This window comes from Nonomuraea sp. NPDC048916, from assembly GCF_040649575.1.
Lineage (GTDB): Bacteria > Actinomycetota > Actinomycetes > Streptosporangiales > Streptosporangiaceae > Nonomuraea.
In genome coordinates, this window is the sequence record NZ_JBEZFS010000012.1 from 112,742 (window position 1) to 169,389 (window position 56,648).

52 protein-coding genes (2 of these 52 running past the window's edge) are annotated in these 56,648 nt (G+C 69.8%); 24 read left to right on the forward strand and 28 right to left on the reverse strand.

Annotated features, from left to right (window positions below):
- The 6 genes from AB0C16_RS14515 to AB0C16_RS14540 form a co-directional block, all read right to left on the reverse strand.
- Nucleotides 1-407, reverse strand: the start of a protein-coding gene (locus AB0C16_RS14515; RefSeq protein ID WP_357682607.1) for a GH1 family beta-glucosidase. The gene continues 964 nt to the left of window position 1, outside the view; only the first 407 of its 1,371 coding nucleotides appear in the window; the start codon lies at nucleotides 405-407; its stop codon lies beyond the left edge, outside the window.
- Entirely contained in the window at nucleotides 404-1,207 is an 804-nt protein-coding gene (locus tag AB0C16_RS14520) for a carbohydrate ABC transporter permease (RefSeq protein ID WP_357682609.1), read from the reverse strand. The genes AB0C16_RS14515 and AB0C16_RS14520 overlap by 4 nt, the downstream gene beginning before the upstream one ends.
- On the reverse strand, nucleotides 1,204-2,166 hold the full coding sequence (locus AB0C16_RS14525; RefSeq protein ID WP_357682611.1) for a sugar ABC transporter permease: 963 nt from the start codon (nucleotides 2,164-2,166) through the stop codon (nucleotides 1,204-1,206). Before AB0C16_RS14525 ends, AB0C16_RS14520 begins: the two co-directional genes overlap by 4 nt.
- Nucleotides 2,163-3,461, reverse strand: a complete 1,299-nt coding sequence (locus AB0C16_RS14530) for an ABC transporter substrate-binding protein (protein ID WP_357682613.1) — start codon at nucleotides 3,459-3,461, stop codon at nucleotides 2,163-2,165. Before AB0C16_RS14530 ends, AB0C16_RS14525 begins: the two co-directional genes overlap by 4 nt.
- 578 nt (nucleotides 3,462-4,039) lie before the next feature.
- Entirely contained in the window at nucleotides 4,040-4,831 is a 792-nt protein-coding gene (locus AB0C16_RS14535; RefSeq protein ID WP_357682615.1) for a hypothetical protein, read from the reverse strand.
- A 106-nt stretch (nucleotides 4,832-4,937) separates the two neighbouring features.
- On the reverse strand, nucleotides 4,938-5,324 hold the full coding sequence (locus AB0C16_RS14540) for a hypothetical protein (protein ID WP_357682617.1): 387 nt from the start codon (nucleotides 5,322-5,324) through the stop codon (nucleotides 4,938-4,940).
- 230 nt (nucleotides 5,325-5,554) lie between these two features.
- On the opposite strand from AB0C16_RS14540, the gene AB0C16_RS14545 reads away from it, so the two are divergent.
- From AB0C16_RS14545 to AB0C16_RS14565, 5 genes are all read left to right on the forward strand, one after another.
- On the forward strand, nucleotides 5,555-5,896 hold the full coding sequence (locus AB0C16_RS14545) for a hypothetical protein (RefSeq protein ID WP_357682619.1): 342 nt from the start codon (nucleotides 5,555-5,557) through the stop codon (nucleotides 5,894-5,896).
- A 30-nt stretch (nucleotides 5,897-5,926) separates the two neighbouring features.
- Nucleotides 5,927-6,415, forward strand: coding sequence for a transposase (locus AB0C16_RS14550; protein ID WP_357683052.1), 489 nt, complete (start codon nucleotides 5,927-5,929; stop codon nucleotides 6,413-6,415).
- 534 nt (nucleotides 6,416-6,949) lie between these two features.
- The gene (locus tag AB0C16_RS14555; RefSeq protein ID WP_357682621.1) at nucleotides 6,950-8,713 is read left to right on the forward strand and encodes a phosphatase PAP2 family protein; all 1,764 of its coding nucleotides are present in this window, start codon (nucleotides 6,950-6,952) and stop codon (nucleotides 8,711-8,713) included.
- A 94-nt stretch (nucleotides 8,714-8,807) separates the two neighbouring features.
- Nucleotides 8,808-9,362: a DUF6529 family protein gene (locus AB0C16_RS14560; RefSeq protein ID WP_357682623.1), complete on the forward strand. Its 555-nt coding sequence runs from the start codon at nucleotides 8,808-8,810 to the stop codon at nucleotides 9,360-9,362.
- Nucleotides 9,363-9,570: 208 nt separating this feature from the next.
- A complete protein-coding gene (locus tag AB0C16_RS14565; RefSeq protein ID WP_357682625.1) occupies nucleotides 9,571-9,978 on the forward strand; it encodes a DUF6444 domain-containing protein in 408 nt (135 codons plus the stop codon).
- Here the strand turns inward: AB0C16_RS14565 and AB0C16_RS14570 are convergent.
- From AB0C16_RS14570 to AB0C16_RS14580, 3 genes are all read right to left on the reverse strand, one after another.
- On the reverse strand, nucleotides 9,966-10,880 hold the full coding sequence (locus AB0C16_RS14570) for a hypothetical protein (protein ID WP_357682627.1): 915 nt from the start codon (nucleotides 10,878-10,880) through the stop codon (nucleotides 9,966-9,968). The genes AB0C16_RS14565 and AB0C16_RS14570 overlap by 13 nt on opposite strands.
- Nucleotides 10,881-10,991: 111 nt before the next feature.
- Nucleotides 10,992-11,882, reverse strand: coding sequence for a serine/threonine-protein kinase (locus tag AB0C16_RS14575; protein ID WP_357682629.1), 891 nt, complete (start codon nucleotides 11,880-11,882; stop codon nucleotides 10,992-10,994).
- A gap of 37 nt (nucleotides 11,883-11,919) precedes the next feature.
- A complete protein-coding gene (locus AB0C16_RS14580; RefSeq protein WP_357682630.1) occupies nucleotides 11,920-13,668 on the reverse strand; it encodes an N-6 DNA methylase in 1,749 nt (582 codons plus the stop codon).
- A 76-nt stretch (nucleotides 13,669-13,744) separates the two neighbouring features.
- On the opposite strand from AB0C16_RS14580, the gene AB0C16_RS14585 reads away from it, so the two are divergent.
- The 4 genes from AB0C16_RS14585 (at nucleotide 13,745) to tpx (ending at nucleotide 19,551) form a co-directional block, all read left to right on the forward strand.
- Nucleotides 13,745-14,515 carry a protein phosphatase 2C domain-containing protein gene (locus AB0C16_RS14585; RefSeq protein ID WP_357682632.1) on the forward strand — a complete coding sequence of 257 codons (771 nt, stop codon included), beginning with the start codon at nucleotides 13,745-13,747 and terminating at the stop codon, nucleotides 14,513-14,515.
- A 187-nt stretch (nucleotides 14,516-14,702) separates the two neighbouring features.
- Nucleotides 14,703-15,566 (forward strand): CHAP domain-containing protein, encoded by an 864-nt coding sequence (locus tag AB0C16_RS14590; RefSeq protein WP_357683054.1) that lies wholly within the window; start codon nucleotides 14,703-14,705, stop codon nucleotides 15,564-15,566.
- A 100-nt stretch (nucleotides 15,567-15,666) separates the two neighbouring features.
- Entirely contained in the window at nucleotides 15,667-18,969 is a 3,303-nt protein-coding gene (locus AB0C16_RS14595; RefSeq protein ID WP_357682634.1) for a methylmalonyl-CoA mutase family protein, read from the forward strand.
- 81 nt (nucleotides 18,970-19,050) lie between these two features.
- Complete coding sequence (tpx, locus tag AB0C16_RS14600) at nucleotides 19,051-19,551, forward strand: thiol peroxidase (RefSeq protein WP_357682636.1); 501 nt, start codon at nucleotides 19,051-19,053, stop codon at nucleotides 19,549-19,551.
- Nucleotides 19,552-19,615: 64 nt separating this feature from the next.
- Here tpx and AB0C16_RS14605 read toward each other — a convergent pair whose 3' ends face one another.
- Nucleotides 19,616-20,416: an SAM-dependent methyltransferase gene (locus AB0C16_RS14605; RefSeq protein WP_357682638.1), complete on the reverse strand. Its 801-nt coding sequence runs from the start codon at nucleotides 20,414-20,416 to the stop codon at nucleotides 19,616-19,618.
- A 137-nt stretch (nucleotides 20,417-20,553) separates the two neighbouring features.
- Between AB0C16_RS14605 and AB0C16_RS14610 the strand changes: the two genes are divergently transcribed.
- Entirely contained in the window at nucleotides 20,554-21,318 is a 765-nt protein-coding gene (locus AB0C16_RS14610; RefSeq protein WP_357682640.1) for a helical backbone metal receptor, read from the forward strand.
- On the opposite strand, the gene AB0C16_RS14615 is transcribed toward AB0C16_RS14610, so the two are convergent.
- The 5 genes from AB0C16_RS14615 to AB0C16_RS14635 are packed head-to-tail and all read right to left on the reverse strand — an operon-like array spanning nucleotide 21,315 to nucleotide 26,593.
- Complete coding sequence (locus tag AB0C16_RS14615) at nucleotides 21,315-22,502, reverse strand: ROK family transcriptional regulator (RefSeq protein ID WP_357682642.1); 1,188 nt, start codon at nucleotides 22,500-22,502, stop codon at nucleotides 21,315-21,317. The genes AB0C16_RS14610 and AB0C16_RS14615 overlap by 4 nt on opposite strands.
- 2 nt (nucleotides 22,503-22,504) lie before the next feature.
- Nucleotides 22,505-23,368, reverse strand: a complete 864-nt coding sequence (locus AB0C16_RS14620; RefSeq protein ID WP_357682643.1) for a carbohydrate ABC transporter permease — start codon at nucleotides 23,366-23,368, stop codon at nucleotides 22,505-22,507.
- Nucleotides 23,361-24,311: a sugar ABC transporter permease gene (locus AB0C16_RS14625; protein WP_357682645.1), complete on the reverse strand. Its 951-nt coding sequence runs from the start codon at nucleotides 24,309-24,311 to the stop codon at nucleotides 23,361-23,363. Before AB0C16_RS14625 ends, AB0C16_RS14620 begins: the two co-directional genes overlap by 8 nt.
- A complete protein-coding gene (locus AB0C16_RS14630; RefSeq protein WP_357682647.1) occupies nucleotides 24,308-25,672 on the reverse strand; it encodes an extracellular solute-binding protein in 1,365 nt (454 codons plus the stop codon). The genes AB0C16_RS14625 and AB0C16_RS14630 overlap by 4 nt, the downstream gene beginning before the upstream one ends.
- A gap of 33 nt (nucleotides 25,673-25,705) precedes the next feature.
- Nucleotides 25,706-26,593: a sugar phosphate isomerase/epimerase gene (locus AB0C16_RS14635; protein WP_357682649.1), complete on the reverse strand. Its 888-nt coding sequence runs from the start codon at nucleotides 26,591-26,593 to the stop codon at nucleotides 25,706-25,708.
- 113 nt (nucleotides 26,594-26,706) lie between these two features.
- On the opposite strand from AB0C16_RS14635, the gene AB0C16_RS14640 reads away from it, so the two are divergent.
- Entirely contained in the window at nucleotides 26,707-27,741 is a 1,035-nt protein-coding gene (locus AB0C16_RS14640; RefSeq protein ID WP_357682651.1) for a zinc-binding dehydrogenase, read from the forward strand.
- The gene (locus tag AB0C16_RS14645; RefSeq protein WP_357682653.1) at nucleotides 27,738-28,523 is read left to right on the forward strand and encodes a sugar phosphate isomerase/epimerase family protein; all 786 of its coding nucleotides are present in this window, start codon (nucleotides 27,738-27,740) and stop codon (nucleotides 28,521-28,523) included. Before AB0C16_RS14640 ends, AB0C16_RS14645 begins: the two co-directional genes overlap by 4 nt.
- 1,184 nt (nucleotides 28,524-29,707) lie before the next feature.
- Here AB0C16_RS14645 and AB0C16_RS14650 read toward each other — a convergent pair.
- Together AB0C16_RS14650 and AB0C16_RS14655 are read right to left on the reverse strand one after the other, a co-directional pair.
- Nucleotides 29,708-30,811, reverse strand: coding sequence for a zinc-binding alcohol dehydrogenase (locus tag AB0C16_RS14650; RefSeq protein ID WP_357682655.1), 1,104 nt, complete (start codon nucleotides 30,809-30,811; stop codon nucleotides 29,708-29,710).
- The gene (locus AB0C16_RS14655) at nucleotides 30,804-31,754 is read right to left on the reverse strand and encodes a Gfo/Idh/MocA family oxidoreductase (protein WP_357682657.1); all 951 of its coding nucleotides are present in this window, start codon (nucleotides 31,752-31,754) and stop codon (nucleotides 30,804-30,806) included. Before AB0C16_RS14655 ends, AB0C16_RS14650 begins: the two co-directional genes overlap by 8 nt.
- Nucleotides 31,755-31,859: 105 nt before the next feature.
- On the opposite strand from AB0C16_RS14655, the gene AB0C16_RS14660 reads away from it, so the two are divergent.
- Together AB0C16_RS14660 and AB0C16_RS14665 are read left to right on the forward strand one after the other, a co-directional pair.
- Nucleotides 31,860-32,834, forward strand: a complete 975-nt coding sequence (locus tag AB0C16_RS14660; protein WP_357682659.1) for a glucosyl-3-phosphoglycerate synthase — start codon at nucleotides 31,860-31,862, stop codon at nucleotides 32,832-32,834.
- A gap of 11 nt (nucleotides 32,835-32,845) precedes the next feature.
- Nucleotides 32,846-33,970: a glycosyltransferase gene (locus AB0C16_RS14665; RefSeq protein ID WP_357682661.1), complete on the forward strand. Its 1,125-nt coding sequence runs from the start codon at nucleotides 32,846-32,848 to the stop codon at nucleotides 33,968-33,970.
- Between the two features lie 109 nt (nucleotides 33,971-34,079).
- Here AB0C16_RS14665 and AB0C16_RS14670 read toward each other — a convergent pair whose 3' ends face one another.
- Both AB0C16_RS14670 and AB0C16_RS14675 read right to left on the reverse strand, forming a co-directional pair.
- A complete protein-coding gene (locus AB0C16_RS14670) occupies nucleotides 34,080-34,445 on the reverse strand; it encodes a hypothetical protein (protein ID WP_357682663.1) in 366 nt (121 codons plus the stop codon).
- Between the two features lie 65 nt (nucleotides 34,446-34,510).
- Nucleotides 34,511-35,305 carry a universal stress protein gene (locus AB0C16_RS14675; RefSeq protein WP_357682665.1) on the reverse strand — a complete coding sequence of 265 codons (795 nt, stop codon included), beginning with the start codon at nucleotides 35,303-35,305 and terminating at the stop codon, nucleotides 34,511-34,513.
- 77 nt (nucleotides 35,306-35,382) lie between these two features.
- On the opposite strand from AB0C16_RS14675, the gene AB0C16_RS14680 reads away from it, so the two are divergent.
- Nucleotides 35,383-35,685, forward strand: a complete 303-nt coding sequence (locus tag AB0C16_RS14680) for a hypothetical protein (protein WP_357682667.1) — start codon at nucleotides 35,383-35,385, stop codon at nucleotides 35,683-35,685.
- Between the two features lie 99 nt (nucleotides 35,686-35,784).
- Nucleotides 35,785-36,333, forward strand: coding sequence for a phosphatase PAP2 family protein (locus AB0C16_RS14685; protein ID WP_357682669.1), 549 nt, complete (start codon nucleotides 35,785-35,787; stop codon nucleotides 36,331-36,333).
- Here the strand turns inward: AB0C16_RS14685 and pip are convergent.
- Complete coding sequence (pip, locus tag AB0C16_RS14690) at nucleotides 36,287-37,258, reverse strand: prolyl aminopeptidase (RefSeq protein ID WP_357682671.1); 972 nt, start codon at nucleotides 37,256-37,258, stop codon at nucleotides 36,287-36,289. The two genes, AB0C16_RS14685 and pip, sit on opposite strands and share 47 nt — an antisense overlap.
- A 57-nt stretch (nucleotides 37,259-37,315) precedes the next feature.
- On the opposite strand from pip, the gene AB0C16_RS14695 reads away from it, so the two are divergent.
- Nucleotides 37,316-38,239, forward strand: coding sequence for a threonine/serine dehydratase (locus AB0C16_RS14695; protein ID WP_357682673.1), 924 nt, complete (start codon nucleotides 37,316-37,318; stop codon nucleotides 38,237-38,239).
- A 31-nt stretch (nucleotides 38,240-38,270) separates the two neighbouring features.
- Here AB0C16_RS14695 and AB0C16_RS14700 read toward each other — a convergent pair whose 3' ends face one another.
- The gene (locus tag AB0C16_RS14700) at nucleotides 38,271-38,843 is read right to left on the reverse strand and encodes a hypothetical protein (RefSeq protein WP_357682675.1); all 573 of its coding nucleotides are present in this window, start codon (nucleotides 38,841-38,843) and stop codon (nucleotides 38,271-38,273) included.
- A 539-nt stretch (nucleotides 38,844-39,382) separates the two neighbouring features.
- Between AB0C16_RS14700 and glgX the strand changes: the two genes are divergently transcribed.
- The 4 genes from glgX (at nucleotide 39,383) to AB0C16_RS14720 (ending at nucleotide 46,873) form a co-directional block, all read left to right on the forward strand.
- Nucleotides 39,383-41,476: a glycogen debranching protein GlgX gene (gene glgX, locus AB0C16_RS14705; RefSeq protein WP_357682677.1), complete on the forward strand. Its 2,094-nt coding sequence runs from the start codon at nucleotides 39,383-39,385 to the stop codon at nucleotides 41,474-41,476.
- On the forward strand, nucleotides 41,469-43,595 hold the full coding sequence (gene treY / locus AB0C16_RS14710) for a malto-oligosyltrehalose synthase (protein WP_357682679.1): 2,127 nt from the start codon (nucleotides 41,469-41,471) through the stop codon (nucleotides 43,593-43,595). Before glgX ends, treY begins: the two co-directional genes overlap by 8 nt.
- The gene (treZ, locus tag AB0C16_RS14715) at nucleotides 43,585-45,297 is read left to right on the forward strand and encodes a malto-oligosyltrehalose trehalohydrolase (RefSeq protein ID WP_357682681.1); all 1,713 of its coding nucleotides are present in this window, start codon (nucleotides 43,585-43,587) and stop codon (nucleotides 45,295-45,297) included. Before treY ends, treZ begins: the two co-directional genes overlap by 11 nt.
- A gap of 349 nt (nucleotides 45,298-45,646) precedes the next feature.
- Entirely contained in the window at nucleotides 45,647-46,873 is a 1,227-nt protein-coding gene (locus AB0C16_RS14720) for a hypothetical protein (protein ID WP_357682683.1), read from the forward strand.
- A gap of 49 nt (nucleotides 46,874-46,922) precedes the next feature.
- On the opposite strand, the gene AB0C16_RS14725 is transcribed toward AB0C16_RS14720, so the two are convergent.
- Nucleotides 46,923-48,095, reverse strand: a complete 1,173-nt coding sequence (locus AB0C16_RS14725) for a winged helix-turn-helix transcriptional regulator (RefSeq protein ID WP_357682685.1) — start codon at nucleotides 48,093-48,095, stop codon at nucleotides 46,923-46,925.
- A gap of 62 nt (nucleotides 48,096-48,157) precedes the next feature.
- Here AB0C16_RS14725 and AB0C16_RS14730 point away from each other — a divergent pair, with 62 nt between their 5' ends.
- From AB0C16_RS14730 to AB0C16_RS14740, 3 genes are all read left to right on the forward strand, one after another.
- Nucleotides 48,158-48,955 (forward strand): ABC transporter permease, encoded by a 798-nt coding sequence (locus AB0C16_RS14730; RefSeq protein ID WP_357682687.1) that lies wholly within the window; start codon nucleotides 48,158-48,160, stop codon nucleotides 48,953-48,955.
- Nucleotides 48,955-49,884 carry an ABC transporter ATP-binding protein gene (locus AB0C16_RS14735; protein ID WP_357682689.1) on the forward strand — a complete coding sequence of 310 codons (930 nt, stop codon included), beginning with the start codon at nucleotides 48,955-48,957 and terminating at the stop codon, nucleotides 49,882-49,884. Before AB0C16_RS14730 ends, AB0C16_RS14735 begins: the two co-directional genes overlap by 1 nt.
- Nucleotides 49,885-50,002: 118 nt before the next feature.
- A complete protein-coding gene (locus AB0C16_RS14740; RefSeq protein ID WP_357682691.1) occupies nucleotides 50,003-50,812 on the forward strand; it encodes an ABC transporter permease in 810 nt (269 codons plus the stop codon).
- Between the two features lie 4 nt (nucleotides 50,813-50,816).
- On the opposite strand, the gene AB0C16_RS14745 is transcribed toward AB0C16_RS14740, so the two are convergent.
- The 6 genes from AB0C16_RS14745 to AB0C16_RS14770 form a co-directional block, all read right to left on the reverse strand.
- Nucleotides 50,817-52,415: an FAD-dependent monooxygenase gene (locus AB0C16_RS14745; RefSeq protein ID WP_357682693.1), complete on the reverse strand. Its 1,599-nt coding sequence runs from the start codon at nucleotides 52,413-52,415 to the stop codon at nucleotides 50,817-50,819.
- A 429-nt stretch (nucleotides 52,416-52,844) separates the two neighbouring features.
- Nucleotides 52,845-53,135: an MTH1187 family thiamine-binding protein gene (locus tag AB0C16_RS14750; RefSeq protein WP_357682695.1), complete on the reverse strand. Its 291-nt coding sequence runs from the start codon at nucleotides 53,133-53,135 to the stop codon at nucleotides 52,845-52,847.
- A 177-nt stretch (nucleotides 53,136-53,312) separates the two neighbouring features.
- The gene (locus AB0C16_RS14755) at nucleotides 53,313-53,633 is read right to left on the reverse strand and encodes a hypothetical protein (RefSeq protein WP_357682697.1); all 321 of its coding nucleotides are present in this window, start codon (nucleotides 53,631-53,633) and stop codon (nucleotides 53,313-53,315) included.
- A 10-nt stretch (nucleotides 53,634-53,643) separates the two neighbouring features.
- Entirely contained in the window at nucleotides 53,644-54,321 is a 678-nt protein-coding gene (locus AB0C16_RS14760; protein WP_357682699.1) for a uracil-DNA glycosylase, read from the reverse strand.
- 121 nt (nucleotides 54,322-54,442) lie between these two features.
- Nucleotides 54,443-55,342, reverse strand: coding sequence for a carbohydrate ABC transporter permease (locus AB0C16_RS14765; protein ID WP_357682700.1), 900 nt, complete (start codon nucleotides 55,340-55,342; stop codon nucleotides 54,443-54,445).
- A protein-coding gene (locus tag AB0C16_RS14770; RefSeq protein ID WP_357682702.1) for an ABC transporter permease subunit crosses the window boundary here: on the reverse strand, nucleotides 55,339-56,648 show its 3' portion. 67 nt of this gene lie beyond the right edge of the window; only the last 1,310 of its 1,377 coding nucleotides appear in the window; its start codon lies beyond the right edge, outside the window; the stop codon is at nucleotides 55,339-55,341. The genes AB0C16_RS14765 and AB0C16_RS14770 overlap by 4 nt, the downstream gene beginning before the upstream one ends.

Genomic DNA, 56,648 nt, shown 5'->3' on the forward strand with positions numbered 1-56,648 from the left:
GTGTCACGGTCGGTCCACCCGCCGCGCTCTTCCAGAGCTTGCGGCAGATCCCAGTGATACAGCGTGACGTACGGCGAAATTTCGGCTTCTAGGAGCTTGTCGACAAGCATGTCGTAGAAGGCGAGGCCCTTGGGGTTGGCCGGGCCGGAGCCGTCCGGCTGGACGCGCGGCCAGGCGACGGAGAACCGGTAGGCCGCCAGCCGCAGCTCGCGCATCAGCGAGACGTCGTCGGCGTAGCGGTGGTAGTGGTCGCAGGCCACGTCCCCTGTGTCGCCGCCCGCCACGTTCCCGGGGGAGTGGGAGAAGGTGTCCCAGATCGACTGGCCTCGCCCGTCCTCCTTGACCGCCCCCTCGATCTGGTAGGAGGCCGTTGCGGCGCCCCAGACGAAGCTCTCCGGGAAAATCATCCTTTTACCGCTCCTTGCATGATTCCACCAATGATCTGTTTGCCGAACAGGACGAAGGCGATGACGAGCGGCAGCGTCCCCACCGCCGTGCCCGCCAGGCCCAGCACGTAGTCGTTGACGTAGCCGCTGGCCAGGGTCGACAGGGCCACCTGCACCGTCGGGCTGTCCGGGTTGAGCACGACCAGCGGCCAGAAGTAGTCGTTCCAGGCCGACATGAACGTGAGCATGCCGAGCACGGCCGCCGCGGGCCGCGCGGCCGGCAGCACGACGTGCCAGAACAGCCCCCAGGTCGTGCACCCGTCGACCCGGCCCGCCTCCAGCAGCTCGGTCGGCAGCGCCCGCGACAGGTACTGCGTCATGAAGAACACGCCGAACGCGTTGACCAGGGCCGGCACGATCAGCGCGTAGTTGGTGCCGGTCCACTCCAGCTTCACCATGAGCAGGTAGAGCGGGATGATGCCGAGCTGGACCGGGACCATCATGGTCGCGACCGTGATCAGCAACATGACGTTGCGGCCCCTGAACCTCAGCTTGGCGAACGCGAACCCGGCCAGCGTCGAGAAGAACATGACCGCGACCGAGATCGAGCCCGCCACGATGACCGAGTTGAGCAGTGCCAGCCCGAACGGCACGGTGTCGAAGACCCTCGCCACGTTGGCGAGGAAGTTGCCGCCCGGCAGCAGCGGCGGCGGCACCTCGGCCAGCGCCGAGTTGTGCCTGGAGGCGACCACCACGCTGTAGTAGAGCGGGAACGCGGAGAAGAAGGCCACCGCGGTCAGCGTCAGATATCTCAGCCTCATATCAGGCCGCCCTTCACCCGGCGCGTGATCAGGTAGTTGATCCCCGCGACCACCACCACGGCCAGGAACATCAGCCACGACGCCGCCGAGGCGTAGCCGAAGTCGAACTTGGTGAACCCCTGCTCGTAGACGAACAGCGCCAGCGTCTGGAACTGCCGGTCGGGCCCGCCGTTGGCCGCGCCGCCCTGGGCGACACCGGTGCTGGCGCCGAACAGCAGGGGCTCGGCGATGATCTGCATGGCGCCGATCGTGGAGACGATGACGACGAAGATGATCGTGGGCCGGATCATCGGCACGGTGATCTTGCGGAGCTGCGTGAAGTTGCTCGCCCCGTCGATCGTGGCCGCCTCGTACAGCTCGCGGGGCACGGCCTGCATGGCCGCCAGGAAGATCAGCGCGTTGTAGCCGGTCCAGCGCCACATGATCATCGTGGAGAGCGCGACGTGCGAGGTCGCCGTGCCCGCCGCCCAGTCGATGGCGCCCACGCCGAACCAGGACAGCACCCAGTTGATCATGCCGAAGTCGCGGCCGTACAGCTGACTGAAGATCACCACCACGGCCACCACGCTGGTGACGTTGGGCAGCAGCAGCGAGACTCGGAACAACGTCTGGAAGCGCAGCCCGCGGTTCAGCAGGTGCGCCAGCCAGATGGCCAGCACCAGCTGCGGCACGGTCGACAGCACCCCGATGGACAGCGTGTTGAACGTCGCGTTCCAGAAGTAGCCGTCGGCGAGCAGCGTGCCGAAGTTGTCCATTCCGACGAAGGTGTGCTCGTCGGACAGCAGCGTCCACTCGTGCAGGCTCACCCACGCCGTGTAGATCAGCGGGAAGAGCCCGAAGGCGCAGAAGAGCAGGAAGAAGGGCGCGACGTAAGCGTACGGCGACACCCTCACGTCGAGGGTGTGCCGCATGCCCCGCCTGCGCCGCCGCCCGGGGACGGCGAGCGGGAGCGAGCTCATTTGATCTTCTTGACGTCCTCGAGCACCTGCGCCCATGCCTGGTCGGGGGTCTGCTTGCCCTGCTCGACCCGGCCCAGGCCGTCGCCGATGACGACGCGGACCTCGGCCTCCTTGGGGCCGAGGTGCTGAGGCTTGAGCGCCTTGGCGGCCTCGGAGTAGATCTTGCCGATGGGGGCGTCGCCGAAGAACGGCTTGGTGAAGTTCTGGATCGACGGGTCGTCGTAGAGGGACGGGATCGACGGGAACGTGCCCTCCTCCTTGAAGACCTTGGCCTGGTTCTCCTTGGAGGTGAGGAAGTCGATCAGCTCGGCGGCCTCCTTGGGGTGCTTGCTCTGCTTGGGGATCATCAGGTGGGAGCCGCCGCTGTTGCCCGACCCACCGGGAACGGTCGCGATGTCCCACTTGCCGGACGAGTCCTTGGCCTGCTCCTGGATGAAGCCGGTCATCCAGGCGGGGCAGATGATCGTGGCGAACGAGCCCTTGGCGAAGCCGGTGTTCCACGGCGGCGAGAAGGCGGCCAGCTTGGCGGTCAGCTTCTCGGAGGTGAGCTGGTTGGACAGGTCCCAGGCCTTCTTCACGTCGGGGTTGGAGTCCACGATGATCTGGTCCTGGGCGTCGTACAGGCCGGTCGGCGCCTGGTTGACCATGGCCCGGAAGATCTCGCCGGGGCTGTCCACGAACTTCGCGCCGGCCACGTCGGCGGCGGCGAACTTCTTGCCGGTCTCGATGTACTGCTCCCACGTCGGCCAGAGCGCGGCCACCTCGGTCCGGTCGGTCGGCAGCCCGGCCTTCTCGAACAGGTCCTTGCGGTAGCACATGGCCAGGCCGCCCACGTCGGTGCCGAGGCCCAGCAGCTCGCCGCCCTGCTTGCTCAGGCCCTGCTGCCACTTCCAGTCGAGGTAGTCGCTCTGCCGCTTGTCCAGCCCGTACTGCTTGAGATCCTGGAACTTGGCGGGCTGCGCGGTGAACGTGCTGATGTAGCCGACCTCGACGGCTTCGACGTCCCCCGCCCCGGCGTTGGTGGCCAGCCGCTTCACCAGGTTGTTGTGGTGGTCGTTGAACTGCGTGACGTTCTCGACGATCTCGACGTTCGGATGCGTCTTCTTGTACTCCTCGTACAACGGCTTGAAGCCGAAGTCGCCGAAGAGCCCGATCGTGAGCTTGACTTTCTCTTCCGGCTTGCTGGCGGTGCCTACGGTGTCGCTCCCGCCGCCGCCTCCGCAGGCCGCGGACCCGAGGGCGAGCAGCGACGCGGTGAGCAGGGGCACGGCGAGCCGCCGGATACGAGGGGTCATGGAACCCTCCAGGGTTCGTGCTAGGGGGATGTGGAGAGAGCGCTCTCTCAAGAGATTCGTAGCCATCACAGGGCTATGTCAACGGAAGTTGGATAACGATAGGGTTGCCGGAGAGAGCGCGTTCGCAAATCCGCCAAGCTCCGGAGAGCTGGCGACAGGCGGCCGGCCAGATGCGTGCCGACGCGCATCACCGGCTTGGACAGAAGCCTCTCTGCGCTGGACCGATGCGCTCTCGCCGTTAACTGCGGACGGGTCGACCGGCGAGGGTGACGTTCACCTCAAGCCGCAGGATCGCAGGGTCCCGTCCAGCCGACGAACGTGGGCATTGGCGGCCCAAGGTTCCAGACGAGCTCGCGCTTGGCTGATCTCATACGTCAGCCGGGCCGAGCTGTGCTGTCTGGTGAGTTCGGCGGCCTCCGTCAGCCTGGCCGCCGCCTCAGGGATCTCCTTGGCCATCGTCAAGGCGCTCGCGTATCGGGCAAGCACCAGCCCATGTCGCCTCTTGTATTTGGGATCAGGTCCAGTCAGAAACCGCTCGGCCGCCATGACGACAGGTTTCACAGCAGGTCCGGGGTGGTTCAGCCGGACGAGCAAGGCGCACCTGCCACAAGTTCCAACGCCAATGGTGAAATCCAGTGCAGGAACGTCGGTTCGTTGTCCTTCGGCGCTCCCGCCGACACGAGCGCGCGGTCATGCGTGCGAACACTCGCTGCGGCGTTACCCTCGGCAGCGTAGGCGACCGAAAACAGCGATTCGTGCAGCGGCGCCAGTAGCTTGCTCGGGGACCTGGAGGCCCAGCTCTGAACGGCGAGGGCATGGTCCAGAACCGTAGCCGTCCGGTCCTGGTCGGCGGCCAGCCTGCCCAGCCAGTAGTGCATGTAGCCGATCAACGTCGGGTCCCCGAGATCGAGTGCCGCGCGCAGCCCGTCACGCCGCGGTTGCTCAGCCGCCATGTAATCGCGCAGGTCATAGGCGAGAAAGCCCGCTAGCTGTGACATCTGCGCATATGTACTGAGGAGCCGGTCTCGTAGGCTCGGCTGCATCGACTCGCGGGCGAGGAGTCGCGCGACCGCCTCTCGCTGTCTGTTGACGACCGGTAGCAGTGTGGCCGGCCCAGATCGGTCGTCGGCCTGATGCGCCTGCATCGAGAGTTTCTCGAACGTGCACACCGCCGCCTCGTCCACCCTCCATGTGCTGCGCAGCACCCCCGCCAGGCGTTCCTCCTCCTCCAGGGTGAGCGCGCGCAGCAGGCCCAGTGCCTTGCTTCCACCCAGCAGCAAGGCCAGTTCGAAGAGCAACTCCCGTCGCTTCACGTCGGTCTCCTCGACGCCGATGGCACGCAGCAACCGCACGCACGCCGAGGCGTCCACGAGCGACTAGTGGGCATGGCTCCTGCGCTCGATTCCATCGTGACACGGCTTGCCCGATCCAGGGGCGGCCGGTTGGCGTCCATGTCGCGGAAGTCCGCACCACAGATCACGTCACGATCAGCCGCGCTGTACGAGCTGACAACCTCATCGCGACCAGGCTCTGGGCGGCGGTCTCGTACATTTTGGCCAGCACGGTGAGCAGACGCGCCGGAGGCCGGCGCCCCGCCCCCGGCCAGGACTCGAACTCATACAGTCGCGACTCGCGCAGTGCGGCGGTGCCCGCCGGATCGGCGTCGTTGACCATGGCCACCACATTGGCGGCGGTGCGGCCGTGCGCCAGCCGATACAGCCGCAACGGGCTCACCTGGTGGGTGAGTGCGAGCACATCGGCGATCTGGTCCCACGTGAAGCCCTTCTCCCGGAGGCGCCGACTCCACGAGCGAGCCTGAAGCAGCACCCGATAGCCCTCACCGGACATCCGCACCCCCTCCACACTGGGATCATGCACTGACTGTAAAGCGATGATCGCACTCTGTGTGTGTTAACAGGAGATCGATCGGGCCGCAGCGGGATGCCGATCACGGATGTCGGCAGATGCGCGCAGGTCAGCGGCGATATCGCTGGGATGGTCCATGAGGATGCGGTGGGGGTCCACGCGGCACCCTCAACCAGGCAGCGTAGGGGTGCCGAATCAACCCGTCATGTGTTCACGGAGGGGTCCCAGTGCTCAACATCACCGAATTGGCGGATGTACCTGCTCGCCCGCTCATTCCTTGGCAGCACATCGACGTCACCGACGCCTCGATCGCCGCCGTCCCCTGGCCCTACCGGCGCAGCCTGCTGATCACCACCGACGGCGCAGGCGCCACCCACGACTTCATCAACCACCTGCACCACCTGGCCCGAAAGCGCGGCCGGCACCTGGAGTACTCCATCGGCTGGGAACTCGGCGAACGCGAACAGAACGCGATCAAACCGCTGCCCGAAGACGCCTGGCAGCACGTCATCGACGCCGAGGGAAGGGCGCGCGATCTCGACGGCGCCGGCGTCGTCGAGCTCACCTGACTGCTCCGCCGCAGCGTCGGCGGCGACCAACTGGCCGGGTGGCCGCAGGAGATGCGGGTGATCTGCCGCCGCGAACGTCCCGGCAGCGGTGCCCAGCTGTCGCTGCTGGAAGAGGCAGACGGATGGCGCTACAGCCTGTTCGTCACCAACACACCCGGCCGGCAGCTCGACTTCCTCGAAGCCCGCCACCGTGTCCATGCCCGCGTTGAGGACCGCATCCGGAATGGGAAATCCGCCGGGCTCGCTCACCTGCCCAGCACCTCGATGAAGGTCAACACGGCGTGGTGTGTCGCCGCCGCGATCGCTACTGACCTGCTGTGCCGGCTACGGCTGCTGTGCCTGACCGGGACCATGGCCCAGGCCGAACCCAAGACGCTGCGCTACCGGCTCCTGCACACCGCCGTACGCCTCGTGCGCGGCCAGCGGAAACGGAAGCTCAAGATCCCACAGACCTGGCCCGGGGCCGACGAACTCGCCGCCTGCTTCACCTTCGCGCTCGCCCTGGCCCCGCCAGGCTGACGAGCACCCTGCCCCTCGACCTCAACCCCAGAGGAACCCCACCGTCAGCCCATGGAACCGACGCCCACCCGGCGCGACAGCCGGGCGGACACGCCGCCTGCAGCTTGACAACATGATCGAACTCGAAGCCGAAGACCGGCTTCACACTCGAGAAGTCCCCTCACGCCTTATCCGTGACTGATCAAGGCCAGCGGGGTGATAGCCCTAGATATGTCTCACTAAAGTATTCTCGCGAATTTCTGAGCAAAGCAAAATCTGACATTCTGCGGTTTTGCGAGATTGACCGCCGGGCACCTGGCTTAAGGTGGGACATAATGCACGAAATTCTGGAAATAGTTGCATCTAGTCATTTATCTCCGGCGGCGTGAATGGCGCCATCGCACATCCAGCGGTGCTGTCACGTGGCTTCGGTCCGTTCAGGGCAAATCGCTCCCGACTGGGTTCAGTACACCCAGTCCCAGTCGCGTGTCGGCGCTGGTCGGCCTACGGAGTGGCCTCTCACCTTCCTCCCGCTACCTGATCAGGAGGATGCACATGCGTGCTTTCGTGCTTCCAGAACCGGGGAGAACCCCGCGGCGGTCTTTGCTCGCGCTCGCGGTGGCCTTCTTGACGCTCGGTGCTCAGCACGCCGCAGCACCCGCGGCCCATGCCACCCCGCTCGCGACCGCGAACGTCGTCGCGCGGCCGGCCCAGGGCAACGTGGTGATCGAGTGGAACCGGGCGCTGCTCGACATCGTGCGCAATCCGCACGCGGAGCCGTCCACCGTCCACCCCACGCGTAACTTCGCCATCATGAGCGCAGCCGTCTATGACGCGGTCAACGCGATCAGCCGCGCTCACCCCCTCTACGGCCCCAGCCTCACCGCACCACGGGACGCCTCACGCCCCGCCGCGGCCGCGGCGGCCGCGCACGCCACCCTCACCGCCCTTTACCCGGCGCACAAGACCAGCCTAGACCGCCAACTGTCCACCGATCTCGCCGACATTCCCGACGGCCGCGCCAAGCAGGAGGGCATCAAGGTCGGTGCCCAAGCGGCCAACGCCATCATCGCCCTGCGCGCGCACGACGGCGCCGACGCCACCCCGCCGCCCTACGCCACCACCGGCAAACCCGGCGACTACCGGTCGACCCCGCCCGCCTTCAAGGCGCCGGAGTTCACCAACTGGGGCAAAGTCACCCCATTCCTCCTCCATACCGGCCACCAGTTCCGTCCCGCCGCGCCGCCGCCGCTGAGCAGCTCCGCGTACGCGGCCGCCATCAACGAGGTCAAGGCCATCGGCGCCGCCCGCAGCACCACGCGCACGGCGGAACAGACCACGCTCGCCAAGCTCTGGGGCGGCCCCGCCCAGAACTACTGGTACGACGTCGCCCAACAGGTCGCCCTCGCGCGCCACAGTGACATCGACCAGTCGGCGGACATGTTCGCCCTGCTCAACCTCACCCTCGCCGATGCCGCCATCGGCATCTACGACGCCAAGTACACATACCGGTTCTGGCGGCCGATCACCGCGATCCGTCTCGCCGCCGACAACCCGCAGGTCAAACGAGACCCGGCATGGACCCCGCTTGTCACCACCCCTCCGGACCCGTCCTACCCAGGCATGCACAGCGACATCAGCACGGCCGCCGTCACGGTACTCGCCCGCTTCTACGGCGACCGCAACACCTTCACCCTCACCTCACCGGCCACCGCCGGCAGCCCCCGGCCCTACACCAAGCCCTATACCAGCCTGAGCGCCACCGCGACCGAAGCCGGGCTCAGCCGCATCTGGGGAGGCGTGCACACCCAGCTCGACCACAAGTCCGGCAACGAACTCGGCGCCGCCATCGCCCGCTACGCGCTCGGCCAGTCGAAGCTCGCCCCAGCCGTGCCGAGTTCGCCGACCGGAAAGACCCCGGCCGGCAGCGCCAGCCCTGGCAGTGCCAGCCCCGCTAGCGCCACCGTCGCGGTCCGAGACTCCAGGCTCGGCAAGATCCTCGTCGACGGCCAAGGACGCACGCTGTACCTGTTCGAGGCGGACAAGGGCACCAGCTCGACCTGCTACAGCGCGTGCGCGACCGCCTGGCCGCCTCTGACCACCACGGGCAAGCCGCAGGCCGGCAGCGGTGCATCACCCGCCTTGCTCGGCACCACCGCCAGGACCGACCACACCACCCAGGTCACCTACAACGGCCACCCGCTGTACTACTTCGTCACCGACGTCAAGCCCGGCGACATCACCGGGCAGGGTGTCGACTCCTTTGGTGCCAAGTGGTACGTGCTCGACCCGAAGGGCAAGAAGATCGAAACGGGCTGATTGCTGTCGGCCACGACAGCTGCCATACGCGCAATGTCGAGTGGGCTGTTGCGACGGCCTCGGCGGCCGGGATCATGGGAGGGAGCAGACGGACGTGGGAACTGCGCCGAGGATGTCACCCCGCCCGGCCCGGCTGCGGCTGGCGACAGCCGCCGGGCTCGCCCTGGCCGTGACGGTGGCCCTGTACGCGTTCGGCCGGACACACGCCCCGGACTTCGCCAGCAGCCTGTTCGGACGCCGCGGTAACGACGCGAACATTCTGAAGGCGCAAGTCGGCACCGCCCTGCTGGGTCTGGCCTTCTACCAGCTCATATTGGCGCTGTGGATCTACCAACGGCTCCCCGGAGCCGGTGCCGCCCCCCGCCCGGTACACCTCGCCCACCGCATCGGCGGAGCCGTGCTGTTCGTGCTCTCCCTCCCCATCGCCTACCACTGCATCACCGCCTACGGAGTGCAGACGGACAGCGCCCGGGTCGCCCTGCACTCCCTCGCCGGCTGCTTCTTCTACGGCGCATTCGCCGCGAAGGTACTCATCGTCCGCAGCCGGCACCTACCCGGCTGGGCGTTGCCACTCGCCGGCGGCACCCTGGTCACCCTCATCGCGATCCTGTGGTCCTCAGCGGCGCTTTGGCAGCTGGCCTATTCGTAGCAGTCAGCGACAACAGTGTGGGCTCGAAAGCCGCGCCGGCCGAGAGAGCGGAGTAATCGGGAACAGTCCCCGCCGCGAGGGGCTCATCGCGTGTCGCATCCGAGACCCATTCTTGGGACCGTGACTACGGGTCCCTGCCTCCAGCTTCCACCCCACCGCTACGACGGCCGGGCAGTGACTTCTCGCGGGATCCGGATCATGTGGTCTCGTGCCCGACACCACGCCATCCGCCGAAGAGGCGTTGAGGGCTGCCAACGCGTTGCTGCGCCAGGTCATCAAGGCGAAGGACGCCGAGCTGGCTGCTGAACGTGCCGCGCGTGAACGGGTTGAGCTGCGACTGGCCGAGCTGGAACGCCGCCTGGGAATGGACAGCACGAACTCCGGGACGCCGACCTCGAAGGAGTCGATCGAGGCAGCGGCACGGCGGAAAGCGGCGCAGCGGGCTTCGCAGCGCGAGCGGTCGAAAGAGCGCAAGCCCGGTGGGCGGAAAGGGCGTCACGGTACGGGCCTGGAACCCGCGCGCCCGAACAGCGTGCACGCGCGGGCTGAGCGGACCGCCCACACACCCTCCGCCCTGGCGGCTGGCACCTGGCGTCGCGTACATCAACGGCGCTGATCTCCCGATCCGTCGAACAGGCCGTCCAGGGTCTGGGCGGTGACCGCACGCGTGACCCAGGTTTCCAGTTGGGTCAGGTTGGTGCAGGCGGTGATGCGGGCCCGAACGTCGTCGGGGAGTGTGAATCCACGAGTTTCCAGCAGGAGCAGCACCAGTCGGGCGGCCTCTTCTGCTTTGCCTTCTGCTTTGCCTTCTGCTTTGCCCTGGGCTTGCCCCTCTTCGAGGCCGCGGCCGTAGTGTTCGCGCGCGAAGGGGCTGTAGACGGGCCAGGCGGTGGACTTCATGATCTCCTCCATGAGTCGCCGGATGTCGGGCGCGGCCATGCTGTAAGCGTATTCATAGTACTTCGGAGCGTGTTCATCGCGGAGTTCGGTCAGTGCCATGGCGAACGCTTCGATGACCTTGCGATCACGGCCATGAACCATGACCGACATGGCCGACAGCCCCGGCTGGTCCGCGGCCTGGTGGGGATCGGTGATGGCGGGGATGTCGTCCGGCCCCAGCACCCGGGCTTGCAGGCGGTAGCCGGTGAGGCCGGAGTCGATCGGCTGTGCGTAGTGGGCGGCAGTTGCCCGGTCGGCTGTGATGACCAGGACCGTGACGTCGCAGCCCAGCAGCAGCCAGAGCGCGGCGGCGTAGCGGGTGAACTGCCGGGGATCCTTGGCCTTGTCCTGCTGGATCTCCACGACAATGGCGTGCGCGGGCGACTGTGGTGGCCCCATGACGAGGATCAGGTCGGCCTCGATGTCGACCGAGTGGCGGGTGTTGAACGTGCTGTCCTCCACCCGGATCAGGGGAGTGGCAGGCAGTTCCACCCCCATGAGGTCACGCAGGATCTCTACTGCCAGCAGCGGGCAGTCACTGATCATCTGGATCAGGGCATCATGTCGGGGGGACGGCATGATGCTTATTGTGACACGACGCTCACGTTAGGTGACACATGGCCGATGACCGCGTTGCGGAGGCTGGCCTTGATGCGTGGGGCGGTTCCGGTCCGGACGCTTCGGACGTCGCTAACCGCTGAGCACCCGGCCCACCATGCGGGAGTACATCCGGCCCGGACTGGGCGACCTGGCCAGGAAACCGGGCAGCATCGGCAGCCCGACCGCGAACGGCTCCAGCCGCTCGTACAGCGCCTCGGCGCCGGCGGGCCGGTCGTCCGGCTTCTTCTCCAGCAGCTCGGCCAGCAACCCGCCCAGCCCGCCGGGCAGCCCGGGGATGCCGGGCGGGCGCTGCTTGACCTGCTTTTCGAACACCACGTAGTCGGTGGGCCCGGTAAACAGCTGGTGCCCGGTCAGCATCTCGTGCAGCACGCAGCCCAGCGAGTAGAGGTCGCTGCGCGGCTCGGCGACCCCGTGCTGGATCTGCTCGGGGGCCATGTACGCGGGAGTGCCGAGGATCTGGCCGATCCTGGTGAACGTGGTGACGTCGGCGTCGCGCAGCAGGGCGAGGCCGAAGTCGAGCACCTTGACGCTGCCGTCGGGGCAGAGCATGAGGTTGGTCGGCTTCAGATCGCGATGGCAGATGGACAGGGCGTGCGCGGCCGACAGCACGGCGCACGCCTGGGCGGCGATCGCGGCGGCCCACGGCACCGGCAGCGGCCCGTGCTCGCTCACCACGTCGGCCACCGTGACGCCCTCGATGAACTGCATCACCTGGTAGAGCCGCTGCTCGTGGGTGCCGAAGTCGTAGAGCACCGGAGCGCCCGGATGCTCCAGCCTGGCCAGGATGCGCGCCTCACGGATGAACCGGCGCTCCAGCTCCTCGTCGGGCCCGCTCGGCAGCCTGAGGAGCTTCACCGCCACCCGGCGGTCGAGATGACGGTCGTGGCCCGCGTAGACGGCTCCCATGCCGCCCTGCCCCAGAGGGAGGTCGTCGAGCACATAGCGGTCGCCGATGACCATTTGCCCTCCTGCGGCCTTTTCGCGAAAAAATATACCGTCAGGACTGAGGGTGCAGATGGCCCTCGGTCAGCCCGTCGAGACCGAGCCGGATCAGCGTCTGACCGAGCGCGGAGGTCTCGCGCAGGGCGTCCTCCAGCACGGCCAGCTGCCGGAAGGCCTCGCCGTAGGCGCTCTGGTCCTCGAGCGAGAGCCGGGGCAGCCGGGTGCGCCGCACGTCGAAGCGGCTGGAGCCGGTGGTCGCCCGCCCGCCGGCGGCGCGCAGGAAGCCGGCCAGGAAGTCGGGGTCGAGCCTGCGCGAGTCGACCCGGTAGAGGGTCAGGTGGGGCCCGAGCACGAAGCCGCCCTCGGCCATGACCCGCACGCTGGAGTAGGACGCCACCACGTCGCCCGCCCGCACCTCGACGAGGCCGTGCTGGGGGCCCGTGCGGCCGGACGGCGGAGTGCCGTGGGCGATGTCGTCGGCGGTCAGCACGGGGACATCGCCGCCGTCGGCCGCCATCTTGGGCGGTGCCTGCACCGCCGTCACGAGACCCTCCTTGATCAGGTCGCCGACCGTGGTGACGGGCTGGTCGAGCGGTTGCTCCAGCACCTTGAGGTCGGGCGGCGTGGCGGCGGCGGCCAGGAAGCGGTCGCGGGTCTCGGTGAAGGCCCGGCCCAGGTCGTCGCGGCGCTGGTGGCGGGCCGGGGTCATGTCGACCTCGTCGGCGAGCAGGTCGATGATCCGTACGGTCTGGTCGGAGCGGTCTTCGAGGTAGGCCCGCCAGGCCGGCTCGACCGCCGACTGGTCGGCGGTCGCGTCGAGGATGAGCACCTCGGACGGCGGCCGCTCGCCGGCGGCCGGGCGGCGCAGCAGCCACAGGTCGCAGCCCGGCAGCGCGACCACGGCCCGCAGGGCTCCGGCCCGCAGCAGGTTGGCCCGGATGCGCCGGCCCGCCTTGCGGCTCGCGGCGGCGGGCGGCATGAGGATCGCGACGAGCCCGCGCGGCCTGACGTGGGTGAGGCAGTGCTGGACCCAGGCCAGCTCGGGCTCGCCGCGCGGCGGCAGGCCGTATTCCCAGCGCGGGTCGCCGGTCAGCTCCTCGTAGCCCCAGGCGCGCTCGTTGAACGGCGGGTCGCACACCACGGCGTCGGCCTTCTCGCCGGCGAAGGCGTCGTGGCGGATCGAGTCGCCCGCCGCCACCCGTGCCTCGATGCCGCGCAGCCGCAGCCGGGCCTCCGTGATGCGGGCGGAGGTGGGGCTGAGGTCCTGGCCCAGCACCCTGGCCGCCTCGGGAACGAGCAGCAGCGTGCCGACGCCGCAGGCGGGGTCGAGCACCGTGCCGCCGCCGGTGTGGACCAGCCTGACCATGAGCTCGGCGGTCTCCACGCGGGTGACCGAGAGCTGTCTGGAGTGGGCCTCGAGGTAGCGCTCGCAGAGGAACTCGTAGGCGGTGAGCGGGTCGTGCTGCTCGGCCAGCTCGAACACCAGACCGGTCAGCTCGGGGTCGAGCTCGCTGTGCCCCTCGGTCAGCAGGACCCCGACCTGGGCCACCAGCTCGCCCAGCCGCAAATCGCCTGCCGCTCTCAGGCGTTGCCACACCCGATCTCCCAGCGAGACCTGGTAGGACTTCCCATAGCGCCGCAGCCATGACTCGATCTGCGGCAGTGAGAAGAGGGGTTGGTTGGTGGTGCCGCCGATGGGCAGTGGGAAGTCGTCGTGGCGGCGGCGCCAGTTGCTCACCGCGGCTCGCCCGACCCCTGCGAGCCGGGCGATGTCCCCGGCGTTCACAGTCGGGTCGTGGCTCATGGAGCCCACAGTAGTTCACAAGAGTCTTCAGCGCATCTGCTTGTGAAGTCTTTCAACCAATGATTTACTGCTGGGTATGAAGCAGAACATCCGCTATGCCGCCGGATCAGATGTGGGCCGCCGCAGGGAGCAGAACGAGGATTCCGGCTATGCGAGCAGCCGGCTGCTCGTGGTGGCCGACGGGATGGGCGGGCACGCGGCCGGCGAGCTGGCGAGCTCGGCGGCGATCGCCGTCATGCGCGAGCTGGATGCCACGCTTCCCGAGGCGGGCGTCGACCTGGAGGCCGCGCTCGAGGGCGCCGTGCACGAGGCGGCGCGCAGGCTGGTCGAGCTGGCCGACATCGACCCGGCGCGCAGGGGGATGGGGACCACGGTGACCGCCATGCTGTGGGACGGCTACCGGTTCGCCCTGGCTCATCTCGGTGACTCCCGCGGATACCTGCTTCGCGATGGTGCGCTTTACCAGATGACCAAGGATCACACACTTGTGCAGTCGATGGTGGACGAAGGGCGGATAACGGAGGATCAGGCCGCTGTGCACCCCCGGCGCTCGATGGTGCTCCGGGTGCTGGGCAGCGAGGGCCGGGCGGAGCCCGACATGGCACTGCGCGAGGCCGAGCCCGAAGATCGCTACCTCCTGTGCTCCGACGGGCTGACGACGGTCCTCGGCCCCGAGGTCCTGCACGAGGTGCTGACCACGCTGGCCGATCCGGCCGCGGCGGTGCGGCGGCTGATCGACCTGGCCAACGAGGGCGGCTCGCCCGACAACGTGACCGTGATCGTGGCCGACGTGGTGGCGCCGGGCGCGGGCGATCAGCAGGTCTACCGGGTGGGGGCCGGCGCGTAGGGATCCGCGGTCCCACCTGTCACTTCCGCCACACGGGCCTTATTTCCGCTCATAGTTAGACACTTTCCGGGTGTTCGGCGCGCGATGGTAGGGCGGCTATTACAGTCCATCGTGATCTGCCGGATTTCTGGGAGGAGTCACCCTGGACCCGATCGCGGAAGATCTGCTGAAAGCGGTACGCCAGGAGATCGGCTACCGGGAGAAGGGTGGCCAGCACACCAAGTTCGGCAACTGGTACGCCGACCGCGTCCAGGATTCCCAGTACCGCAACGCCCCCTGGTGTGACATGTTCATCGCCTGGGCGGCGGACAAGGCCGGGGTCGCCGACTACGTCGGCCAGTTCGCCTGGACCCCTTCCCACGCCGCGTGGTTCATCGAGAAGGGCGCCTGGAGCGCCAAGCCGGAGCCGGGGGCCCTGGTCTTCTTCGACTGGAAGGGCGGCAAGAGCTACAAGGGCATCGACCACGTGGGCATCGTGGAGCGCGTCTCCGGCGACCGGATCCACACCATCGAGGCGAACGTCGACCGGGTCTGGCTCAAGCGCAAGACGCGCGAGACGGACAAGGTCGTCGGCTACGGATTACCCCGCGTGGTCAAGGAGAACCTCACGCTGAGCGAGATCCGGGCCACCGAGCAGCCGTTCGCCCACGCGCCCTACGCGCCCCGCGCGGAGGCGCCGCAGGGGTCGCCGTTCGACGTCCTGGGCACACCGCAGGCGCTGCTGGCCGTGATGGTGCTGACGACCGTCGTGCTCTCGTTACGCCGCACGGGCCATCGCCGTGGCACCCGCCGCGTCGCCCACCGCCGTTTCCGCTGGCCGTGGAACGCGCCAAGCACGCCATCGGCCAAGCCGGCCAAGCCGGTCAAGCCCGCCGAGCCGGTCAAGCCTGCCGCCTCGTCCCCGCCGGACGCGCCCGTACGCCATCCCGCTCCGGCGCGCTCCGGCCGCCCGGCGACCGCCGCCAGGAGTCGCGTCCCGGCCGGCGTGGGCCACGGGAGCGAGCACCGTCCGCCGTCGACGAGACGCAGGCCGTACGAGCCGAAGTCCTGAGCCGCGGGCATGTTCCCTTCCTGGGGGGCAGGGGTCTTGGGAAATACTAGGACGTCCTAGTATCTTCGAGTGAGGCCATCTCACCAAGGAGTGATCAGGCGTGCACGTTCCGGTCCACCCTGTGCGTTTCGTGACAGCAGCGGCGCTGTTCGACGGTCATGATGCGGCGATCAACATCATGCGGCGCATCCTTCAGTCGCAGGGTGCCGAGGTCATCCACCTCGGGCACAACAGGTCGGTGGACGAGATCGTCACCGCCGCCATCCAGGAGGACGTCCAGGGCGTGGCGATCAGCTCCTACCAGGGCGGGCACGTGGAGTTCTTCTCCTACCTGGTCGAGCTGCTGCGCGAGCGCGGCGCGGGCCACGTCAAGGTGTACGGCGGTGGCGGCGGCGTCATCGTGCGCGAGGAGATCGAGCTGCTCCACTCCCGCGGCGTCACCCGCATCTTCTCGCCCGAGGACGGCCAGCGCCTCGGCCTGCCCGGGATGATCAACAAGCTGATCGAGGAGTGCGACGTCGAGCTGGGCGACGCCCCCTCGGCCGAGGCCGTGCTCTCGGGCGACCAGGCGGCCCTGGCCAGGGCGATCACCCTGATCGAGGCGGGCCGCGCGCCGGCCGCGCTGGTCGAGGGCCTGCGTTCGGCCGGGCGGCGGGCGCCCGTGCTCGGCATCACGGGCACCGGCGGATCCGGCAAGTCGTCCCTCACCGACGAGCTGGTCCGGCGGCTGCGGATCGACAACGACGACAAGCTGCGCATCGCGATCATCGCCATCGACCCCACCCGCAGGCGCGGCGGCGGCGCCCTGCTCGGCGACCGGATCCGGATGAACAGCCTGGGCCCGCAGACCTACTTCCGCTCGCTGGCCACCCGGGGCGCCCCCAACGAGGTGCCCGCCTGCCTCGACGACGTGATCGCCGCCTGCCGCGCCGCCGGCCACGACCTGGTCGTGGTCGAGACCCCCGGCATCGGCCAGGGTGACGCCGGGATCGTTTCGCACGTCGACGTGCCCATCTACGTCATGACCCCCGAGTTCGGCGCGGCCTCCCAGCTGGAGAAGATCGACATGCTCGACTTCGCCGAGGCCGTGGTGATCAACAAGTACGAGCGGCGCGGCGCCGAGGACGCCCTGCGCGACGTGAGCCGCCAGCTGGTGCGCAACCGCGGGGCCTTCGGTGTCCCGCCGGGCGAGATGCCGGTGTTCGGCACGATCGCCTCCCGCTACAGCGACGCCGGGGTCACGGCCCTCTACCAGCACCTCAAGGGCCTGCTCGTGGACAAGGGCCTGCCGGCCGGCTCCGGCCTGCTCGCGCCGGTGCGCGGTCGCACCTCCCTGGTGTCCGCCGCGATCGTGCCGCCCGCCCGCGCCCGCTACCTGGCCGAGATCGCCGAGACGGTCCGCGACTACCACGCCGAGACGGACGCCCAGGCCGAGGTGGCCCGCCGCCGCCAGCAACTCGCCGCCGTCCGCGACCTCCTCACCACCGGCACGCGCGGCACGTCCGGCATGTCCGGCGAAGCCGTACCTACCGCCGGTTCCCCGGCCGGTACGGGCACGGCGGCCGATGCCGGAGGGGCGGACGCGACGGACGCCAGGCTGGCCGGGCTGCTGGAGCGGGCCGAGGGCGAGCTGAGCGACGAGAGCCGGGCGCTGCTCGGCTCCTGGCCCGCCACCCGCGCCGAATACACCGCCGACGAGCTGGTCGTGCGGGTGCGCGACCGCGAGCTGCACACGCCGCTCTGGCGCGAGACGCTGTCCGGCAACCGCATCCCCCGCGTCGCCCTGCCCCGCTTCACCGACCACGGCGAGCTGCTCAGGTTCCTGCGCCGCGAGAACCTGCCGGGCAGGTTCCCGTTCACCGCGGGCGTCTTCCCGTTCAAGCGGGACGACGAGGATCCCACCAGGATGTTCGCCGGCGAGGGAGACCCGTTCCGCACCAACCGGCGCTTCAAGCTGCTCTCCGAGGGCCAGCCCGCGACCCGGCTGTCCACGGCGTTCGACTCGGTGACGCTCTACGGCCACGACCCCGACCCGCGGCCCGACATCTACGGGAAGGTCGGCACCTCCGGGGTCTCCATCGCGACGCTGGACGACATGAAGGTGCTCTACGACGGGTTCGACCTGTCGGCGCCCAACACGTCCGTCTCGATGACGATCAACGGCCCGGCCCCGACGATCCTCGCCTTCTTCCTCAACGCCGCCGTCGACCAGGCCCTCCACACCTTCCGGGCGGAGCACGGGCGCGAGCCGTACGCGGAGGAGGAGCGGGAGCTGCGCGCGCGGACGCTCGCCACCGTCAGGGGCACGGTCCAGGCCGACATCCTGAAGGAGGACCAGGGCCAGAACACCTGCATCTTCTCCACGGAGTTCTCGCTCCGGATGATGGCCGACATCCAGGAGTGGTTCATCGCCAACGGCGTGCGCAACTTCTACTCGGTCTCGATCTCCGGCTATCACATCGCCGAGGCCGGGGCCAACCCGATCAGCCAGCTCGCCTTCACCCTCGCCAACGGCTTCACCTACGTCGAGGCGTACCTGGCGCGGGGCATGCGGATCGACGACTTCGCGCCCAACCTGTCGTTCTTCTTCTCCAACGGCATGGACCCCGAATACAGCGTGCTCGGGCGGGTGGCCCGCCGCATCTGGGCGGTCGCGATGCGCGAGAGGTACGGCGCCGCCGAGCGGTCGCAGAAGCTCAAGTACCACATCCAGACCTCGGGCCGGTCCCTGCACGCCCAGGAGATGGACTTCAACGACATCCGCACCACCCTGCAGGCCCTGATCGCCGTCTACGACAACTGCAACAGCCTGCACACCAACGCCTTCGACGAGGCGGTGACCACCCCGTCGGCCGAGTCGGTGCGCAGGGCGATGGCCATCCAGCTGATCATCAACCGCGAGTGGGGCCTGGCGCGCAACGAGAACCCGCTGCAGGGCTCGTTCATCATCGACGAGCTGACCGACCTGGTGGAGGAGGCGGTGCTGCGGGAGTTCGAGCGGCTGTCCGACCGGGGCGGCGTGCTGGGCGCCATGGAGACGGGCTACCAGCGCGGCCGGATCCAGGACGAGTCGATGCTGTACGAGACCCGCAAGCACGACGGCTCGCTGCCGATCATCGGGGTCAACACGTTCCGCAACCCGCGCGGTGACGAGCCGCATCCGCAGAAGCTGGAGCTGGCCCGGGGCACCGAGGAGGAGAAGCAGTCTCAGCTCGACCGGCTGCACGGCTTCCACGAGCGCAACCGGGCCGAGGCGCCCGTCGCGCTGGCCCGGCTGCGCGAGGTGGCGATGTCCGACGGCAACGCCTTCGAGGTGCTGATGGACGCGGCCCGGGTGTGCTCGCTCGGCCAGATCACCGATGCCCTGTTCGAGGCCGGTGGCCAGTACCGCCGCAACGTCTGAGCCCGGTCGCCCCCCGTCGGCCGTCGTGATGTCCGCCGATAGGATCAAGATCTGGGGGCATCACTGCAATCAGGAGGTTTCATGTCCGACGTCACGTTCAAGGGCAGCCCGATCACCGTGGGCGGCACCTTCCCGCAGCCGGGTTCCACGGCGCCCGACTTCCGCCTGGTGGGCGGTGACCTCGGCGAGGTCTCACTCGCCGACTACGGCACCGCCACCAAGGTGCTCAACATCTTCCCCAGCGTCGACACGGGTGTCTGCGCCGCGTCGGTCCGCCGGTTCAACGAGGTGGCCGCAGACCACCCCGACGCCGTGGTGCTGTGCATCTCGGCCGACCTGCCGTTCGCGCAGAAGCGGTTCTGCGGCGCCGAGGGGCTCGACAGCGTCGTCACGCTCTCGATGATGCGGGGGCGCGAGTTCCTCACCGACTACGGCGTGGCGCAGGAGTCGGGGCCGCTGGCCGGGCTCGCCGCCCGCGCGGTCGTGGTGCTCGACGGCGACAACAAGGTGGTCTACTCCGAGCTGGTGCCGGAGATCACCCAGGAGCCCGACTACGATGGCGCGCTGGCCGCGCTCAAGTAGGCGGCCGAAGTCCGGTGGTGTGGGCCGGGATCCGTCGTGGACCCCGGCCTCCGGCGCTCGGGCGTCAGGGCTTCCTGCCCACCCCGCACAGGGCGAGCGACGACTCGGGGGAGTCGGCGAAGTCGATCGTGTCGGCCGGAGCGGGCCGCCACTGCGGCAGCCACACCAGGCCCGGCTCGACCAGCTCCCACCCCTCGAACATGGCCGCGACGCGCTCGCGGTCACGCGGGCTCAGCGGGGAGGTCGTGCGCTGGTAGACCTCGACTCCCTTCCTGACGGCGGCGGCGCGGGCGTCGCTGGCCGCGTGGGAGATGACCAGATGGCTGCCGGGGGCCACCGCCTCGCGGAGCGTCGCGAGGATCCGGCCGGGGTCGTCGGCGTCACTGACGAAGTGCATGACCGCGAGGAGCAGGATGGCGACGGGCCTGCCGAAGTCGATGGTGCGCAGCACTTCGGGACTGCGCAGGATCTCACCGGGTTTGCACACGTCGCCGTAGACCACGGCGGTGCCCTCACCGGCCAGCATCGCCCTGCCGTGCACCAGGACGACGGGATCGCGGTCGACGTAGACCACTCGCGCCCCGGGCGCGACCTCGCGGGCCATCTCGTGCACGCTGCGCCGGGTGGGCAGGCCGGTGCCGAGGTCGAGAAACTGCGTCACGCCCGCCGCGGCCAGCTCGTGAACGGCGCGTTCCAGGAAGGCCCGGTTGGCCCGCGCGGCCGCGCGGACCTCGGGCGCCACCCGGAGGATCTGCTCGGCCGCCTCGCGGTCGGCGGGGAAGTGGTCCTTGCCCCCGAGGAAGTAGTCGTAGAGCCGGGCGACGTTGGGTGTGCTTGGATCGAAGCCCAGCGGTTCGCGCTCCACCCCGCGGTCCCCCGATCAGAAGTCAACGATCTTTATCTGGGAGTCTACAGATTCGTCACGCCACCTGTGGAGATGCCGGCGCACACTGGAATCGTTCCGCTCATGTCGCCGATGACGGCCCGGCCGGCGGTGCTGCCGTGAAGGACGACACCGGAGTCGCGGTGCGCGTGCCCGCGAGGGTGCGCCGGATCGTGTCGCTGGTGCCCTCGCTGACCGAATCGGTGGCGGCGACGGCGCCGGACACACTCGTGGGCGCCACCGACTGGTGCACCCACCCGGCGGACCTCGACGTCACCCGGGTGAGGGGCACCAAGAACCCCGACCTGGAGACGATCGGGCGGCTGCGCCCCGACGTGGTGCTCGCCAACGCCGAGGAGAACCGCGAGCCCGACGTCTCGGCGCTCCGCCGGGCCGGGCTGGCCGTCTGGGTGACCCGGATCGAGACACTGGACGAGGCGTTCACCTCGCTCGACCGGATGTTCCGGCACGCCTGCCGCACCGGCCGTCCCGGCTGGCTCGACCTGGCGGAGGAGGTCTGGCGCGAGCCGGCGCCGGGGCCGCGGCGCACGGCGGTCATCCCGATCTGGCGGCGGCCCTGGATGGTGGTGGGACGCGACACGTTCACCGGTGACGTGCTGAGGCGGCTCGGCGTGGACAACCTCTACGCGGACCATCCGGAGCGCTATCCCAAGGTGCCGCTGCCCGAGCTGGTCGAGCGGGCTCCCGACCTGGTGGTCCTGCCGGACGAGCCGTACGCCTTCGCCGCCGACGACGGGCCCGAGGCGTTTCCCGGACTCGGCTGCGTCCTGGTCAGCGGGCGCGACCTGACATGGTACGGGCCGTCGCTCGTCGCCGCCCGCGATCGGCTGGAGGCCCGCCTCGCCCCCGGCCGCCCGGCCTAACCGGCAGCGCCGGCCTTCGGCCGGCCCCGGGGCGGAGCGGACTCGGCGGCGGCCAGGGCGGCGTCGACGGTGGCCGGGCTGAGCACGTGCTCCATGACGATCACCGCGGTCCCCACGATCCCCGCGCGCTCGCCCAGAGAGCTCGTCGCGATCTCCAGATTGCGGGTCGTGTACGGCAGGCTGCGGCGGTAGACGCTCTCCCGGATGCCCGTCAGGTAGTGCTCGCCGGTCTCGGCCATGTCCCCGGCGAGCACCAGGACACCGGGGTTCAGCAGGCTTACCGCGGTGGCCAGCACGATGCCCAGCGTGCGGCCCGCCTCCTGGGTGCGGGCGATGGCCGTGGGGTCGCCGGCCTGGACGAGGCGCACCGCGTCGCGGCTGGTCTCCCGGCCCAGGTCGGCGGCGACCGCGTGGCCGCTGGCCAGGGAGGCGACGCAGCCGCGGGAGCCGCAGGTGCAGACGCGGTCGTCGGTCTCGCGCAGCCGGACGTGCCCGATGTTGCCGGCGGCGCCCTCCGCGCCCCGGTAGATCTCGCCGTTGAGGATGACCCCCGTGCCGATGCCCGTGGACACCTTGACCAGCACCAGCGCCCGGGTCTCGCGCCAGGACGACCACCACTCGCCGAGCGCCATCGCGTTGGCGTCGTTCTCCACCAGGATCGGCACGTCGAAGTCGGAGCGCAGGGTCTCGCGGATCGGGTGGTCGTCCCAGCCGGGCATCAGGAACGACCTGATCACCCTGCCCGAGGTGTGGTCGACCGAGCCGGGCAGGTCGATGCCGATGCCGCACACCCGGTCGTGGGGGTGGCCGGTGCGGTCGAGCAGGCGCTGGAAGGACTGGCGCACCCAGGACAGGACCGCCTCGGGGCCGCGGTCGATGCGCATCTCGGTGTGCTCCTCGGCCAGCGGCCGGGCGGCGAGGTCGGTCAGCGCGACGTGGGCGTGGCCGGCGCCCAGGTCGGCCACCAGCACCAGGCGGCTGGTGGCGTCGATGTCGAGCACCGAGGGCGGCCGTCCGCCCCCGGAGCTCGCCACGCCCGACTCGTGGATGTATCCGGCCTCGATCAGCCGGTCGACCCGGTCGGTGATCGTCGATCGGGACAGGCCGGTGAACTCGATGAGTGCCTTGCGGGTGTGGCAGGCGCCGTCGCGGATCAGCTGGAGGATCTGCCCTGCCGTCAGCATGTCTATCCCTTCTCAGCTCCAGCGGTGAGGCCCTCCGTCAGCAGGCGTTCGCCGGCGAAGAACACGATCACGATCGGCAGTGTCAGAACCACCGATCCTGCCATGAGAACAGTGGTCGGGATCTCGATACTGCCTGCCAGCTGGGACAGTCCCAGCGAGACCGTCCAGCTGTCCCGCCTCTCGACGAGGAACAGCAGGGCGAACAGGAACTCGTTCCAGGCGATCATGAACGCGTACAGGCCCGTGGCCATGAGCGCGGGTTTGGACAGCGGCAGCACGACCCGCCAGATGGTCGACAGGCGCGTGCAGCCGTCGATCGCGGCCGCCTCTTCCACGCTCTGCGGCACGGTCTCGAAGTAGTTGCGGAGCATGTATACCGTGACGGGCACGGTCTGTGCGATATAAACCAGGATCAATCCCACCAGAGAGCCGCGCAGCCCCAGCATCGTGAAGAGCACGAACAGCGGGATGGCCAGCACGATCGCCGGAAACAGGTAGACGGCCAGGAACAGGAAGTGCACCTGCCGCCGCCCGAAGAACCGCAGCCTGGCCACCGCGTACGCCCCGGGGATGGAGATCAGCAGCGTGAACGCCACGGTCGAGACCGCGACGATCGCGCTGTTGCGCATGAAGACCAGGAAGCCCTGCTGACCGAGCACGTTCGCGTACGTGTCCAGGGTGAGAGAGCCCGGCCACAGCGACCCGGGATCGAGGATCAGCTCCTGGATGTCGCGGACCGACAGCATCACCATGTAGAGGAACGGGAACGCGGTGATCGCGAAGAGGAACGCGATCACCAGCGGCCTCAGCCCGCGCAGCAGCGCCCGCTCCACCCTGTCCCGGCTGACGCCCCTGCCGCTAGTCACGCCCGCCTCCCGCGAAGAACCTGAGATAGACGATCAGGAAGCCCACCAGCACGATCGCGAGCACGATGGCCTGCGCGGCCGAGGCTCCGATGTCGTCGCGCGCGGTGAGGAAGTTGTAGACGCGCACGCTGATCACCTCGGTGCCCGCCCCGCCGCCGGTCAGCAGGTAGACGTCGTCGAACTTGGTGAACGTGAAGACGAACCTGAGCACCGACAGCAGCGCGATGATCCGCCACAGCTGAGGCATGATCACGTATCTGAACCGCTGGGTCGGCGTCGCCCCGTCCACCACCGCGGCCTCGTCCAACTCGGCGGGCAGCGCCTGCAACCGGGCCAGGATGAACAGGAAGGCGAACGGGAAGTAACGCCACGCCTCGAACGCGATCACGGTGAGCAGCGCCACCGGCACCTCGATGCCGAGCAACGTCCCCTTGGCCTGGCTGAGGAACGCGATCGGCTGGCTCAGCCAGGTGTTCACGATGCCGTACTGGGGGTTCAGCATCGTCTCCCACAGGAACGCCACTGCCACCACCGGCGCCACGTACGGGATCAGGATCGAGGCCCTGACCAGGGTCCGGCCCCTGAACCTGTCACGCAGCGCCAGCGCGGTCACCAGCCCGATCACGATCGACAGCGCCGTGCCCGCCACCGTGTAGACGAGGGTGTTGACCAGGGCCGACCAGAACCCCGGCTCGGACATCACGTACGAGAAGTTCTCCAGCGTGTAGTGCCCGAAGACGCCCACCTGGCGGATGTTGATCAGCCGCGCGTCCTGGAAGGCCAGCATGATCGCCCAGGTCAGCGGCAGCACCACCACGACCAGCGTGATGATCAGCGTCGGCGAGATCAGCGCCAGCCCGGCCCGCCCCTCCTGTTCGCGGAGCGTCCGCCCTCGGGGGACCGGCGCTCCGGTGCGGCGGCGGGCGTCGACGCCCGCCGTCACTGCCGGATCCCGCGCTTGATGGTCTCCACGTCCGTCTTGGCCTGTGCGGCCGCCGCCTGCGGGGTGAGGGAGCCCTCCACGACCGCGCTCAGCGCCTTGGGCACCGGCAGCTCGCCCATCGTGGCGCCCACCAGCTTGCCCTGCCCCTGCGGGATGCCCCAGCGGGCGAACGTGTCGGGGCTGGTGCGCAGCACGTCGAGGACGCCGGCCGGGTAGACGTCGGCCAGCGGCTTCTTGGTGTCGACGCCCGCCGGCAGCTCGTTCCACTTGGTCTCGAAGCCCTTGCGCGTCGGGAACTTGCCCTCGGGGGCCATCCCGATCCACCGCTCGTAGCCCTCGTTCATCGCGTACGCGATGAACTCGGCGGCCGGGTCCTTGGCCGCGTCGCGGGTCACGGCCCAGGAGACGATCTCGCCGTACTGGGCGGGGGCGCTCCCGTCGGGGCCCTTCAGCGCGGTGACGACGCCGGTGTTCTCGGCCAGCCACCGCGGGTCCGCGCGGCACTGCGGGCAGTTGGGCGTCGCGTCCTTTCGCAGCCCCGCCAGCTCGTCCAGGATGAACGACGACCAGATGGTCATCGCGGCCTTGCCGGAGAAGTAGGTCGCGCGGGTGGAGTCGACGTCCTGCTTGCCCTTGACCGAGTAGTCCTTCGCCAGCTTCGAGTAGAACTCGAACGCCTTCACGCACTGTGGCGAGTCGATGGCGACATTTCCGGAATTGTCGACGAGCTGGCAGCCGTTCGCCAGCGCCACGTGCTCGAAGCTCTGCGCGGTGAACGAGTCCTTGGGCGCGATGGCCAGCGTGATGCCCGCGACCCCGCCCGTGTTGAGCCTGCTCGCCGCCGCCTCCAGCGCCTCGTAGGTGTCCGGCGGCCGGAGCCCCGCCTTCTCGAACAGGTCCTTGCGGTAGAGCACCAGCTGGGCCCACCCATCACTCGGCACGGCCAGCAGCTTTCCGCCGGAGGTGTCGAGGTCGAGGGCCCGCTGGGAGAACGAACTCCTGCCGAGCCGGTCGACGATCTGGCCGGGCGTCTCGGTGTCGAGCAGGTCGTTGGCCTCCAGCTCCCGGACGGCCGCCAGCGGCAGCGCCCCGATCACGTCGGGGAGGTCGCCGGCCGCCGCGGCGGCGGTGAGAACCTGACTGAACTGGTCTTCGGCCACCCCGGTCAGGGTGACCTTGATCCCGGTCTTCCGGGTGAAATCAGCGGCGATCTGCTTCTGGACGTCCATCCGGTCCGGGAGGTTCTCCTCGGTCCAGACGGTGATCTCGTTGGCGTTCGTCTCGCTGTCGTCGCCGCAGGCGGCCAGCGTGGCCGTTGCCAGGAGGGCGGCGGAGAGGACGGCGGTTACCCGGTGCGGCATTGCACGCTCCTCTGAACGGGGATATGCCGCCCTTTACCCCGGTACAAGATGACGCAACGTGCGATACGCGATACTGAGCCCGGTCTGTACCCGCTCCGTGCTCCCGCTCCACACCGGATCTTCGTGCTCCACTGACACGACTCCGTCATAACCGCCGTCGCGCAATGCGCCGATCACCTGCGGCCAGTCGATCTGGCCCAGCCCCGGCACCCGGAAGCGGTACCAGCCCTTCTCGCCGCTGATCGGCCCGTAGAAGCCGAAGTGGTTGATCTTTCCGGGCAAGATCTCCGTGTCTTTCGCCTGAACGTGCAAAATTTCGGATATGTACGGAATTACGGCGGAAACCGGATCAATCCCCAGGGCGACGAGATGCGAGGGGTCGTAGTTGAGCTTGAGCCCGAGGGTGAACATCCACTCCCACAGCTCGGGGGAGTAGGCCAGGTTGCCCGGATAGCCGTCGGGGTGCCAGCTCTTCATCGGGCAGTTCTCGATGACGATCTCGACCCCGTGGTCCTCGGCGTACGCGACCAAGGGCTTGAACACGCCGGCGGCGCGCTCCAGGTTGTCGCGCACGGGCAGCCCGGGGTCGCGCCCGACGAAGGTGCCGACGGTCGGGCAGCCGAGCGCCGCCGCGGCGTCGACGCACCGCCGCAGGTGCGCGTTCACCTGATCCCCTTGGTGAGGGTGCAGATTGTTCTCGTAGTAGGCGATCGAGGAAAGGGTGAGTCCGGTCTCTGCGAAGATTCTCCTGACGCGATCACATTCGGCTGCGTCGAAACGATCTACTCTGATGTGATTTCGGGCGTCGGGTGAGGGCCAGCCGGCCACCTCGAGCGCTTCGAAGCCCTGGTCCGCGGCCCATCGCGCGATTTCGGAAAGGTCGTTTTCGGGAAGACAGGCGGTCAAGAACCCCAATTGCATCGGTTACCTCCGGCGGAAGTCGTAGACTTAAGAGTGTTCTTGGCGCAACTATAGTTTGCAAACAAGCAATAGATCTTTGTCTTTTACATGATCGCTAAGCATAAGTGTGGGCAATGCACGTCATCAGCTTCGAAGAGCCAGGCCGTGTCCGCGTCGGCCTGGAGTCCCCTGCCGAGCTCCAGCCGGGTTGCGTACGGGTCCGTACGATCTACTCGGGAGTGTCCGCGGGCACCGAGCTCACCGCCTATCGCGGAACCAACCCCTACCTGGGCCGTAAGTGGGACACAGAGCGGCGGCTGTTCGTCGACGGGCAGACTCATGCCTACCCACTGACCGGCTGGGGCTACCAGGAGGTCGGCGAGGTCGTCGAGGCGGCGCCCGACGTCGCCGGGCCGCCCGTCGGCAGCCTCGTCTGGGGCATCTGGGGTCACCGCGACGAGGCCGTGGTCCCGGCCGAGCGGCTGGAGGGCCACCTGCTGCCGCCCGGCGCCGACCCGCTGATCGGGGTCTTCGCCCGTGTCGGCGCCATCGCGCTCAACGCCGTGCACGCCGCGGACCTGCACCTCGGTGACCAGGTCGCGGTCTTCGGACAGGGCGTCATCGGCCTGCTGGCCACCCGCATGGCGGTGCTCAGCGGCGCGCGGGTCGTCGCCGCCGACGCCATCCCGGCCAGGCTGGAACTGGCCAGGCAGTACGGCGCCGCCGAGACGTTCGACGTCGGCTCGGGCTCGGTGGCCGAGTTCGTCCGCAAGCGGATCGAGGGCGCCGACACCGTCATCGAGCTGAGCGGCAGCCACCAGGGCCTGCACGAGGCGATCAGGACCGTGCGCAGAGGCGGCCGGGTGGTCGCCGCCGGCTTCTACCAGGGCGACGGGGTCGGGCTCCGCCTGGGCGAGGAGTTCCACCACAACCAGGTGCAGCTCGTCTCCTCCCAGATCGGCGGCGTCGCCTCCTGGCTGGCGCACCGCTGGGACGTCGAACGCCTGCAGCGCACCTTCATGGAGCTCGTGCACCGGGGCGAGATCGAGGTCCTCGACCTGGTCAGCCACGTCGTCCCCGCCGAGCGGGCCGCCGAGGCCTTCGACCTGATCGACCGGCACCCGTCAGAGGTGCTCCAGCTCGTCTTCCGATTCGAGGAGCAACAGTGAAGCTCGCCGCCCAGGAACAACTCCTTCCCGGCCGGACGCTCCAGGAGAAGTTCGCGTTCGCCGTCGAGGCCGGCTTCGACGCCATCGAGCTGCGCGGGAAGGGCGACTTCCACTTCGCCGGCCGCCTGACCGAGCTCAAGCGGGCGCGGGCCGACGGCGTCGTCATGCCGACCGTGTGCGTCGACATGCCGCACTTCATCGGCGACTTCGACGCCGCCAAACGCACCGACGCCATCCAGCAGCTCAGATCGCAGCTCACGGTCATCGCGGAGCTCGGCGGCATCGGCGTGATGACCCCCGCCTCGTGGGGTCAGTTCTCGCGCAGGCTGCCGCCGTTCGAGCCGCCCCGCAGCCCCGAGCAGGACCGCGAGGTGCTGACCGAGGCGCTGGGCGTCCTCGGTGAGCACGCCCAGCGCAACGGCGTGCTGATCATGCTGGAGCCGCTCAACCGGTACGAGAACCACATGGTCAACACGCTCGCCGACGCCGTCTCCTACTGCGCCATGGACTCGATCCGGGTCGTCGGCGACACCTACCACATGAACATCGAGGAGGACGATCCCTGCCGCTCGCTGCTGGACGCCGCCCCCTACCTCGCGCACATGCAGATCAGCGAGTCCAACCGCAACCAGCCGGGCACCGGCCACCTCGACTGGGGCGCCCAGCTGGCCGCTCTCGACGCCGCCGGCTACGACGGCTACCTGGCGCTCGAATGCCGCCTGCGCGGTGAGCCCGAGGCCGCCCTGCCCGAGACGGCATCCTTCATCAGGAAATTCCTATGATCCTTCGCGATGCCGTGCGCATCCTGGTCGGCAACTGGGACGGCAGCTACACGGTGCCCTCACGCCGGCTCTACCCCCACCAGTGGAGCTGGGACTCCGCCTTCGTCTCCATCGGCAACGCCCGCTGGGCCCCGCGCCGGGCCCGGTCGGAGCTGCTGACCCTGTTCGGGGCCCAGTGGCGTGACGGCAGGGTGCCGCACATCGTGTTCAACCCCAAGGTGCCGCTGGGCGCGTACTTTCCCGGCCCCGAGTTCTGGGACGTGCGGGCGCCCTCCGGCTCGGCGACCTCCGGCATCGTGCAGCCGCCGGTGCACGCGCTGGCCGCCTGGCGGGTGCACCAGGCCGAGCCCGACCCGGCGTTCCTGCGCAGGATCTACCCCAGGCTGGTGGCTCAGCAGGAGTTCCTGCGCACCGCCAGGCGCTCGGCCGACGGGTTGATCTCGATCGTGCACCCCTGGGAGTCGGGCATGGACAACAGCCCCGCCTGGGACGTGCCGCTCGCCGTCGTCGAGCCCGAGCCCTCCGGCGTCACGCGCAGGGACCTCAGCCACGTCAGCGCCGAGGAGCGCCCCACCGATCGCGACTACGCGCGCTACACCGCCCTCGCCCGCGCCTACCGCGACTCCGGCTACCGCCGTCCGGGCGCGTTCTGCGTCGAGGACCCCCTGTTCAACGCCGTGTACGGGGTGGCGGAGGCGTCCCTCGCCAAGATCGCGGAAGTGTGCGGCCAGGATCCGGAGCCGCACCGGCGCGAAGCCGCCGCGGTCACCGCGGCGATGGTCGAGCATCTCTACGACGACGGCCACTTCCACGCCCGCGACGTGCTCACCGGCTGCCCGATCCGCTCCAACAGCGCCGCCGGCCTGGTGCCGCTCATGCTGCCCGGCCTGCCACGGGAGATCGTCAACGGGCTGATCGGCACCGCGCTCGACCGCTTCGGGCTGAAGGACGGCGTGCTGCCCAGCTTCGCGCCGGCCGCGCCCGAGTTCGACACCGCGCGCTACTGGCGCGGCCCGAGCTGGATCAACCTCACCTGGCTGGTCTGGCAGGGGCTCCGGCGCCGCCGTCCCGACCTGGCCGGCCCGCTGGCCGACGGCATGATCAGGGCCGTCACCGAGTCGGGGTTCCGCGAGTACTTCGACCCGTTCAGCCTGCGCGGCCACGGCTGCCACGACTTCAGCTGGTCAGCCGCGCTTGTCCTCGACGTGGTCGCAGAGCACGGCCTGGACGGAGTGGCGCCTGCGGGCCGCCAGGTCGGCCAGCAGCTCGGGGGCCTCGGCGAAGCCGACGACATCGGTGACCACGTGCTCGCGTAGCAGCGGGCCGCGCAGCCTGAGCAGGGCGATCGTCTCGTGCGAGAGCCGCTCCCGGTCCCAGACGTGGGCCAGGCCGCGCGGCACCCTGCCGATCTGGGCGCAGCGCAACGTCAGCCCGTTGTGGTGGAACTCCTCGCCCAGCCGCACCTCGTCGGCGCCCCGCGTGTAGAAGGCCAGGTCGACGACCGTGCCCTGCGGCCTGAGCGCCTTGAGCGCCAGTGCCAGCGCCCGCGTCTGGCCCCGGCACTGGAACACCACGTCGGCCCCGCGGTCGTGCGGCCCGTGCCGCCAGCGCCGCTTCAGCTCGACCGCCGGATCGTCGTCGAACTCCAGCACGCCCGCGCCAAGGGACTCGGCGATGCGCAGCCTGGCCGGGGTCTCGTCCACGACCACCACCTCCGCGGCGCCGTGCGCGAGGGAGAACGAGGCCGTCAGCAGGCCGACGACGCCCGCGCCCACCACCACGACCCGCCTGCCTCGGACCCCGTCGCCCAGCTCGCGGACGGCCGGCCCGTGCAGGTCGGCGGCGGCGTGCAGCAGGCCGTTGGCGCAGATCGGCCCCATGTGGGCGACGTAGATGCCGAGCACGGGATCGAGGTCGCCGGGCAGCTCCACGAACCGGTCGGCCATCGGGTCGGCCACGTAGCCGGTGCGGTGCCCGTAGGCCATCGCGACCAGCGCGCCCTCGCGCACCGACCGGGTGCGGGTCTCGACGACCATGCCCACCTGCATGTAGCCGATGCCGCGCACCGGATAGGCCATCGACGGCGTGCCGGTCACGAACAGCCCGAGCGCCGGGTCCCACGAGGAGACCAGGTAGGGGTTGCTGCCCTTGACGTAGGTGAGCTCGGTGCCCGCCGAGATGCCGCTGTGCGTGGTGGCCACCCGGAACCCGCCCTCGGGTACGTCGGCCAGCATCTCCTCGACGAGCGCGATCTCACCGGGCGCCTCAATGCTCAGCACCTCACCCATCGAGCATCACCGGCCTCCGCTCCTTCGCCGACCGCGCCAGCGCGAGCGCCAGCCGGTGGGTCCGCAACGCCTCCCGGTACGGCACGCGCACGTCCGCCTCCCTACCCCGTACGGCGTCGACGAACGTGCGGTCCACCCGTACCTTGGCCTGGCCGTCCTCCTGGACGTGCGTCTCCCCGTCGACCGTCAGCCGGGTCTCGCTGAGGTCGAGCGCGATGCCCTCCGCGTGCACCTCCAGGCCGACCCGGTGTTTGTGCCGGAGCAGGCACGTGGTGGCCAGCATCCCGGTGGCCCCGCCGGCGAACCGCAGCACCGCGGCCGTGGCCCGGTCCACCTGGCCGGCCACCTCGTCCTCGGCCGGGACGGCGTGCACCATCGTCGCCTCGCCCACCAGCACCCGGGCCAGGTCGAGCACGTGGACCGCCTGTTCGACGACCTGGCCGCCGGACCTGCCGGGATCCAGCCACCAGCCGACCGGGGGCACCTTGTCGAGCCAGTGGCCGAGGGCGAGCCGTACCGGACGGCCGGCCAGCAGGTCCCGCGCGTGTTCGACGATGTCCAGGTAGCGCCAGTGATGCCCGACGGCGGACGGCAGTCCGCGCCGGTCGAGCTCGTCGGCGATGGCCTCGGCGGTCTCCAGGTCAAGCGAAAGGGGCTTTTCCACAAATATCGGAAGATCGCATGACAGAGCGTCTCGCTCCGGGTTACCGTGCGCGAAGGGAGGCACACAGACGTACACGGCGTCCAGGCCACCCGCGTCGAGCAGGCCGGCGTGGCCGCCGTAGGCCGGGCAGTGATGCCGCGAGGCCAGCGCCTCGGCCCTGTGGGGGTCCGTGTCGGCGATGCCGGCGATCGTCACATCGGCGAAGCCGGACAGGACCTCCGCATGACGAGCGGCGACATTTCCGGCACCGATGATGCCTATACGGGTGATTGGCGACACGTTCCGGCATATCCCACCTTTGCGGGGAATCAAACAACATGTTCGAACTCCCCATGGAAGGGCAGGTGTGGCCGACCGTGACCGCATGAGATCGGGGCTGAGTGCATGGAGAGAGACCTGCGGGCCTTGGCCAGGGTCCGGGAATGGTACGGACCCCACACGAGCACCGTGGCCGAATGGCCGGTCGACGCGCTCCTGCTGGCCAAGGGAAGGACCACCGTGAGCGTCGTGCTGCCCGCGCGCGACGAGGAGCGGACGGTCGGCGACATCGTCACGGTGATCCGCCGTGACCTCGTCGAGCGAACCCCCCTCGTCAACGAGATCGTCGTCGTCGACTCCAACTCCACCGACAGGACCGCGGCCAGAGCCGCCGCCGCCGGAGCCCGCGTGGTCGCGCAGGACGCCGTCCTCTCCCAGTTGCCCCCGCTCACCGGCAAGGGCGAGGCCCTGTGGAAGGGCCTGGCCGCCTCCAGCGGCGACATCGTCGTCTTCGTGGACGCCGACCTGCGCAACTTCGGCGCGCACTTCGTCACCGGGCTCCTCGGCCCGCTGCTCGTCGACACCGACATCAAGTTCGTCAAGGGCGCCTACGAACGCCCGTTCACCGGAGAGGACGGGGTGGCGCGCCGCGGCGGCGGCGGGCGGGTCACCGAACTGGTGGCCAGACCCCTCCTCAACATGTTCTGGCCCGAGCTGGCCGGGTTCGCGCAGCCGCTCGGCGGCGAGTACGCGGGCCGCAGGGAGATCCTGGAGCAGGTCCCCTTCGTCACCGAGTACGGCGTGGAGTTCGGGCTGCTGGTGGACCTGCTGGAGCTGGCAGGGCTGGACGCGATGGCCCAGGTCGACCTGGGCTCCCGCGCGCACGCCCATCAGTCGATGACCGCGCTCGGCCGGATGGCCGGGCAGATCCTGCTCACCGCCTGGTCGCGGCTGGAACGCCAGGGACGCGTGCTGGCCGCGGAGCCGCCCGCCCACACCCTGCTGCAGTTCGGGCTCGACGGGCAGGCCGACCTGGTGGACGTCGCCGTGGCCGAGCGGCCTCCGCTCGCCTCACTCGTCCACGAGGAGGACGTCGCTTGAGGAGGAACGAGATGAACGTGCTGGTGAACGTGGGGCCCTGGCTGGAGGTTCCGCCGCCCGGATACGGCGGGATCGAGAACGTGGTCGCCACGCTCGTGCCCCCGCTGCGCGAACGCGGGGTCAGGGTGATCCTGGCCTCCGTCGGGTCGAGCACCCTCGAGGTGGACGAGCTGATCAGCGTCTACGACGAGGGCCAGTTCTCCGAGCTGCAGAAGCCGTACAACCAGGTCATGGGGATCGCGCACGCGCACCAGGCGCTGGTGGCGCGGGAGCTGTGCCGCCGCGACGACGTGGACCTGGTGCACGACCACCTCGAGGTGGTCGGCCCGGCCGTGCTGTCCGCGCTGGACGGCCCGCCCGTCCTGCACACCCTGCACTGGGACCTGCGTAAACACGCGGCCTTCTACGCGGCGTTCCCCGCCTCGATCGCGGTCAACGGCGTCTCCGAGTCACAGCTGCGGCGCGCGCCCGACGCCCTGCGCGAGGCGTCTCTCGGCGCGATCCACCTGGCCACTCCCATGACCGGCCGCGAGCCGCGAGGGCCGCGCGGTGAGTGCTACGTGGTGATGGGCAGGGTCTGCGGGCTCAAGGGCCAGCACGTGGCGGCCCGGATCTGCCAGAAACTCGGCCTGCCGCTCGTCCTCGCCGGCCCGGTCAGCGGCCTCGGCACGCCGGCCGAGCTGGACGCCGTGGCCCAGGATCCCTGTCACCCGCTGCACGGCCACCCGGACGTGCGCTACCAGCTGGACGTGGTGTCCCCCTATCTCGACGGCGACCTGGTCCGGTGGGTCGGCGCGGTGGGCGGCACCGAGCGCGACGAGCTCTACGCCTCGGCGCGAGCCGCCCTGTTCCCCATCCAGTGGGACGAGCCCGGCGGCACCGCCGTCGTCGAGGCCCTGGCCCTCGGGGTGCCGCCGGTGGGGCTGCGCCGCGGCTGCCTCCCCGAGATCATCGACCACGGCCGCACCGGCTTCCTCGCCGACACCGAGGAGGAACTGGCCGAGTGGCTGCCGCGGGTGGACGAGATCGACCCCGAGGAGTGCCGCCGCGAGGCCGCCCGCCGCTTCTCTCCCTTCGTGATGGCCGAGCGCTACCTCGAGATGTACGAGACGGTCGCCGCCAGAGGCCGGGGCTAGACGAATAAGTCCTGCTAGCGGCATCGGGAGTTGGTCCGCAAGCTGATGAAGGCTGCTTATGACGGGCCGGGGTCCGGAAGCTGCGCTAGGTGTGGCGGCCCTGCCGTACCTATTCAGGATTTTCATCGTGCAGGGCACAGCCGTACACGATGACCTGAACCACGCTCTGGACGACGTCTCTGCTGACGCTCCCCGGCGGCGCGGTGACCAGGGTGAACAGCGCACCCCCGTAGAGCGCGATCAGCGCGGGGATCTTCTCGCGTGGGATGGCGAGGCCGAGTTTGTCGTGGTGCCCGGCGGTGATGTGCAACGACGTGTCCTGCAGGCCCGCGAGCGCCGAAGCGAGCAGCGGCCGGCGCACGGCCTCCAGCTGAAGTTCGAAGATCGCCATGTAGCGGTTGCGCAGTGTGGTCGCCGCTGTGACCTCCCAGACCGGCGTCGCCGCGTGGCTTCGCGACGCGTTGCTGCGCCCCATACCATCCCGGCTTGCCGCCCGGCAGCTTGCCGCCTTCTGGCACGCCTAGCCAGTGGTCGTAGGTGCTAGGCGTAGCCGCGCGGCAGCACCGTGACGGGCTGCGGTGAGGCCCGCAGCACCTTCATCGCCAGCTCTCCGAGAAACACCCGGTGCGGCTGCGCGTCCTCGCTCGCCGCGCACACCAGCAGCTCACCGGGCAGCCACTCCAACGTCTCCAGCGAGGCGGCCACGTCGTGCGCCTCGGAGACCTCCGCCTCCGCCTCGATGCCGGTGGTCTCCCATGCGAGCCGCACGGCCAGCGCCAGATCGTCGCGGAGCCGGTCGGGGTCGTCCGTGTGCAGGTCCAGTGTGATGAGCCGGAGCGGGACCCCGAGCCGCAGAGCCGCCTGGGCCACCCGTTCGACGGCCTCGTCGCACTGCGGCCGGTGCACGTAGGCGAGCGTGAGCCGCGAGGGCGCCCCGACCGGAGCGTAACCGGCGGGCGCCAGCATGACCGCCTCGGACGACAGGTGCAGCAGCCGGTCGGCGGTGGCTCCGAGCGCGATGCGCCGGTGCCGGCCGCCGCCCGCTGAGCCGACCACGATCAGGTCGGCCCTGATCCGGCTGGCCAGCACCGACAGTCCGCGCCCCGCGCCCCGGCTCTCGAAGGTGAGGAACTCGGCGGGCACGTCGCCCAGCTCGTCCGCCGCGTTCGCCATGTTGGCCTGCGCCTCGACCGCCTGCCCGGGGCTGCCCGGCGGGTAGATCGTCGCCACCGTGAGCTCCCCGCCGGTGACCCCGGCAATGGCGGCGCCGAGCGCCAGGGCGTCGCGGCCACCCGGGCCCACGGTATAGCCGACGATCACGTGCTCTCCGATCACGTCTGCCTCCCTACCCGATCCGAACTGGGAATACGCGACCTTCGTGGCGAGTTGTAAACATACGGAGGCGCTAGATTGTGAAGATCACTCTTGACACTCGATTCAATGGATCTCTGGGCCCGATCACCCTGCGCGAGGCCGTCGCGCAGCTCAAGGCACACGAACTCGCCTGTACCGTAGCCCCCGACCTCCTCGACGAGAAGGTCACCGTCTTCTCCACCTGCGTAGAGCGCGGCTTCACGCCGCTCCGCAGCGAGATCATGGCGGCTTACTACATGGCCGAGCTCGACGCGACGACCGAGGCCTTCAACCGCGGGCTGATCAGCGAGGGCGAGCTCACGCAGAAGCGGCTCGACCTGGCCCGGCAGGTTCTTCGCTGATCGGCCGAATGGCCGACGGCTTTCGGCCCTGAGATCGAGGCACGCCGTCCCCATCATCCGTAAGGTCGTATTCATTGACCGTTCACGGATGGGATACCTGTGTACCGCGACATCGCCGACTTCGCTCTCAGCACACCTGGGTGGTTGCACACGCTCGCCGAGGTGGGCACCGACGCCGGGCTGTTCGTCTTCGTGGCCCTGTTCGGGCTGTGCTGGTGGCGGGCGCGCCACGCGGACGCGCGTGACCTGGCGATCGCCATCGCCGGCCCCGCCGGTGTCGTGGGCGCGTACCTCGTCAGCGAGGTCCTCAAGATCTTCGTCAAGGAGGACCGGCCGTGCCGGGGCGGAGTCGCGACGATCGCGCCGTGCCCGCCCCCGACCGACTGGTCGTTTCCCAGCAACCACGCGGTGATCGCCGCCGGCGCGGCCGGCGCGCTCATCCTGGCCTGGCGCGCCCTGGCCTGGGTGGTGCTCCCGCTGGCGGCCCTCATGGCGTTCTCGCGGGTGTTCGTCGGGGTGCACTACCCGCACGACGTGGCCGCGGGCTTCCTGCTCGGCCTGGTGCTGGCGCCGCTCTTCGCGCGGTTGCTGGTCGGCGCGGTCACCCCGATGGTACGGCTCGCGCGAAACCGTCTGTCGCCCGGATGAGCCGGTCCACGATGCCGGGCTCGGTGGCGGCGTGCCCGGCGTCGTCCACGATCAGCAGCTCCGCCTCGGGCCAGGCCCTGTGCAGGTCCCAGGCCGTGGCCATCGGCGTGCACACGTCGTAGCGGCCCTGCACGATCACCGCCGGGATGTGCCGGATCCGGTCGACGCCGCGGATGAGCTGGCCGGGCTCGAGCCAGCCCTGGTGCCTGAAGTAGTGGCTCTCGATCCGGGCGAACGCGAGCGCCATCTTCTCCTCGCCGAACGTCTCGACCAGCTCGGGATCCGGCAGCAGCGTGACCGTGGCGCCCTCCCACCGCGACCACGCCCGGGCCGCGGCCAGCCGCGCGCCGGGATCCTCGCCCTCCAGCCGGGAGGCGAAGGCGGCGATGAGGTCGCCGCGCTCCCCGGCGGGGATGGGCGCGACGAACGACTCCCACAGGTCCGGAAACAGGTGGGAGGCCCCCTCCTGGTAGAACCACCGCAGCTCCTGCGGCCGCAGCGTGAAGACGCCGCGCAGCACCAGCTCCGTCGTCCTGCCGGGATGCGCCTGCGCGTAGGCGAGGGCCAGCGCGCTGCCCCACGACCCGCCGAACACCTGCCAGCTGCCGATCCCGAGATGCTCACGCAGGAGCTCCATGTCGGCGACCAGGTGCCAGGTGGTGTTGGCCGCCAGCGACGTGGCCGGGTCGCTGGCGTGGGGCAGGCTGCGCCCGCAGTTGCGCTGGTCGAACAGAACCACCTTGTACAGCTCAGGGTTCCACTGCCGGCGGTGCGTGGGGCTGCACCCGCCACCGGGCCCGCCGTGCAGCATGACGGCCGGTTTGCCGTCGGGGTTGCCGCACACCTCCCAGTGGATCCGGTTGCCGTCGCCCACGTCCAGCAGGCCGGAGTCGTAGGGCTCGATGGGCGGGTAGTGGGTTCTCATGCGCAGATCCTGCCACGGAGTGCCGCCCGCGCTGATCGGGAACATAGGGTGGGCGGCATGCGACTGGTGGAGATCGCCGACATCCGGGCCGCGGCCGAGCGGATCAGTCCCATCGCCGTCCACACCCCACTGGTGCCCATGGACGGGCTCTGGGTCAAGGCGGAGAGCCTGCAACGGGTCGGCTCGTTCAAGATCCGCGGCGCCTACAACGCCGTTGCCTCGCTGCGCCCCGACGGGGTCGTCACCCACTCCTCCGGCAACCACGGGCAGGCCCTCGCCTTCGCGGCCAGGGAGTTCGGGGTGCCGTGCGTGGTCGTGGTGCCCGAGGGCACGCCGCGGGTCAAGGCGTCGGCCATCGAGCGCCACGGCGCCGAGCTGATCGTCGTGCCGCCCGAGCAGCGGCTGACCGCCGCCGAGAAGCTGGTCGACGAGCGGGGGCTGACCATGATCCCGCCCTACGACCATCTAGCCGTCATCGCCGGGCAGGGCACGATCGGGCTGGAGATCGTGGCCGGCCTGCCCGAGGTCGAGCTGGTCCTGGTGCCGGTCAGCGGCGGCGGGCTGGCCTCCGGCATCGGCGCCGCGATCAAGGCGTCGCGGCCCGACGTCCGGGTGCTCGGCGTGGAGCCGGAGCTGGCCGCCGACGCCGCGGAGAGCCTGGCGGCCGGGCGGCCGATCCCCTGGGAGCCGGCCCGCACGTTCCGCACGATCGCCGACGGGCTGCGCGCCGACCTGTCGCCGCTGACCTTCGCCCACCTGCGCACGCACCTCGACGGCATCGTCACCGTCTCCGAGGACGAGATCCGGCGGGCGATGCGCCACCTCTTCGGCTCGGCCCGCCTCGTGGCCGAGCCCAGCGGCGCCGTGACGACCGCGGCCGCCCTGGCGGGCGGGTTCCCCGCCGGCCGCACCGTGGTCGTGCTGTCGGGCGGCAACGTCGATCCGGAGCTCTACCGCCAGGTGATCCAGGTCGCCGGGTGATTGGCCGGGTGATTAAAGGTCGCCGGGTGGTCTAGGTCCAGGTGTGGCGGTCGAGGAACGACCGGTCGCCGATGGCGTACTCGTGGAAGGCCCGCCGCACGTCGTCCAGCTCGCTGACCATGGTCCGCGCCAGGGTCCCCTCCTTGTACTCCAGCTCGTACCCGGGTGACACCTGCAGGAAGTGCCGCCCGAAGTTGACCAGGGCGACGAACGGATTCTGCGCCGACAGCGTGGCCAGCACGTCGTGCACCAGCCCCAGATCGGGATCGTGCACGATCATGCCGTCTCCGGTGTGCAGCTGCATGCCCTGGTACACGCCGAGCGGCGCCACGTTGTGCAGCAGATCGCGCTGAGGGTCGTAGCAGACGAGCCCGTGCGCCCGGGCCACCGCGAACACCTGGCCGGACATCTCGTCCATCGTGTCCAGGTCCATCGTCACCAGCAGGTGCCCCGGAAAGACGGTGACGACTCCCGGCAATTCCTTGGCCACCGCCGGCGCCTCACCCTCGGCCGGTTCGCTCTTCTTGACCGCCAGATAGGTGGCTCGCGCCTGGTCCCTGGAGATCGGGGTGGGTTCGTCCCAGACCATCAACTCAACGCTCACCCCGCCCATCTTGCCCAACCAACGGCACCCTTGAAGCCCAGAACCAGCCAAATCCCCCACCGCATTCGCCCTGGCCGGACGCGCGTCAGCGGGGCCTCTCGGAATCGGGCACCAGCTCGACGATGTTCCCGCGTAACAGAAATCCCTTGAATCCGCCCATGACGTCGGCACATAGCCGGGGCGAACATCTTGAAACCCGGAGCGGGTGTTCGCGCAGCACATGGACTCGTCAGGCGCGGGGCACGCAGCCGGGGCCGCGCGAGGCCCGCGCTGAACGTGAGCCGCCTTCGACCCCGCGCCGTCGGAGGCGGCTCGCCATGTGCCGAACCAGGGGGACATCAACCGGCGTGCGCCGGCCGCGGCTAAGGAGCGGGTCGCGGGGAAGGACCCTGAGCGGTCTGCTGGGGAGGGGGAGCGAGTGTGGTGACGAGTCAGGTCACGCGGAGCGGGGACGATCACCCGCGCACGCGGCCGAACCGGCCGGGGTTGTCGCGCGCGGCGGAGGAACGGAACATGGGGAAGAACCTCAAGGAGCCTCGATGATCGAAATCTGGCCGGGAGACCCATATCCCCTCGGGGCGACCTACGACGGCGCGGGCGCCAACTTCTCCCTCTACACCGAGGTCGCGGACAAGGTCGAGCTCTGCCTGTTCGACGAGGGCAACAGAGAGTCCAGGGTGCCGCTGACCGAGGTCGACGGGTTCATCTGGCACGGCTACCTGCCCGGAATCGGGCCGGGGCAGAGATACGGCTACCGCGTCCACGGTCCTTACGACCCGGCCCACGGGCTGCGGTGCAACCCGGCCAAGCTGCTGCTCGACCCCTACGCCATGGCGATCGAGGGGGGCGTCACCTGGGACGAGTCGGTCTACGGCTACCGGTTCGGCCAGCCCGACTCGCGCAACGACCTGGATTCGGCGCCCTTCATGCCGCGCTCCATCGTGGTCAACCCGTTCTTCGGCTGGGGGCACGACAGGCCGCCCGCGACGCCCTACCACGACACGGTGATCTACGAGGCGCACGTGCGCGGGCTGACCATCAGCCATCCCAAGATCCCGGAGCGGATCAGGGGCACCTACGCGGCCCTCGGTCATCCGGAGATCATCGACCACCTGACGAAGCTGGGCGTGACGGCGCTCGAACTGATGCCCGTGCACCAGTTCGTCACCGACGACATCCTGGAGCAGCGAGGGCTGTCCAACTACTGGGGCTACAACTCGATCGGGTTCTTCGCGCCGCACAACCGCTATTCGAGCCAGGGGCAGCGCGGCGGTCAGGTGCTGGAGTTCAAGGCGATGGTGCGCGCCCTGCACGAGGCGAACATCGAGGTCATCCTCGACGTCGTCTACAACCACACCGCCGAGGGCAACCACCTCGGTCCCACGCTGAGCTTCCGGGGCATCGACAATCCCGACTACTACCGCCTGGTCGACGATGACCCGCGCTACTACATGGACACCACGGGCACGGGCAACAGCCTGCTGATGCGTTCGCCGCACGTACTCCAGATGATCATGGACTCGCTCCGCTACTGGGTCATGGAGATGCACGTCGACGGGTTCCGCTTCGACCTGGCGTCCACCCTGGCGCGGGAGCTGCACGAGGTCGACCGGCTGAGCGCGTTCTTCGACCTGGTGCAGCAGGACCCGGTGTTGTCCCAGGTCAAGCTCATCGCCGAGCCGTGGGACGTGGGGCCGGGCGGCTACCAGGTCGGCAACTTCCCGTCACGGTGGACCGAGTGGAACGGGCGCTACCGCGACACCATCCGCGACCTGTGGCGGGGGCAGCCGGCCACGCTGCCCGAGTTCGGCTCCCGCATCACCGGGTCGAGCGACCTCTACCAGGACGACAGCCGCCGCCCCGCCGCCTCGATCAACTTCGTCACCTGCCACGACGGCTTCACCCTGCGAGACCTGGTCTCCTACAACGACAAGCACAACGAGGCCAACAAGGAGGGCAACCGCGACGGCACCGACGACAACCGCTCCTGGAACTGCGGTGAGGAGGGCCCGGCCGGGCTGCCCATCGAGTCGCTGCGCGAGCAGCAGAAGCGCAACTTCCTGACCACGCTCTTCCTGTCGCAGGGCGTCCCGATGCTCTCCCACGGCGACGAGCTCGGGCGCACGCAGCGCGGCAACAACAACGGCTACTGCCAGGACAACGAGCTGACCTGGGTCGACTGGTCCGACGTCAGGGAGAACTGGCTGCTGCTGGAGTTCACCCAGAGCCTGGCCGCGCTGCGCGAGAAGCACCCGGTGTTCAGGCGCAGGAGGTTCTTCTACGGCAAGCCGGTGCGCGGTCTGAGCGACATCGCCTGGCTCACCCCCACAGGTGAGGACATGACCGACAGCGACTGGAACGTCGGATACGCCAAGTCGCTGGCCGTCTTCCTCAACGGCGAGGCCATCACCGAACCCGACAGGCGCGGCCGGCCGATCAGGGACGACTCGTTCCTGCTGCTGTTCAACGCCCACCACGACACGATCAGGTTCACCATCCCCAAGGACTACGGCGAGATGTGGCAGACGGAGATCGACACCGCGATGCCGATCAGCGTGGACATCCGGCTGTGCCGGGCCGGAGAGGGTGTGGCGGTGCCCGGTCGCAGCGTGCGGGTGCTGCGTCGTGTCTAGGCCGGTCTCGACCTACCGGGTCCAGCTGACGCCCGACTTCGGGTTCGCGCAGGTGGCGGAGATCGCCGGCTACCTGCGCGACCTCGGGGTCAGCCACGTCTACCTGTCGCCGATCCTGCAGGCGACCCCCGGCTCGCGACACGGCTACGACGTCACGGACCACTCCAGGATCCGCGAGGAGTTCGGCGGCGCCAAGGGCTTGCGGGAGATGGCCGAGACGCTGGCCGCCCACGACCTGGGCATCATCGTCGACATCGTGCCCAACCACATGAACACCACCAACGCCGCGTTCTGGTCGGTGCTCAAGGACGGCCCGGCCTCGCCCTACTCAGACTGGTTCGACATCGAGTGGGTCGACGGGAAGGTGGCGCTGCCGGTCCTGGGCGACGACACCGAGCCGGTCGTCGACGGCGACGTGCTGCGCTACCACGAGCACACCTTCCCGCATCCCGGGCACTACCGGCTGGTCGACTGGCGCGAGGGGCCCGGTTACCGGCGGTTCTTCGACGTGTCCACGCTGATCGGGCTGCGGGTTGAGGATCCGGCGGTGCTCCTCGCCACCCACGAGGTGATCTTCTGGCTGATGGACGAGGGCCTGGTCGACGGGCTGCGGATCGACCATCCCGACGGCCTGGCCGAGCCCCGCGGCTATCTGCGCCGGCTGCGCGACAGGTCCGGCGGAGCCTGGACGGTCGTGGAGAAGATCCTGATCGGTGACGAGCGGCTGCCCGATGACTGGGCCTGCGACGGCACCAGCGGCTACGAGGTGCTCAACCGGGTCACCAGGCTGTTCGTCGACCCGGCGGGCGAGCGGCCGCTGGTCGAGCTGTTCACCCGGCTGACCGGCGGCCCCGGCCACTACGCGCCGGTGATGGCCGAGGCCAAGCGCGAGGTGCTCGACCTGTTCTTCGGCGCCGAGGTGAGCCGGCTGGCCCGGGCGGCCTCCTGCGACCCCGGCGCGGTGGCCGAGCTGCTCGCCGCGATGCCGGTCTACCGGGCGTACGTCGTGCCCGGCGAGCCGCCGCCGCCCGAGTCGGTGGAGATCGTCGAGCGCGCCGCCGCCACCTGCTCACCCGCCGTGCGGCCGCTCGTCCAGCAGGTCCTGTACGGCTCGCCGGAGGTGATCACCCGGTTCCAGCAGACCTGCGGGCCGGTCATGGCCAAGGGGGTCGAGGACACCGCGTTGTACCGGTGGTTCCCGCTGTCCTGCCTGAACGAGGTGGGCGGCGAGCCGGACGTGTTCGGGTGCACGGTGGCCGAGTTCCACGAGTTCTGCGAGGGGATGCGGCCCCACTCCATGACCACGCTGTCCACCCACGACACCAAGCGGTCGGAGGACGTGCGGGCACGGCTGTCGGTGTTGTCCGAGATGCCGGAGGAGTGGGCGGCGGCGGTCACGGAATGGTCGGATTCGGTATCCCTCGATCCCGACCTCGACTATCTGGCCTGGCAGAACCTCATGGCGGCGTGGCCGATCTCGGCGGAACGGTTCACCGACTACCTGCTGAAGGCGGCACGCGAGGCCAAGACCGCCATTTCGTGGATAAATCCGGACGCGTCGTACGAACAGCGGCTGCGCGACTTCGCGGAGGCGGCCGTGAAGCTCCCCGTCGGGGAGTTCACCGAGCGGATCGACCGCTACGCGATGTCCAACTCGCTCGGGGCCAAGCTCGTGCAGCTGATGATGCCCGGCGTTCCCGACGTCTACCAGGGCAACGAGACGACCGACTTCTCCCTGGTCGATCCGGACAACCGGCGGCCGGTGACGTTCCCGCCGACACCGGTCACCTCGTGGGACACCGCCAAGCTGCTGGTCACGACCCAGGCACTGCGGCTGCGGCGTCGCCTCGCCGCCGCCGCCCCGTACGTTCCGATGGAGGCGGACGGGGAGGCGGCGGAGCACGTGATCGCGTTCGCCCGGGGCGGCGAGGCGATCGCGGTCGCCACGCGGCTGCCCGTCGGGCTCGCCCGCCGCTCGGGCTGGGGCACGACCACCCTGACGCTGCCCGCCGGTTCCTGGCGCGACCTGCTCACCGGCGGGCTCCACACCGGCAGCGTCCCGCTGTCGCACCTGCTCGACCGCCATCCCGTCGCACTCCTGGAGAGACATGATCTTTGAGGTCTGGGCACCCAAGGCCACGGCTGTCGAAGTCGACGTCCTCGGCGGGCGCCGGCCGATGTCCTCCCGGGAAGGCGGGTGGTGGGCGGTCGAGGTGCCCGAGGCCACCCACGGCACCCGCTACGGGTTCGTGCTCGACGGCGACGGCCCCTACCCCGACCCCCGGACGAGGCGGCAGCCGGAGGGCGTCTTCGGACCCAGCGCCGTCTACGAGGACGCGCGGTTCACCTGGTCCGACGACGAATGGACCGGCCGCGACCTGCGCGGCTCGGTGATCTACGAGATGCACGTCGGCACGTTCACCCCCGAGGGCACGTTCGAGGCGGCGATCGGCCGGATCGAGCACCTCGTCGAGCTCTGCGTCGACTTCGTCGAGGTCATGCCCGTCGCGCCGGTGCCGGGCGGGCGCAACTGGGGATACGACGGGGTCGACCTGTACGCGGTCAACGAGACCTACGGCGGGCCCGACGGGCTCAAGTCGTTCGTCGACGCCTGCCACCGCAACGGCATCGGCGTCATCCTCGACGTGGTCTACAACCACCTCGGGCCGTCGGGCAACTTCCTGCACCCGTTCGGGCCGTACTTCACCGGGTTCAGCGGGAGCTACTGGGGCGAGGCGGTCAACCTCGACGGTCCTGGCTCCGACGAGGTACGCCGCTACTTCGTCGACAACGCGCTGCAGTGGCTGCGCGACTACCACATCGACGGCCTGCGACTCGACGCCGTCCACGCGCTGCACGACAAGCGGGCCACCCACCTGCTGGCCGAGCTGTCGGCGGAGGTCGACGCGCTGGCCTGCGCGGTCGGCCGGCCGCTGTCGCTGATCGCCGAGTCCGACCTGAACGATCCGCGCATGGTCCGTTCGCCGGACGCCGGCGGGCTGGGCATGAACGCGCAGTGGAACGACGACGTGCACCACGCACTGCATACCGCCGTGAGCGGCGAGACCCACGGCTACTACGAGGACTTCGCCGGCCTGGAGGCCCTGGCCAAGGTGCTGACCGGAGGCGTCCTGCACGACGGCGGCCATTCGAGCTTCCGCGGCCGCCGCCACGGGGCCTCCTACCAGGGGGTTCCGGGGCACCGGCTGGTCGCCTGCCTGCAGAACCACGACCAGATCGGCAACCGTCCCATGGGCGACCGGCTGTCGATGACCGCGCTCACGCTGGGCGCCGGACTGTTGCTGACCTCGCCGTTCACACCGATGCTGTTCATGGGTGAGGAGTGGGGCGCCGGCACGCCGTTCCTGTTCTTCTCCGACCACGTCGAACCACGACTGCGCGAGAGCGAGGACGAGCGCAGGCGGATCGAGTTCGAGGGGTTCGGCTACACCTGGGACGCTCCCCATCCCTCGGCCGAGGAGACCTTCCACAAGTCGAAACTCGACTGGGGCGAGCTCAAGGACGAGGCCCACTGGTCGCTGCTCTGCTGGTATCGCGACCTGATCGCGCTGCGCAAGGCGCTGCCCGAGCTGTCCGACCCGCGGCTGGACCGGGTCAGCGTGGAGTTCGATCCCGGCGGGAAGTGGCTGGTCATGTGGCGGGGGCCGCTCGCGGTCGCGGTCAACTTCGGCACCGAGTCGGCGACCTTACCTCTTGCGGCGGGCACCGTCCTGCTCGCCTCGGACGACCCCGTCTCGGCGGGCGCCGATGGGTTGCGGCTGCCCGGCCAGTCCCTGGCGATCTGCCGCCCACACTCCTGAACGTCGGTGATCCGCCGACGGCGCCGTCTTCCGGCGGGGGTGCATGGATGGTGTTGATCTGCCAGTGGTGGCGCCGTCTTCCGGCGGGTGTGCATGGATGGTGTTGATCTGCCAGTGGTGGCGCCGTCTTCCGGCGGGTGTGCATGGATGGTGTTGATCTGCCAGTGGTGGCGCCGACTTCCGGTGGGTGTGCTGAACGGTGGTGATCCGCGGACCGGTTGCCGACCTGCGGCGCTCGTCCACAGGGGTGGGCCGGGTGGCGTGGTCTGTCCACAGAACGCGGTTCTCCTCCATGGACGTGCCGGGAAGTTGCCGATGCTGGGTGCCTCACCGAATCCCGGAGGCACGCTTGAAGATCACACTTCCCCTGCCCGGCAGGCTGACCTCTGCCTTCGTCGTCGCCGTCGAGCGCCTGCCCGTCACGGTCGAGTCGCTGGTGCCATGGCGCGTCACCGGGCACCACCGGAAGGCCGCGGTGAGCGCCTTCGGCGGGCCGGGGCTGACCGTCACCCACCTCAGATCCCCGTGGAGACCGGAGGGGGTCGACCTGACCGGCGACGAGCGCCGCATGCTGCGCCGCGCGGGGCAGCACCTCCTCGTCTCGACCACCGCGCCGCCGCACGCGCTTCCCGCAAGTGTTCAGGTGGCCAGGGCCACGGCTCGCGCCCTCGCCCGCGCGTACGACGGCCTGATCATCGACCCGCTGACCGGCACGACCGTGTCCAACTGCCCGAGATGCCCCGACGAGCCGGCCGCCTTCCGGCTCGCCGACGGCTGGGTGGCCTGGGACGTCCGACCACACGGTGCCGTCGGCGCCATGTCCTGCTCCTGCGACGATCCGGACGGCCTCGCGCTCTGTCCACCCTGCGATCGGGTCGTCCGTGAGGCCTGCTCTTCCTGTGATCGGGCTGGCCGTGAGGCCTGTCCACCCAGCGAGCGGGCCGGCCGCGAGGCCTGCTCATCCTGTGAGCCGGCCTGGCCTGGCGCCTGCCCCTCCTGTGGTCCGGTCTGCCCTGGCGGCTGCCCCTCTGTCCCGGCTCGCGACGTGGCGTGCCGTGGCTCGTGCGTCACGTCCCGGGGTCTGGGCCGGTTCGCCCTGCCGGAGATCACGCTCGACGGAGCGGCCTGCGCACACCACCTGTGCGCCACCGACCTCCTCCGCATGGTGGCCCACCGCCTCCTCACCGACCAGTTGGCGTTCGTCGCCGCGCATCCGGACGCCGCACTGCGGGTGATCGACGACCATCTCCAGCTCGGCGAGGAGCCTCCCGACGGTGGTGGCGCGCCCTTCGGGGACGGTGGCGTATCCCCCTGCGGCGGTGGCACGTCCTTCGGGGTCCGGCTCACACCATGCGACGCGGACGCCCCCGACACCGGATCCCCGGGCGGCGTCAGGAGGCTCAAGGTGGGCCCGATCCATGGCACGGGCCAGGTCGCCTGCCTCAAGGTGGGGCCGCCGTCGGGATTCACCGGGTCGCTCGACGACTGGCCGTGCGCCACACGGGAGGCCGGGCACGATGGCCCCGCCTCGGGGAGACTGCGGGGCCCTGCACCTTCCCGAGCCCTGGCCGCCTAGCCCGGCGATGACCCTTCATCGCCTTGGCGGGGTCTCCGAGCTCGCTGGTTCAGCGTCGTGGGCGGTCCGGGCGGGTGGTGGTCGGTGGGCTGGTCATGGAGTCGCGACCTGACGGGTGGCCGGGCGCGGGAGCAGTGGCGATGGCGCGGGCGGCTTCGAGGGATTCCGCGACGGCCTCGGGGATGTCGAGCACCGGGAAGATGACGTGGCGCACGGTGCGGGCACGGTCGGCGATCAGGATCACCCGCTTGAGGCGGAGAGCCTGCCCGGCCCTGAACGTGGGCAGCCGCAGTGCCGCCGCCAGCCGCAGGTCCATGTCGGAGAGCAGGGCGAACGGGATGTCCTCGGCGGCGGCGAAGGCGGCCTGCTCGTCGGGGCGCTGGGTGCTGACGCCGTGGATGGCGATGCCGTGGGCGGCGAACTCCGGCTCCCGGTCACGGAAGAGGCGGTTCTCCAGTGTGCAACCCACCGCGCCCGGCACCTGGCTCCAGTCGGGCGGCAGGGGAGAGGGTACGCCCGTCGCCGGAAAGCCGAACAACACGGTCGCGGCCGCGTCCGCCACCACGTCGACGTTGCGCGGCGGCCGGCCGTCAGGAACAGGAGACGGGCCCGACCCGGCGGAGGACGCCGCCGGTCCGGGGGCGGTGAGCCGGGCGTCGGCGGGTGACGGGGGTCGGGGCTCGGCTGCCGAGGACGTGGCGGGCAGCGTGGCGGCGAGGGACGGCGTGGCGTGGAGGGGCAGCGTGGCGGGGAGGGGCAGCGTGGCGGCGAGGGACGGCGTGGCGGGGAGGGGCAGCGTGGCGGGGAGAAGGAAGGGGGCGGGGATCTGGGTGCCGAGCAGGGCGTGGAGTCGGGCGGCGGCCGCGCTCTGAGGGGTGGCGACCCCGGTGAGGGTGCCGTCGCCGAGGAGCCAGCGGTCGGCCCAGTCCTGCATGGTGATCAACATGGGCGCGAGCGCCCAGCCCGCTCCGGTCAGCACGTACTCGTGCCGCACCGGCGCCGTCTGGTAGGGCTCCCGCGCCAGCACTCCATGCTCCACCAGATGTTTGAGGCGTTCGGTGAGCACTTTGCGCGAGATGCCCAGCTCGCCGAGCAGGTCGTCGAACCGGTGGTGGCCTCGCGTCACCTCTCGGACGATGAGCAGGCTCCACCAGTCGCCGATCACGGCCGCCGCCTGGGCGATCGAGCACTGGGTGTCCTGCGCGCGTAGCTCCCTGGCCATGAACGGACTTTACCTCATCGTGAGTCTCTGATAGAAACTCAGTCAGTTCCCAAAGGAGACTTATGGCAGTGGCATGGGCGACCCTCAGCCGGTCGTGGCTGGTGACCAGGCGGGCCTACCCCTGGTCCTACTTCATCGGCACCCTCTTGCTGGGTGTCTTCACGATCGGCCTCGGCTACCTCGGTCTGCGGGCCGTCGCGGGCGACCAGGTGTCGGCCGAGTTCGCCGGCAAGGCGGGCACCGGCGACTACCTCGGCTACATCGCGGTGGGGGCCGCGGCCTACATGTTCGTCGTGCACGGCATTCTGTGGGCGGGCAAGGCCATGATCCAGGAGCAGCGCGAGGGCACGATGGGCGCGCTGATCGTCGCGCCGGCGCGCCGCCTGCCATACCTGCTGGGGTTCTCCGCGTTCGCGGGCACGGCCGTCGCGATCGAGGTGGCGGTCCTGCTCGGCTTCGCGGCGCTGTTCGGGGTGCGGCCGGCGGCCACGGGAGCGGTGGACGCCGTGCTCGCCGTCGCGGGGCTGGCCGTGGCCGTGTTCGGGATGTCAGTGGTGCTGAGCAACGTGATGATCGTCGCAGGCGAGGCGCACATCACGCAGAACACCGTGTTCCACTCGATCGCCCTGCTGTCCGGGTTCACCTTTCCAAGGGACTACCTGCCCGAGGTGTTCCAGTGGCTGGGCGAGTTGGTGCCGGTGACGGCGGCCATGGACGTGATCCGCGGTGTCTTCACCGGTGGCACCGGCCTGCCACTCGACCGCCTGGGCGTCGCCGTACTGATCAGTCTGCTCTACGTCGCCGCCGGGCTGCTCTCGATGCCCTGGGCGGAGCGCAGGGCCATGGAACGGAGCTACTGATGATCGAGACCATCGGCCTGCGCAAGGAGTTCGGCGCGAAGGTCGCCGTGGACGGGCTGAACCTGACCGTCCCCGGCGGCCGGGTCACCGGGCTGCTCGGCCTCAACGGCGCGGGCAAGACCACCACGATCAAGATCCTGGCCACGTTGCTCCGGCAGACGTCCGGCACGGTGACCGTGGGTGGGCTCGACCCCGTCAAAGATCCACATGGCGTACGAAAGAGGATCAATCTGATCGCGGGCGGTGAGCGCATGGTCTACGCGCGGATGACCGGCCGCGAGAATTTGTGGTACTTCGGCCAGCTCTACGACGTGCCCTCCAAGGTGCTCAAGACCCGCATCGGGCAGCTCCTCGAGCTCGTCGGGTTGACGAGCGCCGCCGACATCCGGGTCGAGCGCTACTCGCGGGGCATGACCCAGCGCCTGTCCATCGCCCGCGGCCTGATCAACGACCCCGACTACCTGCTGCTCGACGAGCCGACGCTGGGCCTCGACGCGCCCATCGCCCGCGACCTGCGCAAGGTCGTGGCCGAGCTGGCCGAGCGCGGCAAGGGGGTGCTGCTCACCAGCCACTACCTGGCCGAGGTGGAGCAGCTCTGCGAGCACGTGTACGTGATCGGCGACGGCCGTCACCTGGCTCAGGGCACGCCCGCCGGGCTGATGGCGCAGACCGGCTGCCACCGCACGGTGCGCGTCACGGTCACCGACCTCACGCCACGGATCCGGGCGGCCGCGCTGGCCTTCGACGGCGCCGTACGGTTCGCGCCCGGAGGGGTCGTCGAGCTCAGCCGGGCCGGTGAGGTCGCGGGGGCGCTGACCACGACGATCATCGAGGCGGGCGGCACGCTCGCCGGGCTGGAGATCGCCGAACCGTCGCTGGAGGATGCCATCCTGGCGCTCAACGACCGGTCACCGGCGGTGGTCGCGTGATCCGGTCATGGTGGCTCCGCCCCCGGCCGGGCGTGATGTGCACGGCCTGCGGGCTCGATCCGACCGCTCTGTGCCCGTGCCTGATCGTGCCCTGGCAGCTGACCCGATGAGGCGCGCGGTGAAGATCCTGCGGGCCGAGGCGCTCAAGCAGCACCGCCAGATCTTCGGCAGCAAACTGGTCGTCTGCTCGATGCTGCTCTGGCCACTGCTGACGCTCGCGGGCGCCTACTACACGCTCCAGCCGCTGGCGGCCACGCCGGGCATCGCCGGACGCTGGCCGCTGGCCGCCGACCCGGAGCGGCTGCTCGCGTTCCACGCGACCGGGGCGCTCGGGTTCACCTTCTTCTTCTCGCTGGTCCAGTCGGCCTGGCATTTCTCCTTCGAACGCCAGACCGGCACGCTGGAGTTGCTCTTCCTGTCGCCGGCCAACCGGCTGATGCTGGTGATCGGCAACGGGTTCGGCGCGCTGGTGCAGAACGCCTGGCTGTTCGCCTGCTTCGTCGCGGCCATGTTCACGCTGCTCGACGCGGTCGACGTGGCTCATCCGGGGATGTACGCGGTCGTCTTCCTGGCCGTGCTGGTGCCCGCCGTCGCATGGGGGGCGTTCCTCAACAGCCTGCTGATCTTCTCCAGGGACTCGGCGTTCCTTTACACGCTGCTGGACGATCCGATGTGGTTCGCCAGCGGGGTCCGGTTGCCGACGTTCGCCCTGCCGGGCTGGCTCCAGGCCGTCGGTTCGGTGCTGCCGCTGACCGGGAGCCTGATGGTCGTGCGCGGTGCGCTGCTCGACGGGCAGGGGGTGGGCGATCTCGCCGGTGAGCTGGCGGGGCTGGCCGTACTGTCCGCGATCCTGCTGCTCGGCGCGGTCGCCGCGCTCAGGGCGGGCGAGGCGCGGGCGCGGCGGACCGGGCAGCTCCGGCTCTTCTGACCGGTCAGTGGCTGAGCACCCGCCTGAGCACGCGTTCCAGGGTGGCCGCCGGATCGGGGTCCCCACCCCGCGAGCGCCAGGCGACGTATCCGTCGGGCCGGACCAGCACGGCGCCGCCCTCGCCCACGCCGTATCTCTCCTGCCAGCGCCCTTCCACGTCCATGAGCTCCTCGTCCAGCAGGACCCGGGTGAGCTGGATGCCCAGCCGTTCCCTGACCAGGCGCCCGGCCTCCACCCATGCCTTGCCCTGCCGCTCGGCCATCAGCACGAACCCCGAGGCGAACAGGTCGACGGTCGAGATCCGCTGGCCGTCCCAGTCGAGCACCACGTGCGGGGCCCGGTTGCCGGGCCGCCCGACCGGCACGCGGGCGTCGTCGAGGATCGACCCGTCGTCGCCGGGTTCGTCCAGGATGGCCGTCGAGTGGTAGCGGCAGCCGAGCATGGCCCGCAGGGGATCGTCGAGCGGCTCGGGGTAGTCGGTGCGCTGGGCGGGTGGCATCCGCACGCCGAGGTTGGCCAGCTGGGCGTTGGCCGTCAGCGTGCCGATCGGGCGCCGCTCGGCGTCGTAGGTGTCGAGGAAGGCGGGGCCGGCCTGGCCGGAGATCACCAGCCAGAGCCGCCAGGCGAGGTCACACCCGTCCTGGATCGCGGTGCTGCCGCCCTGCCCGCCGGTGGGGGGCATGGTGTGCGCCGCGTCGCCGGCCAGGAAGACCCGCCCCTCGCGGTAGCGCTCGGCCAGCACGTGGCCCATGGAGAAGGTCGTCCGGTCGAGGATCCGGGCGTCGATGCCGGGCACGCCGGTGGCCGTCCGGACCAGTTCGAGGCAGCGCTCCTCGGTGAAGTCGTCCTCGCTCTCGCCCAGGGAGGTGTCGTAGTTGACGCCCAGCACGTGCGCTCCCACGCCGGTGCCGGTCACGATCACGCCGGTGAAGACGTCGTTCTGCAGGTACCAGACAGTGACCTCGCGCTCGCGCACGAGGCCCGTCAGGTCGGCCTCGAACATGATCGAGCACATCTGACCCAGGTCACCCTTGCCCGTCGTGGGCACGCCCAGCAGCTGGCGGATCGGGCTGCGGTGGCCGTCGGCGGCCACCAGGTAGTCGGCTCGTACGGTGCTCTGGACGCCGTCCGCGCGGATCACCGCGGTCACCCCGTCGGAGTCCTGGTCGAACGAGACGAGCTCGGTGCCGAACCGTACGTCGGCGCCCAGCTCCTCGGCCTTGGCCCGCAGCACCCGCTCCACCTCGGCCTGCGGCGCTCCCACCTGCGAGGCGGGCGTCGCCTCGTCGAGGAAGGCGAACTCGGCGCCGGAGTCGTCGACGATCACCCGTGCGTCGGGAGAGCTGAGAGTGGAGGCGATGGCGATGCGCGTGCCCTCGCCGATGCCCGCCCAGATCTCCTTGAGCGTCTGCTCGATGCCGGGCACGGGACGCAGCAGCTCCATGGCCCGGGGGCCGACGCCGAACGCCTTGGGCTGGACCGAGGTGCTGGGATGCCGCTCGACCAGCATGACGGGGACCTGCCGCCAGGCCAGCAGCGCGGCCGTGCTCAGCCCCGCGTAGCCGCCGCCGACCACGAGTACGGGAACTCGCTCGTGCTCCATGCCCACCTCCAGAGACGCGTAATATCGTGATGTCGATGGACACGATATGTCGCGTCTTCGGCAGGGTCAAGACATATCTCGAATCGGCCGACGGATCCGAAGCCGGAGATCGCAGTCATGCGAGCCCGTCGGAAGTCGCCGGGCCTGTGGTCGCCGACGGTGAGCTCGGTGCGCTCCCGGGCGCCGCCACGCGGGAGGTGTGGCCGACCGCGGCGCCGGCGCCGAAGAGGCGGAAGAAGTCGGCCGCTCTGGTGAGGTAGTCCAGCGCGTCCCTGAAGCGGGACGGTTCCCCGCCGGAGCCGCCGATCCCGCCGGAGCCGCCGATCCCGCCGGAGCCGCCGATCCCGGCGGTCGAAGATACCTAGAGAAACTCTATAAACCGGAAAAGGTGCTTTCCGGGTTAGTAGTGTTCGCCGCCGAAAGGGATGCTCAGGCCAGGTGGCGTTCCAGGGATTCGAGCTTGCTCGTCATCCCGTCGGTCACGCCCTCGCGGAGGTCGGCCTTGAGCACCAGGCTGACCCGGGGGGCCACCTCCGCGACCGCGTCGACGGCCCGCTTGACGACCGCCATCACCTCGTCCCACTCGCCTTCGACGGTGGTGAACATGGCGTCCGTCCGGTTGGGGAGGCCGCTGTCGCGGACGACCTGGACGGCGCGGGCCACCGGCTCGGCGACTCCTTCGCCGACGCCCAGCGGAGTGATGGAGAATGCGACGATCACGGCGTGCCCCCTCGCGGCTCGGGGCGCGGCCCATCCGCGCCCGCGGACTCGGCCGGGCGCCGCTCGGGCCCGAACTCGGCGCTGGGAGGGCGGCGCTCACCGGCACCGATGATCCTAGCGAGCGCCCAGGAAGCGAAAAGCCACGGCACCCCGCAGTGCCGTGGCTAGCGCCGGAAGTCAGACGTGTTCATGCTCCTCTTCGTCCTCGTCACTCGGGCCGTCGGAGGGCTCGACACCCAGCACGGCCTCACGCGGCTCGATCTCGTCGATGTGGTCCACCAACTGCAGCACGTGGTCGGGCTCGATCAGCCACTGCAGCGCGGACGCGCCGCTCTCGTCGGAGGTGACGAGCTCGGCCTGCTCGGCCCGCTCCTCCTCGGTGAGCTCGGCATCGGGATGCCGGATCTCGGCCAGCGCGGCGGCCTGCAGCGCGTCGACGTCGAGCACCTCGACGGTCAGCTCGACCGTCAGGCGTAGGAATTTCTCGTTATCGCTCATGGCGACGATGCTAGGGCAGCTTCCACTCGACAGGAGCCGCGCCCTGCTGAACGAGCAGCTCATTGGCCCTGCTGAACGGCCTGGAGCCGAAGAAGCCGTTGCGCGCCGACAGGGGCGACGGGTGGGCCGACTCGATGCGCGGCACCCGGCCGAGCATCGGGGCGAGGTTGCGGGCGTCGCGGCCCCACAGGATCGCGACCATCGGCTTGCCGCGGGCCACCAGGGCGCGGATGGCCTGCTCGGTGACCTCTTCCCAGCCCTTGCCGCGGTGTGAGGCGGGCTTGCCGGGCATGACGGTCAGCACCCTGTTGAGCAGCAGCACGCCCTGGTCGGCCCAGGGCGTCAGGTCGCCGTTGGCGGGCCGCGGCAGGCCGAGGTCGGTCTCCATCTCCTTGTAGATGTTGACCAGGCTGCCGGGCAGTGGACGTACGTCGGCGGCGACCGAGAAGGACAACCCGATGGGGTGCCCGGGGGTCGGGTAGGGGTCCTGCCCGACGATCAGCACCTTGACGTCGTCGAAGGGCTGGCTGAAGGCGCGTAGTACGTGGGCTCCCGCAGGGAGGTAGTGTCTCCCCTCGGCGATCTCTTGGCGGAGGAACTCACCCATCTGGGAGACCCGCTCGGCGACGGGCTCGAGCGCACGAGCCCATCCGGCTTCGACGACTTCGTTCAAGGGACGACCGGCCATGGGTGGTGAGCTTATCCAGGTCTGGTACGGCCTGCGGCTGAAATCTCGATGCTGGGCCGTACCAGAATGATCACGGCGGGCGCCCGCGCCCCCGTTGGTTGGCGGGCGCCCACCTCAGGAGCTACTTGACGGAGCCGGCCATCATGCCCTGCACGAAGTAGCGCTGGAAGGCGAAGAACATGACCAGCGGGATGATCAGTGACAGGAAGGCGCCGGAGGACAGGATGTCCACGTTTGAGCCGAACTGTCGCATCTGAGACTGAAGCGCCTTGGTCATCGGCTGGCTCCCCGGATTGGCGAAGACCAGCGCGATGAGCATGTCGTTCCACACCCAGAGGAACTGGAAGATGCCGAGCGACGCGATCGCCGGCTTGCCCAGCGGGAACACCACGGAGGCGAAGATCTTCCACTCCGACGCGCCGTCCATCCGCGCGGCCTCCAGCAGCGAGGCCGGGATGCCGACGAAGAAGTTGCGGAGCAGGAAGATTGCGAACGGGAGCCCGAACGCCACGTGGAACAGGACTACGCCGGGGATCGAGCCGAAGATTCCGATGCCTCCGTAGAAGGAGGCGATCGGGATCAGCGCGATCTGGATCGGCACGATCAGCAACCCGACCACGACGAGGAAGAGCGTGTCACGCCCCGGGAACTCCATCCACGCGAACGCGTAGGCGGCCATGGCGGCGATGCCGATCACCAGGATCGTGGTCGGCACCGTGATGGCCACGGTGTTCCAGAAGGACGCGGTGAAGCCGCTGGCCAGCAGGTTGGAGTAGTTCTCGATGGTGAGCTCGGCCGGCTTGGTGAAGATCGTCCACCAGCCCTCGGCGCTGTTGACCTGCACGGTGCGCAGCGACACGACCAGCAGGCCGAGCGTCGGCACCAGCCAGAACAACCCGAGCAGTACCATCACGACCTGGACCACGCCGCTGCCGAGGCGGTCGGTGATCCGGCTGACCACACTCCTGGGCGGAGCCCCCGCCTCCACGCCGACGGGCGCCGTGGCGCTTGCGGTCGTCATGCGTTCTCCCTCCTGAACCGGCGGATGTTCATGATCATGAAGGGGAGCACCAGGATCAGCAGGAAGATCGCCAGGGCGCTGCCCAGGCCCTGGTTGTTCCCGCCGCCGAACGACACCCGCCACATCTCCAGCGCGACCACGTTCGCCTGTGGCTGGACGGACGACGGCGCGATGATGAAGACCAGGTCGAAGACCTTCAACGTATTAATGATCATCGTCACGAAGACGACGAGCAGCACCGGTGACAGCAGGGGCACGGTGATCCGCCTGAACACCTGCCACTCCGTGGCGCCGTCGATGCGGGCCGCCTCCAGAGCGTCACGCGGGATGGCCGCGAGCCCGGCCGCGATCAGCACCATGGCGAACCCGGCCCACACCCAGACGAACGCGCCGATGATCGCCGGTGTGATCAGCGTCGGGCCGAGCCAGGTCAGGCCGTTGTACGAGGCTTGGAAGTTCGACTCCGGCAGTCGTACGACGTAAGAGCCGGCGGGCAGCCCGGCGAAGCGGAACGAGCCGTCCTCGGCCGTCGTGGCGGTGCCGGCCACCTGGCCGTCCTTGAGAGCCTCCACGGTCATGCCGGGCAGGCCCTTCTCGCCGCCGTCGATGGCGTTGCTGGTGCCGCCGCCTCCCGCGGTGAAGTCGAACCACACCGTTCCGGACAGCGCGTCGCCGCCGGCCGGGGGCTTGGCGGGCTGGGCGTCGCTCGGCATGATCGCCGGCTTGACGCCGACGATGGGGATCAGCACGGGCTGGCCCGGCTGCGCGGCCTGCTTGGTGACGGCCCCGCCGCCCTGTGCCGCGACGGGTGACTCGTCGCCCTCACGGGGACGGGCCTCCGGGTAGCCCTGGGAGGAGGAAAACGTGTCGTGCACGGTGGTCAGGACGGCGTTCGCGATGCCCTTATCGGGGTCCTCCTCGTAGACGAGGCGGAAGATCACGCCGGCGGCCATCAGCGAGACCGCCATCGGCATGAACACGATCAGCTTGAACGCGGTCGACCACCTGATGCGCTCGGTCAGCACCGCGAAGATCAGGCCCAGCGTGGTGACCACGATGGGCGCCGCCACCACCCAGATCAGGTTGTTGCGGATCGTGGTGAGCATGCCTTCGTCGGAGAAGATGGTGGCGTAGTTGCCGAGTCCGACGAACCCGGTGCCGGCGGAGTCGAAGAGGCTTCGGTAGATCGAGTAAACGATCGGGTAGACCACCCAGACTCCCAGCAACACCGCCGCTGGGAGAAGGAAGGCGATGGCGAGCGCCGGGGAGGGACCGAGGCGTCGTTTGGTGCGGGGGGTGTCAGCCG

What these genes read in the sequence shown, in the direction of transcription:
- AB0C16_RS14520 (WP_357682609.1), bottom strand. Translation starts at nt 1,207, where the DNA reads ATGAGGCTGAGATATCTGACGCTGACCGCGGTGGCCTTCTTCTCCGCG.
- AB0C16_RS14525 (WP_357682611.1), bottom strand. Translation starts at nt 2,166, where the DNA reads ATGAGCTCGCTCCCGCTCGCCGTCCCCGGGCGGCGGCGCAGGCGGGGC.
- AB0C16_RS14530 (WP_357682613.1), bottom strand. Translation starts at nt 3,461, where the DNA reads ATGACCCCTCGTATCCGGCGGCTCGCCGTGCCCCTGCTCACCGCGTCG.
- AB0C16_RS14555 (WP_357682621.1), top strand. Translation starts at nt 6,950, where the DNA reads ATGCGTGCTTTCGTGCTTCCAGAACCGGGGAGAACCCCGCGGCGGTCT.
- AB0C16_RS14570 (WP_357682627.1), bottom strand. Translation starts at nt 10,880, where the DNA reads ATGCCGTCCCCCCGACATGATGCCCTGATCCAGATGATCAGTGACTGC.
- AB0C16_RS14575 (WP_357682629.1), bottom strand. Translation starts at nt 11,882, where the DNA reads ATGGTCATCGGCGACCGCTATGTGCTCGACGACCTCCCTCTGGGGCAG.
- AB0C16_RS14580 (WP_357682630.1), bottom strand. Translation starts at nt 13,668, where the DNA reads ATGAGCCACGACCCGACTGTGAACGCCGGGGACATCGCCCGGCTCGCA.
- AB0C16_RS14585 (WP_357682632.1), top strand. Translation starts at nt 13,745, where the DNA reads ATGAAGCAGAACATCCGCTATGCCGCCGGATCAGATGTGGGCCGCCGC.
- tpx (WP_357682636.1), top strand. Translation starts at nt 19,051, where the DNA reads ATGTCCGACGTCACGTTCAAGGGCAGCCCGATCACCGTGGGCGGCACC.
- AB0C16_RS14615 (WP_357682642.1), bottom strand. Translation starts at nt 22,502, where the DNA reads ATGCTGACGGCAGGGCAGATCCTCCAGCTGATCCGCGACGGCGCCTGC.
- AB0C16_RS14630 (WP_357682647.1), bottom strand. Translation starts at nt 25,672, where the DNA reads ATGCCGCACCGGGTAACCGCCGTCCTCTCCGCCGCCCTCCTGGCAACG.
- AB0C16_RS14635 (WP_357682649.1), bottom strand. Translation starts at nt 26,593, where the DNA reads ATGCAATTGGGGTTCTTGACCGCCTGTCTTCCCGAAAACGACCTTTCC.
- AB0C16_RS14640 (WP_357682651.1), top strand. Translation starts at nt 26,707, where the DNA reads ATGCACGTCATCAGCTTCGAAGAGCCAGGCCGTGTCCGCGTCGGCCTG.
- AB0C16_RS14650 (WP_357682655.1), bottom strand. Translation starts at nt 30,811, where the DNA reads ATGGGTGAGGTGCTGAGCATTGAGGCGCCCGGTGAGATCGCGCTCGTC.
- AB0C16_RS14660 (WP_357682659.1), top strand. Translation starts at nt 31,860, where the DNA reads ATGGAGAGAGACCTGCGGGCCTTGGCCAGGGTCCGGGAATGGTACGGA.
- AB0C16_RS14665 (WP_357682661.1), top strand. Translation starts at nt 32,846, where the DNA reads ATGAACGTGCTGGTGAACGTGGGGCCCTGGCTGGAGGTTCCGCCGCCC.
- AB0C16_RS14670 (WP_357682663.1), bottom strand. Translation starts at nt 34,445, where the DNA reads ATGGGGCGCAGCAACGCGTCGCGAAGCCACGCGGCGACGCCGGTCTGG.
- pip (WP_357682671.1), bottom strand. Translation starts at nt 37,258, where the DNA reads ATGAGAACCCACTACCCGCCCATCGAGCCCTACGACTCCGGCCTGCTG.
- AB0C16_RS14695 (WP_357682673.1), top strand. Translation starts at nt 37,316, where the DNA reads ATGCGACTGGTGGAGATCGCCGACATCCGGGCCGCGGCCGAGCGGATC.
- glgX (WP_357682677.1), top strand. Translation starts at nt 39,383, where the DNA reads ATGATCGAAATCTGGCCGGGAGACCCATATCCCCTCGGGGCGACCTAC.
- treZ (WP_357682681.1), top strand. Translation starts at nt 43,585, where the DNA reads ATGATCTTTGAGGTCTGGGCACCCAAGGCCACGGCTGTCGAAGTCGAC.
- AB0C16_RS14725 (WP_357682685.1), bottom strand. Translation starts at nt 48,095, where the DNA reads ATGGCCAGGGAGCTACGCGCGCAGGACACCCAGTGCTCGATCGCCCAG.
- AB0C16_RS14730 (WP_357682687.1), top strand. Translation starts at nt 48,158, where the DNA reads ATGGCAGTGGCATGGGCGACCCTCAGCCGGTCGTGGCTGGTGACCAGG.
- AB0C16_RS14735 (WP_357682689.1), top strand. Translation starts at nt 48,955, where the DNA reads ATGATCGAGACCATCGGCCTGCGCAAGGAGTTCGGCGCGAAGGTCGCC.
- AB0C16_RS14745 (WP_357682693.1), bottom strand. Translation starts at nt 52,415, where the DNA reads ATGGAGCACGAGCGAGTTCCCGTACTCGTGGTCGGCGGCGGCTACGCG.
- AB0C16_RS14755 (WP_357682697.1), bottom strand. Translation starts at nt 53,633, where the DNA reads ATGAGCGATAACGAGAAATTCCTACGCCTGACGGTCGAGCTGACCGTC.
- AB0C16_RS14760 (WP_357682699.1), bottom strand. Translation starts at nt 54,321, where the DNA reads ATGGCCGGTCGTCCCTTGAACGAAGTCGTCGAAGCCGGATGGGCTCGT.
- AB0C16_RS14765 (WP_357682700.1), bottom strand. Translation starts at nt 55,342, where the DNA reads ATGACGACCGCAAGCGCCACGGCGCCCGTCGGCGTGGAGGCGGGGGCT.